This is a genomic window from Pseudomonas sp. ok272, from assembly GCF_900109995.1.
Taxonomy (GTDB): domain Bacteria; phylum Pseudomonadota; class Gammaproteobacteria; order Pseudomonadales; family Pseudomonadaceae; genus Aquipseudomonas.
The window spans coordinates 513,613-571,283 of the sequence record NZ_FOCB01000002.1 but is presented as its reverse complement, the minus strand read 5'-3'; the positions used below and the strand labels follow the sequence as shown (position 1 = coordinate 571,283).

General features: G+C 62.9%; 45 protein-coding genes and 3 tRNA genes (2 of these 48 only partly in view). 39 read left to right on the top strand and 9 right to left on the bottom strand.

What is annotated here, in order from left to right; translation table 11 throughout:
- A protein-coding gene (locus tag BMW74_RS05580; protein ID WP_093414770.1) for an arginine N-succinyltransferase crosses the window boundary here: on the bottom strand, positions 1–636 show its 5' portion. The gene continues 384 nt to the left of window position 1, outside the view; the window shows 636 of its 1,020 coding nt (coding positions 1–636); it begins with the start codon at positions 634–636; the stop codon falls past the left edge of the window.
- Positions 637–930: 294 nt separating this feature from the next.
- On the opposite strand from BMW74_RS05580, the gene BMW74_RS05575 reads away from it, so the two are divergent.
- Positions 931–1,518 (top strand): histidine phosphatase family protein, encoded by a 588-nt coding sequence (locus tag BMW74_RS05575; RefSeq protein ID WP_093414765.1) that lies wholly within the window; start codon positions 931–933, stop codon positions 1,516–1,518.
- Positions 1,515–2,282: a precorrin-6A synthase (deacetylating) gene (gene cobF, locus BMW74_RS05570; protein ID WP_093414761.1), complete on the top strand. Its 768-nt coding sequence runs from the start codon at positions 1,515–1,517 to the stop codon at positions 2,280–2,282. Before BMW74_RS05575 ends, cobF begins: the two co-directional genes overlap by 4 nt.
- A gap of 8 nt (positions 2,283–2,290) precedes the next feature.
- On the opposite strand, the gene BMW74_RS05565 is transcribed toward cobF, so the two are convergent.
- The gene (locus tag BMW74_RS05565) at positions 2,291–3,625 is read right to left on the bottom strand and encodes a phosphate ABC transporter substrate-binding/OmpA family protein (RefSeq protein ID WP_093414758.1); all 1,335 of its coding nucleotides are present in this window, start codon (positions 3,623–3,625) and stop codon (positions 2,291–2,293) included.
- A gap of 182 nt (positions 3,626–3,807) precedes the next feature.
- Between BMW74_RS05565 and BMW74_RS05560 the strand changes: the two genes are divergently transcribed.
- Positions 3,808–4,143, top strand: coding sequence for a hypothetical protein (locus tag BMW74_RS05560; RefSeq protein ID WP_093414755.1), 336 nt, complete (start codon positions 3,808–3,810; stop codon positions 4,141–4,143).
- Between the two features lie 54 nt (positions 4,144–4,197).
- Here BMW74_RS05560 and xthA read toward each other — a convergent pair whose 3' ends face one another.
- The gene (xthA, locus tag BMW74_RS05555; RefSeq protein ID WP_093414752.1) at positions 4,198–5,010 is read right to left on the bottom strand and encodes an exodeoxyribonuclease III; all 813 of its coding nucleotides are present in this window, start codon (positions 5,008–5,010) and stop codon (positions 4,198–4,200) included.
- Between the two features lie 211 nt (positions 5,011–5,221).
- On the opposite strand from xthA, the gene BMW74_RS05550 reads away from it, so the two are divergent.
- The 7 genes from BMW74_RS05550 to BMW74_RS05520 all read left to right on the top strand — a co-directional run bounded on the left by BMW74_RS05550 (position 5,222) and on the right by BMW74_RS05520 (position 16,301).
- Entirely contained in the window at positions 5,222–5,872 is a 651-nt protein-coding gene (locus BMW74_RS05550; RefSeq protein WP_093414749.1) for a GNAT family N-acetyltransferase, read from the top strand.
- A 64-nt stretch (positions 5,873–5,936) separates the two neighbouring features.
- Positions 5,937–7,664, top strand: coding sequence for an autotransporter assembly complex protein TamA (locus tag BMW74_RS05545; RefSeq protein WP_093414746.1), 1,728 nt, complete (start codon positions 5,937–5,939; stop codon positions 7,662–7,664).
- Positions 7,661–11,335: a translocation/assembly module TamB domain-containing protein gene (locus tag BMW74_RS05540; protein WP_093414744.1), complete on the top strand. Its 3,675-nt coding sequence runs from the start codon at positions 7,661–7,663 to the stop codon at positions 11,333–11,335. Before BMW74_RS05545 ends, BMW74_RS05540 begins: the two co-directional genes overlap by 4 nt.
- A 204-nt stretch (positions 11,336–11,539) precedes the next feature.
- Positions 11,540–12,013, top strand: a complete 474-nt coding sequence (locus BMW74_RS05535; RefSeq protein ID WP_093414741.1) for a MarR family winged helix-turn-helix transcriptional regulator — start codon at positions 11,540–11,542, stop codon at positions 12,011–12,013.
- Entirely contained in the window at positions 12,010–13,485 is a 1,476-nt protein-coding gene (locus BMW74_RS05530; RefSeq protein WP_093414738.1) for an efflux transporter outer membrane subunit, read from the top strand. Before BMW74_RS05535 ends, BMW74_RS05530 begins: the two co-directional genes overlap by 4 nt.
- A gap of 15 nt (positions 13,486–13,500) precedes the next feature.
- The gene (locus BMW74_RS05525) at positions 13,501–14,703 is read left to right on the top strand and encodes an HlyD/EmrA/EmrK family protein (RefSeq protein WP_093414735.1); all 1,203 of its coding nucleotides are present in this window, start codon (positions 13,501–13,503) and stop codon (positions 14,701–14,703) included.
- 65 nt (positions 14,704–14,768) lie between these two features.
- Positions 14,769–16,301: a DHA2 family efflux MFS transporter permease subunit gene (locus BMW74_RS05520; RefSeq protein WP_093414734.1), complete on the top strand. Its 1,533-nt coding sequence runs from the start codon at positions 14,769–14,771 to the stop codon at positions 16,299–16,301.
- A 308-nt stretch (positions 16,302–16,609) separates the two neighbouring features.
- Here BMW74_RS05520 and lpxH read toward each other — a convergent pair whose 3' ends face one another.
- Together lpxH and BMW74_RS05510 are read right to left on the bottom strand one after the other, a co-directional pair.
- The gene (lpxH, locus tag BMW74_RS05515; protein WP_093414728.1) at positions 16,610–17,362 is read right to left on the bottom strand and encodes a UDP-2,3-diacylglucosamine diphosphatase; all 753 of its coding nucleotides are present in this window, start codon (positions 17,360–17,362) and stop codon (positions 16,610–16,612) included.
- Positions 17,359–17,862 (bottom strand): peptidylprolyl isomerase, encoded by a 504-nt coding sequence (locus tag BMW74_RS05510; protein WP_093414725.1) that lies wholly within the window; start codon positions 17,860–17,862, stop codon positions 17,359–17,361. Before BMW74_RS05510 ends, lpxH begins: the two co-directional genes overlap by 4 nt.
- Before the next feature lie 251 nt (positions 17,863–18,113).
- Here BMW74_RS05510 and BMW74_RS05500 point away from each other — a divergent pair, with 251 nt between their 5' ends.
- Both BMW74_RS05500 and cysS read left to right on the top strand, forming a co-directional pair.
- Positions 18,114–19,811 (top strand): glutamine--tRNA ligase/YqeY domain fusion protein, encoded by a 1,698-nt coding sequence (locus BMW74_RS05500; RefSeq protein WP_093414719.1) that lies wholly within the window; start codon positions 18,114–18,116, stop codon positions 19,809–19,811.
- 15 nt (positions 19,812–19,826) lie between these two features.
- Complete coding sequence (gene cysS / locus BMW74_RS05495; RefSeq protein WP_093414716.1) at positions 19,827–21,209, top strand: cysteine--tRNA ligase; 1,383 nt, start codon at positions 19,827–19,829, stop codon at positions 21,207–21,209.
- A 603-nt stretch (positions 21,210–21,812) separates the two neighbouring features.
- Here cysS and BMW74_RS05490 read toward each other — a convergent pair.
- Positions 21,813–23,645: a sigma-54-dependent Fis family transcriptional regulator gene (locus tag BMW74_RS05490; RefSeq protein ID WP_093414713.1), complete on the bottom strand. Its 1,833-nt coding sequence runs from the start codon at positions 23,643–23,645 to the stop codon at positions 21,813–21,815.
- 271 nt (positions 23,646–23,916) lie between these two features.
- On the opposite strand from BMW74_RS05490, the gene BMW74_RS05485 reads away from it, so the two are divergent.
- The 8 genes from BMW74_RS05485 to BMW74_RS05450 all read left to right on the top strand — a co-directional run bounded on the left by BMW74_RS05485 (position 23,917) and on the right by BMW74_RS05450 (position 31,803).
- Positions 23,917–25,011, top strand: a complete 1,095-nt coding sequence (locus BMW74_RS05485; protein WP_093414710.1) for an ABC transporter ATP-binding protein — start codon at positions 23,917–23,919, stop codon at positions 25,009–25,011.
- Positions 25,011–26,108: an ABC transporter ATP-binding protein gene (locus BMW74_RS05480; RefSeq protein WP_093414708.1), complete on the top strand. Its 1,098-nt coding sequence runs from the start codon at positions 25,011–25,013 to the stop codon at positions 26,106–26,108. Before BMW74_RS05485 ends, BMW74_RS05480 begins: the two co-directional genes overlap by 1 nt.
- Entirely contained in the window at positions 26,105–26,971 is an 867-nt protein-coding gene (locus BMW74_RS05475) for a carbohydrate ABC transporter permease (RefSeq protein ID WP_093414706.1), read from the top strand. Before BMW74_RS05480 ends, BMW74_RS05475 begins: the two co-directional genes overlap by 4 nt.
- An 8-nt stretch (positions 26,972–26,979) precedes the next feature.
- Positions 26,980–27,780 (top strand): carbohydrate ABC transporter permease, encoded by an 801-nt coding sequence (locus BMW74_RS05470; RefSeq protein ID WP_093414704.1) that lies wholly within the window; start codon positions 26,980–26,982, stop codon positions 27,778–27,780.
- Positions 27,781–27,790: 10 nt separating this feature from the next.
- Complete coding sequence (locus BMW74_RS05465) at positions 27,791–28,063, top strand: DUF2160 domain-containing protein (RefSeq protein ID WP_093414701.1); 273 nt, start codon at positions 27,791–27,793, stop codon at positions 28,061–28,063.
- 47 nt (positions 28,064–28,110) lie between these two features.
- Positions 28,111–29,853, top strand: a complete 1,743-nt coding sequence (locus BMW74_RS05460; RefSeq protein ID WP_093414698.1) for an ABC transporter substrate-binding protein — start codon at positions 28,111–28,113, stop codon at positions 29,851–29,853.
- Positions 29,854–30,278: 425 nt separating this feature from the next.
- Entirely contained in the window at positions 30,279–31,238 is a 960-nt protein-coding gene (locus BMW74_RS05455) for a tRNA dihydrouridine synthase (RefSeq protein WP_093414695.1), read from the top strand.
- Between the two features lie 118 nt (positions 31,239–31,356).
- On the top strand, positions 31,357–31,803 hold the full coding sequence (locus BMW74_RS05450; RefSeq protein ID WP_093414692.1) for an Hsp20 family protein: 447 nt from the start codon (positions 31,357–31,359) through the stop codon (positions 31,801–31,803).
- A 51-nt stretch (positions 31,804–31,854) separates the two neighbouring features.
- Here BMW74_RS05450 and BMW74_RS05445 read toward each other — a convergent pair whose 3' ends face one another.
- Both BMW74_RS05445 and BMW74_RS05440 read right to left on the bottom strand, forming a co-directional pair.
- Positions 31,855–35,139 carry a bifunctional diguanylate cyclase/phosphodiesterase gene (locus BMW74_RS05445; protein ID WP_093414689.1) on the bottom strand — a complete coding sequence of 1,095 codons (3,285 nt, stop codon included), beginning with the start codon at positions 35,137–35,139 and terminating at the stop codon, positions 31,855–31,857.
- A gap of 68 nt (positions 35,140–35,207) precedes the next feature.
- Complete coding sequence (locus BMW74_RS05440) at positions 35,208–36,098, bottom strand: LysR family transcriptional regulator (protein ID WP_093414686.1); 891 nt, start codon at positions 36,096–36,098, stop codon at positions 35,208–35,210.
- A 156-nt stretch (positions 36,099–36,254) separates the two neighbouring features.
- On the opposite strand from BMW74_RS05440, the gene leuC reads away from it, so the two are divergent.
- From leuC to BMW74_RS05345, 19 genes are all read left to right on the top strand, one after another.
- On the top strand, positions 36,255–37,673 hold the full coding sequence (gene leuC, locus BMW74_RS05435; protein WP_093414682.1) for a 3-isopropylmalate dehydratase large subunit: 1,419 nt from the start codon (positions 36,255–36,257) through the stop codon (positions 37,671–37,673).
- Positions 37,674–37,684: 11 nt separating this feature from the next.
- Positions 37,685–38,329: a 3-isopropylmalate dehydratase small subunit gene (gene leuD, locus BMW74_RS05430; protein WP_093414679.1), complete on the top strand. Its 645-nt coding sequence runs from the start codon at positions 37,685–37,687 to the stop codon at positions 38,327–38,329.
- 147 nt (positions 38,330–38,476) lie between these two features.
- A complete protein-coding gene (locus BMW74_RS05425) occupies positions 38,477–39,244 on the top strand; it encodes a class I SAM-dependent methyltransferase (protein WP_093414675.1) in 768 nt (255 codons plus the stop codon).
- 67 nt (positions 39,245–39,311) lie between these two features.
- A complete protein-coding gene (gene leuB / locus BMW74_RS05420; protein WP_093414672.1) occupies positions 39,312–40,394 on the top strand; it encodes a 3-isopropylmalate dehydrogenase in 1,083 nt (360 codons plus the stop codon).
- Positions 40,395–40,463: 69 nt separating this feature from the next.
- Positions 40,464–41,576: an aspartate-semialdehyde dehydrogenase gene (gene asd / locus BMW74_RS05415; protein ID WP_093414669.1), complete on the top strand. Its 1,113-nt coding sequence runs from the start codon at positions 40,464–40,466 to the stop codon at positions 41,574–41,576.
- Between the two features lie 240 nt (positions 41,577–41,816).
- Positions 41,817–42,827, top strand: a complete 1,011-nt coding sequence (locus BMW74_RS05410; RefSeq protein WP_093414667.1) for an aspartate-semialdehyde dehydrogenase — start codon at positions 41,817–41,819, stop codon at positions 42,825–42,827.
- Positions 42,828–43,034: 207 nt separating this feature from the next.
- On the top strand, positions 43,035–45,614 hold the full coding sequence (locus BMW74_RS05405) for a motility hub landmark protein FimV (RefSeq protein WP_093414664.1): 2,580 nt from the start codon (positions 43,035–43,037) through the stop codon (positions 45,612–45,614).
- A gap of 437 nt (positions 45,615–46,051) precedes the next feature.
- On the top strand, positions 46,052–46,876 hold the full coding sequence (gene truA, locus BMW74_RS05400; RefSeq protein WP_175479159.1) for a tRNA pseudouridine(38-40) synthase TruA: 825 nt from the start codon (positions 46,052–46,054) through the stop codon (positions 46,874–46,876).
- A 63-nt stretch (positions 46,877–46,939) separates the two neighbouring features.
- Positions 46,940–47,563: a phosphoribosylanthranilate isomerase gene (locus BMW74_RS05395; RefSeq protein WP_093414655.1), complete on the top strand. Its 624-nt coding sequence runs from the start codon at positions 46,940–46,942 to the stop codon at positions 47,561–47,563.
- Between the two features lie 268 nt (positions 47,564–47,831).
- Positions 47,832–48,752, top strand: a complete 921-nt coding sequence (gene accD / locus BMW74_RS05390) for an acetyl-CoA carboxylase, carboxyltransferase subunit beta (protein WP_093414651.1) — start codon at positions 47,832–47,834, stop codon at positions 48,750–48,752.
- Positions 48,749–50,056, top strand: a complete 1,308-nt coding sequence (gene folC / locus BMW74_RS05385) for a bifunctional tetrahydrofolate synthase/dihydrofolate synthase (RefSeq protein ID WP_093414648.1) — start codon at positions 48,749–48,751, stop codon at positions 50,054–50,056. Before accD ends, folC begins: the two co-directional genes overlap by 4 nt.
- Positions 50,040–50,681 carry an SPOR domain-containing protein gene (locus tag BMW74_RS05380; RefSeq protein WP_093414645.1) on the top strand — a complete coding sequence of 214 codons (642 nt, stop codon included), beginning with the start codon at positions 50,040–50,042 and terminating at the stop codon, positions 50,679–50,681. Before folC ends, BMW74_RS05380 begins: the two co-directional genes overlap by 17 nt.
- Positions 50,682–50,778: 97 nt before the next feature.
- Positions 50,779–51,339: a CvpA family protein gene (locus tag BMW74_RS05375; RefSeq protein ID WP_093414642.1), complete on the top strand. Its 561-nt coding sequence runs from the start codon at positions 50,779–50,781 to the stop codon at positions 51,337–51,339.
- Positions 51,340–51,380: 41 nt separating this feature from the next.
- The gene (purF, locus tag BMW74_RS05370) at positions 51,381–52,886 is read left to right on the top strand and encodes an amidophosphoribosyltransferase (protein ID WP_093414639.1); all 1,506 of its coding nucleotides are present in this window, start codon (positions 51,381–51,383) and stop codon (positions 52,884–52,886) included.
- A 75-nt stretch (positions 52,887–52,961) separates the two neighbouring features.
- Positions 52,962–54,173, top strand: a complete 1,212-nt coding sequence (locus BMW74_RS05365) for an O-succinylhomoserine sulfhydrylase (RefSeq protein ID WP_093414636.1) — start codon at positions 52,962–52,964, stop codon at positions 54,171–54,173.
- Entirely contained in the window at positions 54,170–54,946 is a 777-nt protein-coding gene (locus tag BMW74_RS05360) for an SDR family oxidoreductase (RefSeq protein ID WP_093414633.1), read from the top strand. Before BMW74_RS05365 ends, BMW74_RS05360 begins: the two co-directional genes overlap by 4 nt.
- Positions 54,947–55,095: 149 nt before the next feature.
- A tRNA-Val gene (locus BMW74_RS05355) sits at positions 55,096–55,171 on the top strand.
- Positions 55,172–55,226: 55 nt separating this feature from the next.
- Positions 55,227–55,303, top strand: a tRNA-Asp gene (locus BMW74_RS05350).
- A 96-nt stretch (positions 55,304–55,399) separates the two neighbouring features.
- Positions 55,400–55,476: transfer RNA gene (locus BMW74_RS05345), tRNA-Asp, on the top strand.
- Between the two features lie 193 nt (positions 55,477–55,669).
- Here the strand turns inward: BMW74_RS05345 and BMW74_RS05340 are convergent.
- Positions 55,670–57,671: the 3' portion of a TonB-dependent receptor gene (locus BMW74_RS05340; RefSeq protein WP_093414630.1), read on the bottom strand. The gene runs 170 nt beyond the window's last position; only the last 2,002 of its 2,172 coding nucleotides appear in the window; the start codon falls outside the window, past its right edge; it ends in the stop codon at positions 55,670–55,672.

Below are 57,671 nucleotides of genomic sequence, written 5' to 3'. Positions count from 1 at the left end.
GTAGTGGGGCATCAACTCGGCGAGGAACGTGCGGTCCTTGAGGCCACACAGGCGTTCGGCCTCGGCGTAGGACAAGTCGAGGAAGTGCTTGCCCAGGGCATTCCAGAACGGTGACTCGCCGGCTTCATCGCTGTAGCCGACAATCTCGGTGATCACCGCGTCGCTGAAGCGTTGCGGGTGCGCGGCGATGAACATCAGGCGTGCGCGTGACAGCAGTTGCGAGGTCGGCGTGCGCTCCAGCGCGGCGTCGATGTGGAAGCCGCGCAGCAGAGTGTGGGCGCTGAGGTCCTGGCACAGGGACAGGGCGGGTACGCCGTGGTGGATGTGCAGTTCGCGCGACTCGCTGGTGAATGGCAGGTTGCGCAGGCTGTAGAAGGGTTCGTTGAAACCCGCGGTGGCGAGGATTTCCGAACAGCCCACCAGGCGCTGGCTGGCCAGGTCCTCAAGGACGAAGAAGTAGTTCTCGGGGCCCTCATTGTTCTGCACCTCGCGGGCAAATGAAGCGAGGGAGCCGAGGAGCTTTTGCCGCAGGCGTTCGCTGTCGTCAGGCAGCGAGGTGACACCCACCAGGCTCTCGCGGGCGAGCTGCTGCAATTGGGGCAGGTCGGATAACGCAACTGGGCGTAAAGCCAGCATGGATGTACTCCTGTATCGGTAGGCCCGGGGATTGAATCCCGGGTTTGACTATCACTGTCGATTTCCACGCATTGCAAGGGCGGTCGCCAACCTCTCGTGGCGACCGCAGAATGTATCAGGCACGGGTCCCGGTAGGGTGTTTGAGGGGGTAGCCCAGTGACGGGCCCCATAGTAGTTGATCAACATCAGGTGGCGCAGCATCATGCTAGCCGTTCGGCGAGTTTTTTCGAGTGCCGATAATGCGCCAAAAAATGTCGGAAGCCCCGTCCGACAAGGCTTTCAGAGAATTCCCCCGTGCCGGTAACCCGTTTGACCCTGATCTGCCACGCCAGGACCGTCGCGCAAAAGCTCGCGCGCTTTCCCCGGGATGAGCCGCTGGAAATGGATTGGCAGGCGGCCAGGGGTCGTCACGCAACCGCCTTCAGCCGTGCGCCGCTGTTGCTCGGCGGTCCGGAAGCGCGCATCCGACAGACTGCCGAGTTGTTCGGCAACGACTTACAGTGTGTGCAGGCTTTGGCCGACTGTGATTTCGGACGTTGGCGCGGGCAGAGCCTCGATGACGTGCACCAGCGCGAACCCGAAGCGTTGCAGGCCTGGCTCAACGATCCGCACTGCGCGCCCCACGGCGGTGAATCAGTGGCCCAGGTGTACCAGCGTGTCGCGGGCTGGCTCGATGAACTGAGCCGCACGCCTGGCCATGTCCTAGCCATTACCCACCCGTTTGTGATTCGCGCCGCGTTGCTGCATGTGATGCAATGCCCGCTCCAGGCAGTGCATCACATCGATGTCGAGCCGTTGTCCACCACCGAACTGCGTTTTAATGGGCGCTGGCGTCTGCGCTTGATGCACACGCCCGCGTCAGTCGAGGAAGCAAGACCATGAAGCAACTACTGATTATCGGCATCGGTGCCGGTAACCCGGACTACGTCACGATGCAGGCGGTCAAGGCCTTGAACCGGGCCGATGTGTTCTTCCTGATGGACAAGGGCCAGAGCAAGGACTCGTTGATCGACCTGCGGCGCGAGATCTGTGAGCGCTACATCACCGATCCGGCCTACCGCTTCGTCGAAGCTCATTGCCCGGAGCGTGTGCGTGGCGATGTGGACTACAACGCCAGCGTGGTCGATTTGAACCGCGACAAGCAGCAGACCTTCGAACGCATGATCAACGAGGAAATGGCCGACGACGAATGCGCAGCATTCCTGGTGTGGGGCGATCCGGCGTTGTACGACAGCACGATCCGCATCCTGCAGGCGATTCTGGCGTCGGGCCGCTGCACTTTCGAGTTCGATGTGATCCCCGGCATCACCAGTGTCCAGGCCTTGGCCGCGCAGCATAAAGTGCCGCTGAACCAGATTGGCCGCTCCATCGAAATCACCACCGGCCGGCGGCTGGCGGCAGGGCAGGTGAGCGATGCCGACAGCCTGGTGGTGATGTTGGATGCGCAAGATGCCTACCAGCACGTGGCCGATCAAGAGCAACAGATCTACTGGGGCGCCTACCTGGGCACCGCCGATGAAATCCTCATCGCCGGCAAACTCAAGGACGTGGCCGATGAGATCGAGCGGGTCAGGAAAGCCGCGCGCCTGGCCAACGGCTGGATCATGGACACCTATCTGATTCGCAAGCCCGACGCCACGCCGTAACGTCGGCCTCAGTAGACCCAGACCTCGACCCGGCGATTCTTGATTCGTCCTTCGTCGTCACGGTTGGCGGCCACCGGCATGTGTGCGCCGAACCCACGGATGTCACGCAGCACCACGCCGCTTTTCACCAGCTCACGGCGCACCGCCATGGCGCGCAGCTTGGACAGCAGGGCGGCGCGCTGAGGGTCGGTCTTGGCGTCGCCGAAACCCACCAGCATCACCTGCGCGTTGAGTTTGTCGTGTTGCCGCAAATAGTCGAGTACCCGTGGCAGGTCCTGTAGGGCTTTGTTGTCCAGGCTGGCGCTGCCTTCGGCGAAGCGAAAGTTGACGCTCAGCCGTTGCGCACCCTGGGTGATCGCCAGGTAGTCCGATGGCATGTCGGCACTGGCGGTGACGTGCATGGCCTGCACGGTCTGGGCGATAAAACCGTTGGCGGCGACGATGGCCTGGCCCTTGCGGCCTTGGGCGAACGTCACCAGGGCCTGGGCCCAGGGATTGTGGCCGGTGGGTGGCACATAGAAGTACAGGCGCCGCGACAGCGGATAGTCCTCGGTGGCGATCAGGCTGTTGAGTGGCAACATCGGTTGCGAGCCGCCGTCGACAATCGCCACGGCCTTGGCCTGGCGCACGTAGGGCAGGCCGATGAAACCGATGCCCTGCGGGTCTTGGCTGACCGCGTCGGAGAGTTGCTCGCTGGACTCGAAGCGCGTGGCCGAATGGGCCAGGGTCTTGCCGCGATCGCGCAGCACCAGTTCCAGGAAGGTGTCGTAGGTCCCCGACTGGTCATCCCGCGCATAGAGGTGGATCGCCCCGCCAATCCCGCCTAGTGCCTCCCAGGTCTGGACCTCGCCACTGAAGATCCGTGCCAGTTGCTCGGTGGTCAATTGGGGCAGCGGGTTTGTCGGGTGGAGGATGATGGCCAGGCCGTCGATGGCGATCACTTGCTCGGCACCGGGGCTCTTCAGGTCGCCCTGGGCCTCCAGCGCCACCCGTTCGTTGTCCTTGATTGGCCGTGAAGACGCGGCGAGGTCGGCGCTGGCGCTGTTCAAGGCGATGAAGCCGGTGCTGGAGCCGTGGGCGGCAATCTCAATGACCACGCGCCGACCCTCGGCGGTGTGCCCGACGATGCGCTGCTCGTTGTCCTTGCCGGTGCTTTCGCTGTGCACCTTGAGCACACCTTGCTCTGCCAGCAAGCCCTTGGCCAGTGCCGGCCCGAGGTCGGCGCCGATGGTGTTGGAGCCTTGAATGCGCAATACCGCGCCGTGTTCGGGAATGGGTAGCTCAGTGGCCGATGCGGCAACGGCGCCGCACAGCAGCAGCGATAACAGGACACGCGTGAGCATCGGGCCGGCACCTTCGAAGGCCTGGGGAGGTGGCGGGAGCATAAGTCAGGGAGGTTGCGTAAATATGACGGGGGGCAGGGGCGAAAGGTCGAACCCTGCGGAGCCGCAGTGGTCGGACAATTGAGGCCCTTGAAAAGAGGCGAGGGCGACAGCGCCCGACAATCCACCGCAGAGGTTTGGCTATGAGTACCTTGACGATCGAAGGCTGGTGCAAAGTCAAAGACCATCAGAAGTCCACCCCGGTAGGGGAGATTCATTTTTACGTCGATGGCGCCCTGCATCAACGGCTGGAGCAAGCGGAAGAACAGCTACAGCAGACCCTTGCGCCCGAGGCCATGGTCGATGTCGACCTGCAGACCCTGAGTCTTCAGTTGCCAGAGGGCTATGGCCCTTTATCCGACTGCCAAATGCGCGTCTATTTGAGTGAGGAGCGTGGTCAGTTCCATTTGGTCGGGCACCGGGCGAGCGATGGCAGCTTGATCTACACCAACGCGGTGTTGATCGACCAATTGCTGTAGGTGTGGCGACCCGTGGCGAGCAAGCTCGCTCGCCACGGGTCACTTGCCGGATGATCAGCTCAGTTCAAGCCAGATCGGCGCATGGTCCGACGGTTTTTCCATGCCGCGCAGTTCGTAGTCCACGCCGGCCGCCTTGACCCGTGGCAGCAAGCCTTGGGAGGCCATGATCAGGTCGATGCGCAGGCCGCGCTTGGGCTCGTCCTCGAAGCCGCGGCTGCGGTAGTCGAACCAACTGAAGCGATCCGTCACGTCCGGATTGAGGTGACGGAAGCTGTCCACCAGGCCCCAGTTTTTCAGGCGGGCCATCCATTCGCGCTCTTCGGGCAGGAAGCTGCATTTGCCGGTTTTCAGCCAGCGCTTCATGTTGTCCGGGCCAATGCCGATGTCGCAGTCTTCGGGGGAGATGTTCACATCGCCCATCACCACCAGCGGCTGGTCGTTGCTGAACTGGGTGTCGAGCAAGGTGTGCAGGTCGTTGTAGAAGCGCTGCTTGGCCGGGAACTTGGTCGGGTGATCGCGGCTTTCGCCCTGTGGGAAATAGCCGTTCATGATGGTCACAGGCTGGCCGTGTTCATCGGCGAAGGTGCCCCAGATAAAGCGACGCTGGGCGTCTTCTTCATCGCTGGCAAAGCCTTTGTGGATCTGCAAGGGCGCCTGGCGCGACAGCAGGGCGACACCGTAGTGGCCTTTTTGCCCGTGGTAGTGCACGTGGTAGCCCAGGGCCTCAACGTCGGCGAGGGGGAACTGGTCGTCGTGGACCTTGGTTTCCTGCAGGCCGATGACGTCGGGCTGGTGCTTCTCGATCAGTGCCGCCAGTTGATGGGGGCGGGCGCGCAGGCCGTTGATGTTGAACGAGACGATCTTCATGGTCGGCAGTCCTGGCAAAACTGCGATGCTAGCTGACATGTAGGGCGGCGGCCAGAGGCCTGTAGGCTTGTGTCCGCCGGCCGGTCGTCGCGTGGCACGAGTTGCCGAGCGCTGCTAATGTCTTTGGGCACGGGAACGATCGCTACGGTGGCGGGCTCGTACTGACAAGAGCGGGGCCTTTTGAGCCTTGCCCAGGGGGAGGTCAACCGTCATGCCTGAAACGTCCAGCGCCATTGCCGAGATCCATCGGCTCGACAGCGGCTACTCGCGTGAAGCGCGCTCGCTGCTGTACCAGGCCTACCGCCATGAGCCGACGTTCAAGTTCTTGTTCGAGGCCGAGCGCCCCGGGTATGAGCAGCGCGTGCGGGCCACGGTGCGTGAGCTGGTCAAGCAGCACTTTCTCCAGGACCTGCCGGCCATTGGCTTGCTGGTCAACGACCGGCTGATCGGGATCGCGCTGATTGCCCCGCCCCAGCGCCGCCTGGGGATTACCGACAGTTGGGCCTGGCGTCTGCGCATGGTGCTCAGCACCGGGTTTCGCTGCACCCGGCGCTACCTGGATTACCATGCGGCCGTCGCCGCCTGCATCCCTTCGGATTCGGTGCACGTGCTGCCATTGCTGGGGATTCATCCGCAGTTCCAGGGCCAGCACTTTGGCGAGCAGTTGCTGACGGCCGTGCATAACTGGTGCGCGGTGGATGAGCATTCGCAAGGGGTGGTACTGGATACCGGGAACCCTCGCTATCTGGCGTTTTATAAGCGACAAGGCTATGAGGAAATTGGCGAGGTTGCTGTAGGACCTGTCCGGGAACACGTGTTTTTTCACGCCAATCCCCAGGTGGTGCAGAACGCCACGGCGTAGACGCGAACTTTTGTTCAGAATGTGGGCCCTGTCACGCTCCCACGCTCGTGTTAGCATCCGCGCCATGAATTTTCCTGGAAGAATCACCAGTGGTTTGCTCGTGCTGTTGAGCAGCATGGCGGCCCTGGCGCAAAGTGAACTGGACGTCCGGATCAAGCCGTCCAACGATGAACTGAAGGCCAATATTGAAGGCTATATCGGTGGTCTCGGTGATCGTGATGAAGAAGCGCTGTTGCGCTATCGACGCAGTGCCGTCGAGCAGGCAACCAAGGCTGCCCAGGCCTTGGGTTATTACCAGCCCCGTATAGAAAGCGCAGTCAAAGACGGCAAGCCGCCGCACCTGGTGTTGAACATCGACCCCGGCGAACCGGTGCGCCTGCGCAACGTGACGATCCGGGTCGATGGCCCGGCCGCTGCGCTTAAATCCTTTCGTGTGCCCAAGAGCGACCTGCTTAAGTCCGGGGCGGTGCTCAATCATGGTCGTTATGAAGACGCCAAGCGCCTGATCCAGAACCAGGCCTTGCGCTTCGGCTTTTTCAACGGCCGCTTTATCAGCCAGAAGCTGCTCGTCGACCCGCGCGCCGGTGTCGCCGACATCGAGCTGATCTATGACAGTGGCCCACGATTTGCGCTGGGCAAGGTCAACTTCAGCGGCGATTCGCCCTTCGACGAGGACCTGCTGCAACGCATGGTGCCGTTCAAGAGCGGTGCGCCCTACGATTCCGAACTGATCGCCGAGCTCAACCAGGCGCTGCAATCCAGCGGCTACTTTGACTCGGTGCGCGTGGACGCGGCGCCGACCACGGCGGCCAATGACGTGACCCCGGTGGCCGTCACCCTCGACACCCGCAAGCCGCGCACCATGGGCCTGGGCCTTGGGTATTCGACTGACGTCGGGCCCCGGGTCAAGGCCAACTGGACCCGGCACTGGGTCAATGCCGAGGGCCACAGTTATGGCTGGGAGGCTGAAGTCTCGCAGCCCCGGCAGAACGTCGGGCTGTTCTACGACATCCCGCTGGACCCGCCGCTCACCGACAAATTGCGCTTTGCCGGCGGCTATCAATATGAAGAACTGGCCAACACCGACAGCTTGAGCAAGTTGCTGACCCTGGGCCCGGAATGGCACAGCAAGTTGCCCAGCGGCTGGCAACGGGTGATCTCCTTGAAGTGGCAGCGCGAGGAGTACCGCCTGGGCGATGACTCGGGGCTGAGCAACCTGTTGATGCCGGGCGTCAACTATTCGTACCTTCGCAGCGACAACCGCATCGACCCACACAACGGCTATCGCCTGCAGTTCGACGCCAAGGTGGCCAAAGAAGGGCTGGGGTCGGACAACAACCTGTTTTATGGCACGGCGCTGGTTAAGGGCTTGACCACCGTGTTCGACAACCATCGCTTCCTGGCCCGGGCGCAGGTCGGCGGTTCGGCCACCAACGGCTACAAGTCGATTCCGCCCTCGTTGCGCTTCTTCGCCGGTGGTGACCAGAGCGTGCGCGGCTACGACTACCAGAGCCTGTCCCCGAAAAACTCCGACGGCGACCGCATCGGCGGGCGCTACATGGTCTCCGGCACCCTGGAGTATCAATACTCCATCGCCGAGAAATGGCGCCTGGCAACCTTTGTCGATCAGGGCAATTCATTCAATACCCTGGACTTCCCGAGCCTCAAGACCGGCGTCGGCGTCGGCGTGCGCTGGGTCTCGCCGGTCGGGCCGATCCGTATCGACCTGGCCCATGCCCTGGATGATCCCGGCGGTCTTCGTTTGCACTTTTCCATGGGGCCTGAACTGTGAAGCGTGGTGTGAAGATAACGCTGCTGGTACTGGTGTCGCTGCTGGCGGTGCTGGTGCTGGGCATTGGCGGCTTGCTGGGGACGCAGGCGGGCAGCCGCTGGGCCTTGAATCAGGTGCCGGGGTTGACCGTGGACAATTTCCAGGGCCGCCTCGGTGGCCAATGGAGCGCCGATCGGTTGCGCTGGCAGCAGGGTGCTGATCGAGTCGAGATCAATCAGCCGGTGTTCGCCTGGTCGCCGTTGTGCCTGGCGCGCATGACGGTGTGCATCGAGCAGCTCAAGGCCGAGCAGGTGATCTTGCAGTTCGCCCCGAGTCCCGATTCCGCCAGCACTGGCCCCATCACCTTGCCCGAGCTGAAGCTGCCGGTGGCCATCGAACTGGGCGAGGTACAGATCGGCCGCCTGTTGCTCGACGGCAGCGAACAGTTCAAGGACCTGCAACTGGTCGCGCATTGGACCGTCAACGGCCTGCAGATCGACCGTCTGCACCTGCAGCGCGATGACCTGGGCCTGGACCTGTCCGGGTTGCTGCAACCTTCCGGCAACTGGCCGCTGGACGCCACCGGCAACCTGACGCTGCCGGCGCCGGGCAAGGCCCCGTGGGCATTGGCATTGAAGGTCGACGGAGAGTTGCTCAAGACCCTGAACCTGAGCGCTGACAGCAGCGGCTACCTGCAAGGCCAACTCAAGGGGGCGCTGCAACCGCTGGCGCAGGACCTGCCGGCGACCGTGCGCATCACCGCCGATGGCTTCAAGGCCAGCGCCGATCTACCCGACACCCTGCAGCTCAATCAACTTGAGCTCACGGGCAAGGGTGACCTGAAGAACGGCTATCAATTGCAGGGCAAGGCCACGCTGCCGGCCGAAGGAGGCCCGGTCGCCTTGCTGCTGCAAGGCAAGGTCGACGCCAAGGGCGCGCAGATCGCCGGGCTCGACCTCACGGCCAGCGACCAGCAAAGCCTGAAGGTGAGCGGGCAGGTGGATTGGTCCGAGGGCCTGAGTGCCGAAGCGAAGATCGATTGGCTGGATTTCCCCTGGCACCGCCTGTACCCGCTGATCGCCGAACCCGAGGTGGCCTTGCGCAGCCTCAATGGCGAAGTGTCTTACCGCGACGGCAACTACCTGGGCAACGTCAAGGCCGCGCTCGACGGTCCGGCCGGGGCGTTCAGCCTGAGCAGCCCGTTCAGTGGTGACCTGACGAAAATCTTCCTGCCCGAGTTCAAGCTGGCGGCCGGGCAGGGCAAGGCCGAAGGCCATGTGAATCTGCAGTTCGCCGACGGCATCGCCTGGGACGCCGCGCTGGATGTGTCGGCGCTGAACCCGGCGTACTGGCTCGCGCAGTTGCCGGGCACGCTCGCCGGACCGTTGCGCAGCCAGGGTGAAATGAAGAATGAACGCCTGAGCCTCAGCGCCGACCTGGACCTCAAGGGCAAGCTGCGCGGTCAGCCGGCGGTCCTGCAGGCCAAGGCCGACGGGGCCGGCGAACGCTGGACCTTGAACGCGCTGCACATCCGCCTGGGCGACAACCGCATCGACGGCAGTGGCAGCCTGCACGAAAAGCTGCTGGGGCAGATCGAGATCAAGGCCCCGCGGCTCGGCCAACTGTGGCCGCAATTGCGTGGGCAGCTCACGGGTCGAGTCGACGTGGCCGGCACGCTCCAGGCGCCTCAAGGCAAGCTCGACCTGCAAGGGGTGAAACTGGCGTTCGACACCCATCAACTGCAAAGCCTGAACCTCGACGCCAGCCTCGACAGCGCGCAACGCGCCAAGATCGACCTCAAGGGCAGCGGCATCGAAGTGGGCGACACCTCATTGGGCACGCTGACCGCCAGCGGCCAGGGCGACATCAAGCGCCAGAAGCTGGCCCTGGACCTGCAAGGGCCAAAATTGAAACTGGCCCTGGACCTGGACGGCAATCTGGACCAGAGCAACTGGCGCGGTCGCCTGGCCAGCGGCGATATCCAGGCCGGCGGCCAGGACTGGAAGCTGCAAGGCCCGGCGAAGATCGAGCGCCTGGCCGATGGCACGCTGACGTTCGGCGCCCATTGCTGGCGGTCCGGGTCGGCCAGCTTGTGCGGCGAAGACCAGCGCCTGGTCCCCGAGCCGAAGCTGCGCTATCACCTCAAGCAGTTCCCCCTCGACAGCCTGGCGCAGTGGTTGCCCAAGGATTTCGCCTGGCAGGGCATGCTCAACGCCGATGTGCAACTGGACCTGCCCGCCAGCGGCCCCAAAGGCCAGGTCATGGTGGACGCCAGCGGCGGCACGTTGCGCGTCAAGGACAACGGCCAGTGGCTAGACTTCCCTTATCAGGCGCTGAAACTCACCAGCACCCTGGGGCCGCGGCGCATCGATACCCAACTGGACTTCGCCGGTGGCAAGCTCGGTGAGCTGATGGTCCAGGCGCAGATCAACCCGTTGCCCAAGAGCAAACCCCTGAGCGGCACTTTCCGCCTCAGCGGGTTGGACCTGTCGGTGGCGCGGCCGTTTGTGCCGATGGTCGAGAAGATCACCGGTCGCTTGAATGGCAGCGGCACCTTGTCGGGTGGGCTGCTGGCACCGCAGGTCAACGGCAATCTGCTGCTCAGCGACGGTGAAGTGTCTGGGCCGCAGCTGCCGATCAGCCTGCAAGCGTTGCAGTTGCAAGCGCAGATCGCCGGTGAAAGCGTGCAGCTCAATGGCACATGGAACAGTGGCAAGAGCGGGCAGGGCAGCTTGATCGGGCAGGCCGCCTGGGGACAGGCGCTGATGCTGGACTTGAGCCTTAAAGGCACGCAGCTACCGGTCACCGTCGAGCCGTATGCCAAGTTGGAAGTGGCGCCGGACCTGAAGATCTCCATCAACCACGACAAGCTGGCGATTGCCGGCAAGGTGCTGGTGCCCAAGGGCGAGATCGTGGTGCGTGAACTGCCGCCGTCCACGGTCAAGGTGTCCGGTGACACGGTGATCGTCGGCAGCCAGACCGAAGCAGGCAAGCCGCCCATGGCCGTGGCGATGGACATCGACGTGGTGGTGGGCGACGACACACTCAGCTTCGCCGGCTTTGGCCTGACCGCAAACCTCAAGGGCCACGTACACATCGGCGACAACCTGGACACCCGTGGCGAACTCTGGCTCAACGACGGCCGTTATCGCGCCTACGGCCAGCGCCTGACGGTGCGCCGGGCGCGCCTGCTGTTCGCCGGCCCCCTCGATCAGCCGTACCTGGACATCGAAGCAGTGCGCCAGACCGACGATATCGTCGCCGGCATTCGCTTGAGCGGCAGCGCCGAGCAGCCCACCACGCAAATCTTCTCGGAACCGGCCATGGGCCAGGAACAGGCGCTGTCCTACCTGGTGCTCGGCCGTCCGCTGGGGGGCAACGGCGAAGACAACAACGTGTTGGCCGAAGCCGCGCTGGGCCTGGGCTTGATGGGTAGCTCCGACCTGACCGGCAGCCTGGCCAGGGAGCTGGGTATCAAGGACTTCCAACTTGACACCGAAGGCACCGGCACCACCACCAGCGTGGTGGCCAGCGGCAACATCTCCGAGAAACTCAGCCTGCGCTACGGCGTCGGCGTGTTCGAGCCGGCCAACACCATCGCCCTGCGCTACAAGCTGAGCAAGAAGGTGTATGTGGAGGCGGCCAGTGGCGTGGCCAGTTCGCTGGATATTTTCTATAAGCGGGACTTTTAGGGCGTGTAGCTCTTTGATGCCGCGTCAGCCCTAATCGCGAGCAGGCTCGCTCCCACAGGTTCAACGAGAGCCCTGTGGGAGCGAGCCTGCTCGCGAAGGCATCCCGATAAATTACAAAGCTTGCTAACTATTCATTTGACATTAGCTGCCTAGGCAGTAACATCTTGTCACATAGTCTCTGCCTAGGCAGTCAATGGTGACCCGATGAAGCATTTCTCCCCGGACAACTTTCGAAACTGTCATCTCGGCCTGTTGCTGGGTCGCGCGGCCTTGCTCAAGGACCGGATCATCGACACGCACATGGAGCCCCACGGCATTACCGCCGCGCAGTTCAAGGTGCTGATCATCCTGGCCCAGTACGGCGTCGATACCCCGGCGGAGTTGTGCCGCCACCTGTCCCTGGACAGCGGCTCGATGACGCGCATGCTGGACCGCCTCGAACACAAAGACCTGCTGGCGCGCAAACGTTGTGATGAGGATCGGCGCCTGGTGCGGCTGGTGCTGACCCCTGAGGGCCAGGTGCTCGCCGACCAACTGCCGGAGATTGGTGTCAACGCGATGAACCAACTGGCCGGCGCGCTCGACGCCCAAGAGCTGCAAACCCTGGAACACATCCTGAAGAAGATTTTGCTGGCCGCCGGTGATCCGATCACCGTGTTGCGGGTAGGTGACCAATGAGCAGTAAAACCTTGCGTGTCCGCCTGGGTCTGGTGCTGCTGGCCATGAGCCTGGCCGGTTGCGCCAATTACAGCGGCCTGGATACCCAGGGCGTGAGGCTGGACGCCACGTCCCTCCAGGCGGGGCAATCGCTGGGCGGCGTTACCTTGTCGCCCGCGGCCTGGCCGAGCAGTGACTGGTGGCAAAGCCTTGGCGACCCGCAACTCGACGGCCTGATCCGCGAGGCCCTGCGCGACAGCCCAGACATGCAGATCGCCAGTGCCCGTGCCCACCAAGCCGCAGCGGCGGCGGGTGCTGCCGATGCCGCGCGGATGCCGACCCTCGATGCCAGTGCCGGTATCCGTCGTGAACGACTGGCCCAGTATCAGGACCCGACCTTGCAGGGCGACCGCTACGACACCATGCGCCACCTGGGCGCCACCTTCAATTACACCTTCGACCTGTGGGGCGGCCAGCGTGATACCTGGGAGGCCGCGCTGGGCCAGGCCCGGGCCGCCGAAGTCGACCGCCAGGCCGCGCAATTGACCCTCGCGGCCGATGTCGCCCGCGCCTACAGCAACCTGGGGCAGGCCCACATCATTCGCGACCTGGCCAACGAGGACCTCAAGCGGACCCAGCAATTGCGCGCCCTGAGCCAGCGTCGCCTGAGCGCCGGCATCGACAGCCAGTATCAATACCAGCAGAACGAAAGCCTGGAGGCCAGCGCCCAAGCCAGCCTGATCGATGCCGATAAAAAGCTGCAGAGCGCGAAAATCGCCCTGGCGGTGTTGCTCGGTAAAGGTCCGGACCGGGCCAATGACATCGCTCGTCCCACCGTGCTCCAGGCCAGCGCCGTGGCGTTGCCATCGGTACTGCCGGCCGAGTTGCTGGGGCGGCGCCCTGACCTGGTGGCCGCGCGCTGGCGGGTCGAGGCGGCGAGCAAAAGCATCGACGCCGGCAAGACCACCTTCTACCCCAACCTGAACCTGAGTGCCGCCGCCGGTGCCGAGTCGTTGCTGGGCAATGCGGTGTTCGGCAAGACCAGCCTCTTCATGAACATCGCGCCGACCCTCTCCCTGCCGATCTTCGACGGTGGCCGCTTGCGCGCCAGCCTCGATGCCAAGGACGCCGACTACGACCTGGCAGTGGCGCAATACAACAAAAGCCTGGTCAAGGCGCTGGGGGATGTCAGTGACAGCATCTCCCAGTTGCGTGACATCGAGCGGCAGATTGGCGCCCAGCAACGCGCGACCGATATCGCCCAGGACTCCTACAACACGGTGGTCCAGCGCTACGGCTCCGGCATCGGCAACTACCTGGACGTGCTCAGCATCGAGCAACAGTTGCTGGCCGCCCAACGGCAGTTGGCCAACTTGAATGGCGAGCAGATCGACCTGTCGATTCAACTGATGCAGGCATTGGGCGGCGGGTTCCACGCCGACGCCATCGCCACGGCCCAATCATCCCCAGCGCCTGCCACGCTGAATCATTAATTCAAGGTATTCGTCATGGCTACTGTCCACACTACACCGACCCCCGAAACCCCCCGGGAAACGGCCAAACCCGGCAAGCGTAAATTCATGCTGCTGGTGCTGGCGCTGCTGGTGATCCTGGGTGGCGTTGCCGTCTGGGGCTGGCACACGCTGTATGGCCGTTGGAGCGAAAGCACCGACGACGCCTACGTCAACGGCAACGTGGTGGCGATCACACCGTTGGTGACCGGCACTGTGATTAGCATCGGTGCCGATGATGGCGACCTGGTCCATGAAGGCCAGGTGCTGATCAACTTCGATCCCAGCGACGCCGAGGTCGGCCTGCAAAGTGCCCAGGCCAACCTGGCGCGCACCGTGCGCCAGGTCCGCGGCTTGTACAGCAATGTCGATGGCATGAAAGCCCAGGTCAACGCGCAGAAAGTCGCGGTGCAAAAGGCCCAGGACAACGTCAATCGCCGCAAGAACCTGGCGGCGGGCGGGGCGATTTCCCAGGAAGAGTTGTCCCATGCCCGGGATGACCTGACCTCGGCGCAAAACGCCCTGGCCAACGCCGAACAGCAATTCAAGACCAGCAGCGCGCTGGTGGACGACACCGTGGTGTCGTCCCACCCGGACGTGCAGGCCGCCGCCGCCCAGTTGCGCCAGGCGTACCTGAACAAGGCCCGCAGCACCCTGATCGCGCCGGTCACGGGCTATGTCGCCAAGCGCACCGTGCAACTGGGGCAGCGGGTCCAGCCGGGCACCGCCTTGATGGCGGTCATCCCCCTGGATCAGTTGTGGATCGACGCCAACTTCAAGGAAACCCAACTGCGTGAGATGCGCATCGGCCAGCCGGTGGACATCGAGGCCGATCTCTACGGCAGCGGCGTGAAGTACAGCGGCACCATCGACAGCCTGGGTGCCGGTACCGGCAGCGCATTTGCCTTGCTGCCCGCGCAGAACGCCACGGGCAACTGGATCAAGATCGTGCAGCGGGTGCCGGTGCGCATTCACATCAACCCCGCGGAGCTGGCCGAACACCCTTTGCGCGTAGGCCTGTCGACCGTGGTCAACGTCGACCTGCGCGACCAGAGTGGCCCGGTGCTGGCGCAGCAGCCGCCGCAAAAGGCCTCGTTCAGCACCAACATTTACGATCAACAGTTGGTCGATGCCGACGCGATGATTGTCCGCCTGATCCACGACAACAGTTCGGCCCTGAGCAAAACCGCACAGCGCTGATTCGCCAATCCGTTCGCCGCGCCGCCTGATCGGCGCGGCATCCGCCAAGCTCCAAAGGATTCGCGATGAGCCAAAACGCGTCTTTTACGCCGCCCAGCCTGCTGCTCAGCACCATTGGCCTGTCGCTGGCGACCTTCATGCAGGTGCTCGACACCACCATCGCCAACGTGGCCTTGCCGACCATTTCCGGCAACCTGGGGGTCAGTTCCGAGCAGGGCACTTGGGTCATTACCTCATTTGCGGTGAGCAACGCGATTGCTTTGCCGCTGACCGGCTGGCTGAGCCGACGCTTCGGCGAGGTGAAGCTGTTTGTCTGGGCCACGTTGTTGTTCGTGGTGGCCTCGTTCCTGTGCGGAATTGCCAGGTCGATGCCCGAGCTGGTGGGCTTCCGCGTCCTGCAGGGACTGGTGGCGGGGCCGTTGTACCCGATGACCCAGACCTTGCTGATTGCGGTCTATCCCCCGGCCAGGCGAGGCATGGCCCTGGCGTTGCTGGCGATGGTCACGGTGGTCGCGCCGATTGCCGGGCCGATTCTCGGCGGCTGGATCACCGACAGTTACAGCTGGCCGTGGATTTTTTTCATCAACGTGCCGATTGGCTTGTTCGCGGCGTGGGTCGTGACCCAGCAGCTGAAAAAGCGCCCGGTGGTCACCCTTCGCCAGCCGATGGACTACATCGGCCTGATTGCCTTGATCATCGGCGTCGGCGCCTTGCAGATTGTCCTCGACAAGGGTAACGATGCCGACTGGTTCGAATCCAACTTCATCATTATCGGCTCCGTTATCTCGGTGGTTGCCTTGGCGTTCTTCATCATCTGGGAAATGACCGATGAGCACCCGGTGGTCAACTTGCGCCTGTTCGCCCACCGTAACTTTCGCTACGGCACCATCGTGTTGGTGCTGGGCTACGCCGGCTTCTTTGGGATCAACCTGATCCTGCCGCAATGGCTGCAGACGCGCCTGGGCTACACCGCGACCTGGGCCGGCTTTGCCGTGGCGCCGCTGGGGATCCTGCCGGTGTTGCTGTCGCCGTTTGTCGGCAAATACGCGCCGCGGTTCGACATGCGGGTGCTGGCGGGGCTGGCGTTCCTGGCCATCGGCATGAGTTGCTTCATGCGCGCCGGGTTCACCAATGAGGTGGACTTCCAGCGCATCGCCCTGGTGCAACTGTTCATGGGTATCGGTGTGGCGCTGTTCTTCATGCCGACCCTGACGATCCTGCTGTCGGACCTGCCGCCGCACCAGATCGCCGACGGTTCGGGCCTGGCCACGTTCCTGCGCACATTGGGTGGCAGCTTCGCCGCGTCGCTGACCACCTGGATCTGGATCCGCCGCGCCGACCAGCATCACGCGTACTTGAATGAAAGCCTGACCCCGTTCGACCCGGCGACCCGCGAGGCGCTGAACCAGTTGGGCGGGGCCGGGGTGAAGGCCTATACGCAACTGGACCAGACAGTGATCAGTCAGGCGTACATCATGTCCACGGTGGACTACTTCACCCTGATGGGCTGGATGTTCATGGGCTTGATCTTGATCGTCTGGCTGGCCAAGCCACCGTTCACCGCGAAGGCAGGGCCGGCGGCGTCTGCCGGGCATTGATCGAGAAAGCCGGTGATGCCCACTGTGGGAGCGAGCCTGCTCGCGAAAAAGGGTCTGTCGGTTGACTGAAATGTCGACTGATATGACGCCTTCGCGGGCAAGCCCGCTCCCACCCTGGTCCACGGCGAACACACATCCGGGGGCAGCTCAATTCCTTGTAGGAGCGAGGCTTGCCCGCGAAGGCGGTAAGTCTGGCGACATCGATGTTGAATGGGCTGGCCGGTTCGCGGGCAAGCCTCGCTCCTACGGGCTCAACCCAGATTCATGGCTAAGACAGTTGCTACCACAAGGGGGTGGGTGTTTGGCTGTTAAGGGGCAGACAACGCCAATTGCGGTGGCGGCACGAAGGCGAACGGCGCCAGCGCAAATCCTTGCTCGTCCACCTGCAGCGCCCAGCCTTGCTTGTCCCAATCCCCCAGCACGATGCGCCGGGCGGCCTGGTCGCCGATCTGCAGCTTGTGGATGGCGGGGCGGTGGGTGTGGCCATGGACCAGGGTCTTGACCCCGTAGTGCTGCATGATCCGCGGGACATCCACGGGGGTCACGTCGACAATGTCGTTGGCCTTCATGCGGGTCTGCGTACGACTTTCATTACGCAGCTTGCGCGCCAGCGTGCGCCGCGTGCCCAAGGGCAGGTGACGCAGGATGAACAGGGTGACGGGGTTGCGCAGGTAGCGACGCAGCTTCATGTAGCCAACGTCACGGGTGCACAGGCTGTCGCCGTGCATCAATAACACCGGTTCGCCGTAGAACTCGACGACACTCGGGTCCTTGAGCAGGGTGCAGCCCGCCGCCTTGCAGAACGCCTTGCCCAACAGGAAGTCGCGATTGCCGTGCATCAGGAAAATGGCCGTGCCGCTGTCGCTGAGTTCGCGCAGGGCTTGGCAGATGGAGCGCTGGAAGGGAGTCATGGCGTCATCGCCAATCCACACCTCGAAAAAGTCGCCCAGGATGTACAACGCACTCGCCGAGCGGGCGCGCGTGGCGAGCAGATCCAGAAACGCCCGGGTGATGTCCGGGCGCTCCTCTTCCAGATGTAAGTCTGAAATCAGCAGTATCACTCAATGATCTCGGCTTTCTCGATGATCACGTCGTCTGCTGGCACGTCCTGGTGGCCGGCCTTGGACGTGGTGCTCACGCCTTTGATCTTGTCGACCACGTCGGTGCCGGCGATGACTTTGGCGAATACCGCGTAGCCCCAGCCCTGGACGTTCTTGCCGCTGTGGTTCAGGAAGCTGTTGTCAGCCACGTTGATGAAGAACTGCGCGGAGGCCGAATGCGGCTCCATGGTGCGGGCCATGGCCACGGTGTACTTGTCGTTGGAAAGACCGTTGTCCGCTTCGTTCTGGATGCTTGGGCGCTTGTCTTTCTTTTCTTTCATGCCCGGCTCGAAACCGCCGCCCTGGATCATGAAGTTGCCGATGACGCGGTGGAATACGGTGTTTTCGTAATGGCCGGCCTTAACGTACTCGATGAAGTTGGCCACGGTGATCGGGGCTTTCTCGGCGTTCAGTTCCAGGACGATGTCGCCATGGTTGGTGGTCAATTTGACTTGAGTCATGTTCGCTACTCTTCTAAGGAATTCGTGGGTTTCGGGGCCGTTGGGCCCAAAATCCGGGTTGGCCGCGTCGGCCAAGCTGCGCAGTTTAGCGTGCCGGCGGCGAATTTCGAGGCTGTTTTTACAATCAGGTCGATTAAAGGCAGCTGTTTTAAGGGGCTGCTCTGTCAGGTGCTTGACGGCATCGGCTATGATAGCGGCTTTGTTTTGTCCGGCCTTCATGAAGGCCACGCACTTGTACGTCCAAGGATCCTATGAGCAAGCCCACTGTCGACCCTACCTCGAATTCCAAGACTGGCCCTGCCGTGCCGGTCAATTTCCTGCGCCCGATCATCCAGGCGGACCTGGACTCGGGTAAGCACACGCAGATCGTCACTCGGTTCCCGCCTGAGCCCAACGGCTACCTGCACATCGGCCACGCCAAGTCGATCTGTGTGAACTTCGGCCTGGCCCAGGAGTTCGGTGGCGTCACGCACCTGCGTTTCGACGACACCAACCCGGCCAAGGAAGACCAGGAATACATCGACGCCATCGAAAGCGACGTCAAGTGGCTGGGTTTCCAGTGGTCCGGCGAAGTGCGTTACGCCTCGCAATACTTCGACCAGTTGCACGACTGGGCCGTTGAGCTGATCAAGGCCGGCAAGGCCTACGTCGACGACCTGACCCCCGAGCAGGCCAAGGAATACCGTGGCAGCCTGACCGAGCCGGGCAAGAACAGCCCGTTCCGCGATCGCAGCATCGAGGAGAACCTGGACTGGTTCGCCCGCATGAAGGCCGGTGAGTTCCAGGACGGCGCACGCGTGCTGCGGGCCAAGATCGACATGGCCTCGCCGAACATGAACCTGCGCGACCCGATCATGTACCGCATCCGCCACGCCCATCACCACCAGACCGGCGACACCTGGTGCATCTACCCGAACTACGACTTCACCCACGGTCAGTCGGACGCCATCGAAGGCATCACCCACTCGATCTGCACCCTGGAGTTCGAAAGCCATCGTCCGCTGTACGAGTGGTTCCTCGACAGCCTGCCGGTGCCGGCGCACCCGCGCCAGTACGAGTTCAGCCGCCTGAACCTCAACTACACCATCACCAGCAAGCGCAAGCTCAAGCAACTGGTGGACGAGCAGCACGTCCACGGTTGGGATGACCCGCGCATGTCGACGCTGTCGGGCTTCCGCCGTCGTGGCTACACGCCGAAATCGATCCGCAACTTCTGCGACATGATCGGCACCAACCGTTCCGACGGCGTGGTCGACTTCGGCATGCTCGAATTCAGCATCCGCGACGACCTCGACCACAGCGCCCCGCGCGCCATGTGCGTGCTGCGTCCGCTGAAAGTCGTGATCACCAACTATCCGGAAGGCCAGGTCGAGAACCTCGAACTGCCGTGCCACCCCAAGGAAGACATGGGCGTGCGCGTCCTGCCATTCGCTCGCGAGATCTACATCGATCGCGAAGACTTCATGGAAGAGCCGCCAAAGGGCTACAAGCGCCTGGAACCGGCCGGCGAAGTGCGCCTGCGTGGCAGCTATGTGATCCGCGCCGACGAAGCGATCAAGGACGCCGACGGCAACATCGTCGAGCTGCATTGCTCCTACGACCCGGACACCCTGGGCAAGAACCCGGAAGGGCGCAAGGTCAAGGGCGTGGTGCACTGGGTGCCGGCCGCCGCCAGCGTCGAGTGCGAAGTGCGCCTGTACGATCGCCTGTTCCGTTCGGCCAACCCGGAGAAGGCCGAAGACAGCGCCAGCTTCCTGGATAACATCAACCCTGACTCCCTGCAGGTGCTCACCGGTTGTCGTGCCGAGCCATCGCTTGGCAACGCCATGCCGGAAGACCGTTTCCAGTTCGAGCGCGAAGGTTACTTCTGTGCGGATATCAAGGACTCGAAACCTGGTCAGCCGGTGTTCAACCGTACCGTGACCCTGCGTGACTCCTGGGGCCAGTGATTCAAGGATTCTGACGTGCTAACGATCTACAACACGCTCACCAAGAGCAAAGAAGTGTTCAAGCCGCTCGATGGCAACAATGTGCGCATGTACGTGTGCGGCATGACCGTGTACGACTATTGCCACATTGGCCATGGTCGCAGCATGGTGGCCTTCGACCTGGTGACCCGATGGTTGCGCTTCAGCGGTTATAACCTGACCTACGTGCGCAACATCACCGACATCGAAGACAAGATCATCAATCGGGCGCGGGAGAACGGCGAGCCGTTCGACGTGCTGACCGAGCGCATGATCACTGCGATGCATGAGGATGAGGCGCGCCTCAACATCCTCAAGCCGGACATGGAACCGCGTGCCACCGACCATATCCCGGGCATGCTGAGCATGATCCAGACCCTGATCGACAAGGGCTACGCCTATGCCCCGGGCAATGGCGACGTGTACTACCGCGTCGCCAAGTTCATGGGTTACGGCAAGCTGTCGCGCAAGAAGATCGAAGACCTGCGCATCGGTGCGCGGATCGAAGTCGACGAAGCCAAGCAGGACCCGCTGGACTTCGTGCTGTGGAAGGCCACCAAGCCAGGCGAGCCGAGCTGGGAGTCGCCGTGGGGCGCCGGGCGTCCGGGCTGGCATATTGAGTGCTCGGTGATGTCGACCTGCTGCCTGGGCGAGACCTTCGACATTCATGGCGGCGGCAGCGACCTTGAGTTCCCGCACCACGAGAACGAAATCGCCCAGAGCGAAGCGGCTACCGGCAAGACTTACGCCAACGCGTGGATGCATTGCGGCATGATTCGCATCAATGGCGAGAAGATGTCCAAGTCCTTGAACAACTTCTTCACCATCCGCGACGTGCTGGAAAAGTACCACCCGGAAGTCGTGCGTTACCTGCTGGTGTCGAGCCACTACCGCAGCGCCATCAACTACTCGGAAGACAACCTCAAGGACGCCAAGGGCGCCCTGGAGCGTTTCTACCACGCGTTGAAAGGCCTGCCGAGCGTGGCCCCGGCGGGCGGCGAAGCCTTTGTCGAACGCTTCACCCAGGTGATGAACGACGACTTCGGCACCCCTGAAGCCTGCGCCGTGCTGTTCGAAATGGTGCGCGAGATCAACCGCCTGCGCGACAGCGATCTCGACGCGGCGGCCGGTCTGGCGGCACGTCTCAAAGAGCTGGCCAGCGTGCTGGGCGTGTTGCAGCTTGAAGCCGAGGACTTCCTGCAAGCCGGCGCCGAAGGGCGTGTCGATGCCGCTGAAGTCGATGCCTTGATTGCGGCGCGCCTGGCAGCGCGTGCCGGCAAGGACTGGGCCGAGTCCGACCGCATCCGCGACCAGCTCACCGCCATGGGCGTGGTGCTGGAAGACGGCAAGGGCGGCACGACCTGGCGCTTGGCTGACTGATAGCGTCGCTCGCTACAAACAAAACCCGCCGTGTGCGGGTTTTTGTTTTCAGCGGTTGCGGGTGGTTCTGAGTGGACAGGGCTGACGTCTTCGCGGGCAAGCCTCGCTCCTACGGGCTCAACCCAGATTCCTACTCGCGATGGCGGTGACGAGCGGCATGGCTAAGACAGTTGCTCCCACCCGGATCGTCGGTGCGACACACATCCGCTGCCCAACCCCAATCCCCTGTGGGAGCGAGCCCGCTCGCGACAGCGGGGTGTCAGCCGGCATTGATGTTGACTGTGCCGGCCTCTTCGCGGGCAGGCCCGCTCCCACCCTGGTCCACGGCGAACACACATCCGGGGAGCAGCTCAATTCCTTGTAGGAGCGAGGCCGCGAAGGCGGTACGTCTGACGACATCGATGTTGAATGGGCTGGCCGGTTCGCGGGCAAGCCTCGCTCCTACGGGCTCAACCCAGATTCCTACTCGCGATGGCGGTGACGAGCGGCATGGCTAAGAGAGTTGCTCCCACCCGGATCGTCGGTGTGACACACATCCGGTGCCCAACCCCAATCCCCTGTGGGAGCGGGCTTGCCCGCGAAGGGGTCAGTTCGGTCATTGTGTCATTCAGCCTGCCGCAGTCGCTTGTACAGGGTATTGCGGCTCACCCCCAGCCGCCGCGCCAGGTGGGAGATATTGCCGCCGGCGGCCTGCAACTGTTGGTGCAAATCCTCGGCATCATTCAAGTCCATGGCCACGGGTTCGGCGGTTGCCAGCGGGTCCATCTCCAGGTCGACAAAAAAATCATCGGGTAAATGCTTGGCCTGGATCGGCTGGTCCTCGGCCATGGCCAGCGCCACCTGGATCACGCTGCTGACCTGGCGCAGGTTGCCCGGCCACGGATGGCGGGCGAACAGGGCCAGCACCTCCGGGCTCAAGCCGGCCCATTGGGTGGGCTCGCGGTGTTGTTGCCACAGGCGCTTGAACAGCGCCGGCTTGTCCGTGCGTTCGCGCAGGGGCGGCAGTTCCAGCGGCAAGCCGCCGATGCGGTAGTAGAGGTCTTCGCGAAAGCGCCCCAGTTGTACCTGTTCCCGCAGCGAACGATTGGTGGCCGAGATGATGCGGATGTCGACGGCGAACAGTTCGCCGCTGCCCACCGGCTGCACGCATCGCTCCTGCAGCACCCGCAGCAGCCGGGCTTGGGTCGGCAGGGGCATGTCGCCGATTTCGTCGAGGAACAGCGTGCCTTTGTCCGCCTTGCGGATCAGGCCGATGCTGCCTTTCTGGTTGGCGCCGGTGAACGCGCCTTTCTCGTAGCCAAACAGCTCGGACTCCACCAGTTCGGCGGGGATCGCCGCGCAGTTGACGGCAATCAGTGCTTGTTTGCTGCGTGAGCTGGCTTGATGCAGGGCCTTGACGAAGACTTCCTTGCCGACGCCGGTTTCGCCGTGGATCAGCAGCGGAATGTCCTTCTCCAGCAGGCGCTCGGCCTGGCGCACGGCCTTTTCCACGCGGGCATCGCCAAAGTGCAGGGTGGCGAGGCTGATGGCTTCCGGCGCCGGGCTTGGCGGCTCGCTGAAGACCCTGGCCTGCACCGGTTGTTGCCGCGGGCGCTTGAGCAGGCAATGAAAACGATTGCTGCCGGCGGCTTGCAGGGCGAAGGGCAGGCCATCGGGTTGGTTGAGCAGTTCGCGCAAGGACACCTTGAACAGGCTCTCGATACTGACCCGTGACAGGCGCGTGCCCAGCAAGTTGTCGGCGCGGCGGTTGGCCGACAGCACCTGGCCACTCTCATCGATGATCAGCAGGCCGGCCCACTGGCTGTCCAGGTTGGCCAGGCCGGTGTTGAACACCAACTGGAAGTGATCGTCCTTGAACAGGTTGAGAATCAGCCGGTTCTCCACGGTCTGGCTCATCATCTTGACCATGCCCAGGGTGTGGTCGGGCGGCAGGTAGCTGTCGCTGGACACATCGAGCACGGCGATCACCTTGCGCTCGGCGTCGAAGATCGGCGCGGCGGAGCCGGTCATGAAGCGGTTGGCCTTGAGGAAGTGTTCATCGTGGGCAATGTGCACCGCCTGCTCGCAGATCAGCGCGGTGCCAATCGCGTTGGTGCCGCTGCATTGCTCGCGCCAACTGGCCCCGGCGCTGAAGCCACGGCTCAGGCCCGGCTCGATGAAGCGCTGGGTGCCCCAGGAGGTCAGCACCTGGCCCTGGTTGTCGGCCAGCATGATCAGGCAGTTGGAGTTGCTCAGAATGTTCTCGTAGTAGGGCAGCACTTCCTGGTGAGTGGTCTGCACCAGCGAGTGCTGGCTCTCCAGCAGGTGGGCGATGCCCTCGGCGGGCAGTTGGTCGAAGGCCGGCGGGCTCTGGTGATGCAGGCCAAAGGCGCGGCAGCGGGTCCAGGAGTCTTGAATGATGGCGTCGTGGGACTGTTTTGAGGCGGGCGCGGACATGCTGGGTCCTCTCGTTTTTATTGTTGTTCTGGCCCCACGGACGATGTCGCCACGGTCGAGGTGTGCCGGTTCAGTGTTGTTCACGTGTGTTCAAAGTCAAACCCGGGACTGTTCAATTGTTCACCCGCCGTTGTTCATTTGTGTTCAGTGCTGAACGCTAAATTTTCATACTTTTTATGAAACCCGAGCGAGATCAAGTGCTTGGGATTTTTGGCACGAATGTCGCTTTAGTGTTCCGGTCGCTTGACTCCAATAATAAAAAGGCCGAGCCATGTCATTAACCCTGGAGCACATCAGCCGCACCGTTGAGGGGCAGGCCTGGATCGTGGACGCCAACCTGCGCTTCGATCCCGGATCGTTCAATGTCCTGCTGGGGCGCACCCTGTCCGGCAAGACCAGCCTGATGCGCCTGATGGCGGGGCTGGACAAGCCTGACACGGGACGCATTCTGATGAACGGCGTCGATGTCACCCAGCGCCCGGTGCGCCAGCGCAACGTGTCGATGGTCTACCAGCAGTTCATCAACTACCCGACCATGACCGTGTTCGAAAACATCGCCTCGCCGCTGCGCCAGGCCGGGGTGGCCAATGAGCTTATCCAGAGCAAGGTGCTGGACACCGCGAAGATGCTGCGCATCGAGAAGTTCCTCCAGCGCTATCCACTGGAGTTGTCCGGCGGCCAGCAACAGCGCACGGCGATGGCCCGGGCATTGGTCAAGGACGCCGAGCTGATCCTGTTCGATGAACCGCTGGTCAACCTCGACTACAAGCTGCGCGAGGAGTTGCGCCAGGAGATGCGCGAGCTGTTCCAGGCGCGGCATACCATCGCCATCTACGCCACCACCGAACCCAATGAGGCCCTGGCCCTGGGCGGTACGACCACGATCCTGCACGAAGGTCGAGTAATCCAGAGCGGCAAGACCCCCGAGGTCTATCACCAGCCCCAAACGGAGCTGGCCGCCGAGCTGTTCTCCGAGCCGCCGATCAACCTGATGCCGGGGCGCATCAGCGGTAATGAAGTGAGCTTCGCCAATTTTGTGCACTTCCCGCTGAACGTCGACCTGCGCCCGGTGGGCGAGGGCGAGTTCCGCTTTGGGGTGCGCCCCAGCCATATTTCCCTGGTGCCCAGCAATGACGACGACCTGGAGCTGGCGGTGACCGTCGAGGTCGCGGAAATCAGCGGCTCGGAAACCTTCCTGCACGTGCGCAACGAGCATTTCCTGCTGGTGCTGCATTTGTCCGGGGTCCACGAGTACGACGTCGATGCGCCGATCCGCATCTACATCCCGACCCACAAACTGTTTGTGTTCGATGGCCAGGGGCGGCTGCTCCAGGCCCCGGGCCGGCGTATCGCGAGGGTTGCCTGATGGCCGAGATTCATTTGCACAACCTGGCCCACAGCTACAGCCGCACCCCGGCAGGGCCCGAGGATTATGCGATCCGCGCGATGAACCATGTCTGGGAGCAGGGCGGTGCCTACGCCTTGCTCGGGCCTTCGGGCTGCGGCAAGTCGACCTTGCTCAATATCATTTCCGGCCTGCTCAGCCCCTCCGAAGGCGAGGTGCTGTTCGACAACAAGGTGGTTAACCAACTGACCCCCGAGAAGCGCAACATCGCCCAGGTGTTCCAGTTCCCAGTGGTCTACGACACCATGACGGTGTTCGACAACCTGGCGTTCCCCTTGCGCAACCAGGGCATGGCCGAGGCGCAGATCCAGCGCAAGGTGCAGGAGATTGCCGAGGTCCTGGACTTGCAGGCGCTGCTGGGCAAGAAGGCGCGCAACCTCAGTGCCGACGAGAAGCAGAAAGTCTCGATGGGCCGTGGGCTGGTGCGCGATGACGTGTCGGCAATCTTGTTCGACGAGCCGCTGACGGTGATCGACCCGCACCTGAAGTGGAAGCTGCGGCGCAAGCTCAAGCAGATCCATGAGCAATTCAACATCACCATGGTCTACGTGACCCACGACCAACTCGAAGCCTCGACCTTCGCCGACAAGATCGCGGTGATGTACGGCGGGCAGATCGTCCAGTTCGGCACTCCCCGTGAGCTGTTCGAGCGGCCGAGCCATACCTTTGTCGGCTACTTCATCGGCAGCCCGGGGATGAACCTGATCGACGTCACGCCCCGGGCCGGCGGCGTCGGCTTTGGCGCCATCGACTTGCCGCTGTCCGAAGGCTTGCAGCGCAGCATCGAGGCCACGCCCTACAGGACCCTGAAAGTGGGGATCCGCCCGGAGTTCGTCCACGTCTGGGACGAACCCAATGAGGACGCGCTACAGGCGATGGTGGTCCATGTCGAAGACCTGGGCACCTACAAGATCCTGACCCTCGAACTGGATGGCACGCCGCTTAAGGTGCGCCTGGCCGAAGACAAGCCGGTGCCCCAGGGCACCGCGTCCATCAGCTTTCCGGCGCAGTGGCTGATGGTTTATGCCGATGACTACTGGCTAGAGGCGCAAGCATGAACAAGGTGCAGAACAACAAGGCCTGGTGGCTGGTGTTGCCGGTGTTCCTGCTGGTGGCGTTCAGTGCGGTGATCCCGATGATGACCGTGGTCAACTACTCGGTGCAGGACATCTTCGACCAGTCGAGCCGCTACTTCGTGGGCGCCGATTGGTACAAGCAGGTGCTGCTCGACCCACGCCTGCATGACTCGCTGCTGCGCCAGTTCATCTATTCGGCCTGCGTGCTGTTGATCGAAATCCCCCTGGGGATCGGCATCGCCCTGACCATGCCCACCAAGGGGCGCTGGTCGTCGCTGGTGCTGATCATCCTGGCCATTCCGCTGCTGATCCCGTGGAACGTGGTGGGCACGATCTGGCAGATCTTCGGCCGCGCCGACATTGGCTTGCTCGGGTCCACGCTCAACGCGATGGGCATCAGCTACAACTATGCCGCCAATACCATGGACGCCTGGGTCACGGTGCTGGTGATGGACGTGTGGCACTGGACCTCGCTGGTGGCGCTGCTGTGTTTCTCCGGGCTGCGCTCGATACCGGACGTGTACTACCAGGCGGCGCGGATCGACCGGGCGTCGAGTTGGGCGGTGTTTCGCCATATCCAGTTGCCCAAGCTCAAGAGCGTGCTGTTGATCGCGGTGATGCTGCGCTTCATGGACAGCTTCATGATCTACACCGAGCCGTTCGTGCTCACCGGCGGCGGGCCGGGCAACGCCACCACCTTCCTCAGCCAGACCCTGACGCAAATGGCCGTGGGCCAGTTCGACCTGGGGCCGGCCGCGGCGTTTTCCCTGGTGTACTTCCTGATCATCCTGTTGGTGTCGTGGCTGTTCTACACCGCCATGACCCACTCCGACGCCAACCGGTGAGGCCTGCCATGCCCAAGAGAAAGCTGATCCCGTTGCTGATCTACATCCTGTTCCTGCTGGTGCCGATCTACTGGCTGCTGAACATGTCGTTCAAGAGCAACACCGAGATCCTCGGCGGCCTGACCCTGTTCCCCCAGGACTTCACCCTGGCCAACTACAAGGTGATCTTCACCGACCCCAGTTGGTACAGCGGCTACCTCAACTCGCTGTATTACGTGAGCCTGAACACGGTGATCTCCCTGACGGTGGCACTGCCGGCGGCCTATGCGTTCTCGCGCTATCGGTTCCTGGGCGACAAGCACCTGTTCTTCTGGCTGTTGACCAACCGCATGGCGCCGCCGGCGGTGTTCCTGCTGCCGTTCTTCCAGCTGTATTCGTCCATCGGCCTGTTCGATACCCACATCGCCGTGGCCCTGGCCCATTGCCTGTTCAACGTGCCGCTGGCGGTGTGGATCCTGGAGGGCTTCATGTCCGGGGTGCCGAAGGAAATCGACGAAACGGCCTACATCGACGGCTACAGCTTTCCCAAGTTCTTCGTGAAGATTTTCATCCCGTTGATTGGCTCCGGGATCGGCGTCACGGCGTTCTTCTGCTTCATGTTCTCCTGGGTCGAGCTGCTGCTGGCGCGCACCCTGACGTCGGTCAATGCCAAGCCGATCGCGGCGGTGATGACGCGCACCGTATCGGCCTCGGGGATCGACTGGGGCGTGCTGGCCGCCGCCGGGGTGCTGACCATTCTGCCGGGCATGCTGGTGATCTGGTTTGTCCGTAACCATGTGGCCAAGGGCTTTGCCCTGGGCCGGGTGTGAGGAGCTGATGATGGAATGGATGGCCTGGACCACCCCCACCGCGTTGTTCTTCGTGGCGATTGCCCTGTTGCTGGCGGGCATGACCACCTGGGAACTGCGCTCGCCGAGTATCCCTCGGCGTGGCTTGTTGCCGATCAGCACCACCCGTGGTGATCGGCTGTTTATCGGTCTTCTCGGCAGCGCCTACCTGCATTTACTGGTGATCGGCGTAACCGGCTGGAGCATCTGGGTGGCGTCTGCGCTGTCCCTGGTGTGGTTGTTGGCGGTGATGCGTTGGGGCTAGTCGAATCGCTCGACACTGTGGCTCTGAAACCCAAACAGGAGGTCTCTATGTTCGACAAAAACAATAAGCTGCGACATAGCATTTCATTGGCCGCGGTGTTCGCGCTCAGTGGTCTGAGTGCGGCAGCGTGGGCCGATGCCTACGAAGACGCGGCGAAGAAGTGGATCGGCAGCGAGTTCAAGCCATCCACCCTGACGGCCGAGCAGCAGCTTGACGAGCTGAAGTGGTTCATCAAGGCGGCCGAGCCGTTTCGGGGGATGAAGATCAACGTGGTCTCGGAGACCCTGACCACCCACGAATACGAGTCCAAGGTGCTGGCCAAGGCCTTCAGCGAGATCACCGGGATCAAGTTGACCCACGACCTGCTGCAAGAAGGCGACGTGGTGGAGAAGCTGCAGACCCAGATGCAGTCGGACAAGAACATCTATGACGGTTGGGTCAACGACTCGGACTTGATCGGTACGCACTTTCGCTATGGCAAGACCGAGTCGATCACCGACATGATGGCCAATGAAGGCAAGCACTTCACCTCGCCGACCCTGGACCTCAAGGACTTCATCGGCATTTCCTTCACCACCGCGCCGGACGGCAAGATCTACCAGTTGCCCGACCAGCAGTTCGCCAACCTCTACTGGTTCCGCGCCGACTGGTTCGAGCGCCCGGACCTCAAGGCCCAGTTCAAGGCCAAGTATGGCTACGAGTTGGGCGTGCCGGTGAACTGGTCGGCCTACGAGGACATTGCCAAGTTCTTCAGCGAAGACGTCAAGGAAATCGACGGCAAGCGGGTCTATGGGCACATGGACTACGGTAAGAAAGACCCGTCCCTGGGCTGGCGCTTCACCGATGCCTGGTTCTCCATGGCCGGGGGCGGCGACAAGGGCCTGCCCAACGGCTTGCCGGTGGACGAGTGGGGGATTCGCGTCGAGGACTGCCACCCGGTGGGCTCCAGCGTGACCCGTGGCGGCGACACCAATGGCCCGGCGTCGGTGTTTGCCACGCAGAAGTATGTCGATTGGATGCGCGCCTACGCGCCACCTGAAGCGGCGGGCATGACCTTCTCCGAATCCGGCCCGGTGCCGTCCCAGGGCAACATTGCCCAGCAGATCTTCTGGTACACCGCGTTCACGGCCGACATGACCAAGCCGGGCCTGCCGGTGATGAATGCCGATGGCACGCCGAAATGGCGCATGGCACCGTCGCCGCGCGGGCCGTACTGGGAAGAGGGTATGAAGCTGGGCTATCAGGACGTGGGTTCCTGGACTTTCCTCAAATCGACCCCCGAGAAGCAAAAGCTCGCGGCCTGGCTGTACGCGCAGTTCGTGACCTCGAAAACCGTGTCCCTGAAGAAAACCATCATTGGCCTGACGCCGATTCGTGAGTCGGACATCAACTCCCAGGCCATGACTGACCTGGCGCCCAAGCTGGGTGGCCTGGTGGAGTTCTATCGCAGCCCGGCTCGGGTGCAGTGGACCCCGACCGGGACCAACGTGCCGGATTATCCGCGCCTGGCCCAGTTGTGGTGGAGCCATATCTCGGAAGCCGCCAGCGGCGAGAAAACCCCGCAACAGGCGCTCGACGGCCTGGCCAAGGATCAGGACGCAATCATGGCGCGGCTCGAGCGCTCCAAGGTGCAGCCGGTGTGCGGACCGAAACTCAACGAGGAGCGTGACGCCCAGTATTGGTTCGACCAGCCGGGTGCCCCGAAGCCGAAATTGGCCAACGAGAAGCCCCAGGGTGAGACCGTGAGCTACAACGAGTTGCTCAAATCGTGGGAGGCGGCCCGCCAGTAGGGCAACCATCCCCGTGGGAGCGAGACCGGCTTGCCGGCGAAGGCGGCGTTAGATTCAACAGCATCGTTGACTGACCCGACGCTTTCGCGAGCAAGCCCGCTCCCACAGTTTTTTGGGTGGAGACAGAGCCGTGTCCGACACCAACCCCCTTGTGGGAGCGGGCTTGCTCGCGAAGGCGGCGTTAGATTCAACAGCATCGTTGACTGACCCGACGCTTTCGCGAGCAAGCCCGCTCCCACAGTTTTTTGGGTGGAGACAGCGCCGTGTCCGACACCAACCCCCTTGTGGGAGCGGGCTTGCTCGCGAAGAGGCCAGCACAGTCAACACCCTCATCGATCAGCTCACTCGCTACCGCCCAACCAGCCGGCATGCCCCCGCTCGCGAAACCCGGTAAACTGCCGCACGTTTTTCGTTGAGTGTTTTCCATGCAAATTGCTTTGGCGCCCATGGAGGGGTTGGTCGACAACATCCTGCGGGACGTGCTGACCCGTGTTGGCGGTATCGATTGGTGCGTGACCGAGTTCATCCGCATCAACGATCAGTTGCTCACCCCAGCCTATTTCCACAAGTTCGGCCCTGAGTTGCTCCATGGCGCGCGCACCGCGTCGGGTGTGCCGCTGCGCGTGCAGTTGTTGGGTTCGGACCCGGTGTGCCTGGCGGAAAACGCGGCGTTGGCGTGTGAGTTGGGCAGCGAGGTGATCGACCTGAACTTCGGCTGCCCGGCCAAGACCGTCAACAAGTCCCGTGGCGGTGCGGTGTTGCTCAAGGAACCAGAGTTGCTCAATCAGATCGTCGAGCACGTGCGTCGTGCCGTCCCGGCGCATATCCCGGTCACGGCCAAGATGCGCCTGGGTTTCGACAGTCCGGACGGTTCGCTGGTGTGTGCCACCGCCCTGGCCGAAGGCGGCGCCGAGCACATCGTGGTGCATGCACGGACCAAGATGGACGGCTACAAGCCGCCGGCCCATTGGGAGTGGATCCCCCGGGTGCAGGAAGTGGTCAAGGTGCCGGTGTTCGCCAATGGCGACATCTGGAGTGTTGAAGACTGGCGCCGTTGCCGGGAGATCAGCGGTGTGGAAGACATCATGCTCGGTCGCGGCCTGGTGTCGCGCCCTGACCTGGCCCGGCAGATCGCTGCCGCACGGGCCGGTGAAGAGGTGATTGAGATGAGCTGGGCCGAGTTGTTGCCGCTGATCCAGGACTTCTGGCTGCAAGCCAAGGACCAGATGACCGCCCGCCAGTCGCCGGGGCGCTTGAAGCAGTGGCTGGCCATGTTGACCCGTAATTACCCTGAGGCGGTGGTGCTGTTCACTGCGCTGCGGCGCGAGACCGAACTGGATCAGGTGTCCCGTTTGCTCGGTCTGCCGGTCGCAGAAGCGGCCTAAAAAATCTCTGGGAAATCTCTTGAAATGCCGTTGGCGGTCCCTATCTAAGGGGTACGCGATGCCGAATTCGGGTCGCGGAGACAAAAACCTTGCTGATTGTTTTCAGGAGATTTGAACCATGAATACTGCACTTTCCCTGGCTCCATTGTTCCGTTCTTCGGTGGGTTTCGATCGTTTCAACGATCTGTTCGAGTCTGCGCTGCGCAATGAGCCCGGCAGCAGCTATCCACCTTATAACGTCGAAAAACACGGCGACGACCAATACCGTATCGTGGTCGCGGCAGCCGGTTTCCGGGAAGAAGACCTTGAACTGCAAGTCGAGAAAGGCGTGTTGACCGTCAGTGGTGGCAAGCGTGATACCGGCGACAACGTCACTTACCTGCACCAAGGTATTGCCCAGCGGGCGTTCAAGCTGTCGTTCCGCCTGGCCGATCACATTGAGATCAAGGCGGCGGCGTTGAACAACGGCCTGCTCAGCATTGACCTGCTGCGTGTCGTGCCGGAAGACGCGAAAGCCAAGCGCATCCCGATCAACGGGACGCAACACGCGACGCTGCAAAACTAACCGTCGTGTCAGTGAGAAAGGGCGCCACCTTGGCGCCCTTTCTTGTGTCCGTCATTTAAGCAGCAACTCAAACCCTTCCAACGGCAACGGCCGGCTGTGCAAGTAGCCTTGATACAGATGGCAGCCCAGCCCCTGCAGGAACTCAAGCTGCTCCGGGGTTTCCACGCCCTCGGCAATCACTTCCAGCGCCAGGCTGCGGGCCATGGCGACGATGGCGCGGATGATTTCGGCGTCGTTGGGGTCGGTGGTGGCGTCGCGGATGAACGACTGGTCGATCTTCAGCGTGTCCACCGGCAGGCGCTTGAGGTAGGTCAGGGACGAGTAGCCGGTGCCGAAGTCGTCCATGGCGAAACTGATGCCGAGTTTTTTCAGGCGGCGCATTTTGCTGATGGTGTCATCCAGGTTCTGGATCACGATGCCTTCGGTGATCTCCAGTTTCAGCAGTGAGTAGGGCAGGCCGTGATGGCTGAGGCTGTGTTCGATGCGTTCGACGAAGTCGTTCTGGCGGAACTGCCGTGGGCTGATGTTCACGCACAGGGTGAAGTGGTGCGGGTCGATCTTGTGCCTGGCGATCAGTTGCCTGAAGGCCTGGCAGGCTTCGTCGAGGATCCAGGTGCCGACCTCCAGGATCAGCCCGCTGTCTTCCAGCACCTTGATGAACTCGGTCGGGGACTGGGCGCCCAGTTGCGGATGGTGCCAGCGCACCAGGGCCTCGGCGCCGACGATGCGCTGATCACGCGCATCGACCTGGGGTTGGTAATACACACTGAATTCGCCTCGGGACAAGGCCAGGCGCAGGTCGGTTTCCATGCGCAGGCGTTCGCTGGCGGCCTTTTGCATGGTGTTGTGGTACATCTGCGTGGCATTGCGTCCCGAGTCCTTGGCGCGGTACAGGGCAATGTCGGCACGCTTGAGCAGGTCGGCTGGGGTCGAGCCGTGGTCGGGGATCAGTGCCACGCCAATGCTCGGGGTGACTTGCAGGCGCTGGCCGTCGAGGAACATCGGCTCCGCCAGCAACTCGCGCAGGGTGTCGGCCAGTTGCCGGACCTGATCGCTGACTTCGCTGCGGCTGCCCTCCAGGCCGCTGAGCAGCACCACGAATTCATCGCCACCCAGGCGTGCCACGGTGTCTTCCATGCGCACGCTGGCCTCAAGGCGGGCAGTGATGATCTTCAGCACGGTATCGCCCACCGGATGGCCGAGCGAGTCGTTGATGTGCTTGAAGTGATCCAGGTCCAGGAACAGCAGGGCGCCGCGCAGGTTGTGGCGCTTGAGCAGGGCGATCTGCTGGCTCAGGCGGTCCATCAGCAGGGCACGGTTGGGCAGGTTGGTCAGGGGGTCGTGGTAGGCCAGGTGGCGGATCTGTGCCTCGGCGTTTTTCAGCAGGCTGACATCCCGCGCGGTCAGCAGCAGGCACGCGGTTTCGTTGAGGGTGATCGGTTCCACCGAGACTTCGACGGTCAGCAACTCCCCGCGCTTGTTGCGCCCGAGCATTTCCTGGTGATGCACCCGGCCCTTGATGTGCAGTTCGGCCAGCAGTGTCGAACGCTGCTTCTCGTCGGCCCAGATGCCGATCTGGTAGACGGTGCGCCCGATCACCTCGTCGGCGCGGTAGCCGGTCAGGCGGCAGAAGCCGTCGTTGACCTCCAGGTAGCGGCCGCTGTCGCGCTCGGTGATGGTGATCGCGTCGGGGCTGGAGTGGAACGCCTTGGCGAATTTTTCCTCGCTGGCCTTGAGGGCCGCCTCCGAGCGTTGCTGCTGGGTGATGTCGCGCAAGGTGGTGACGATGCACTGCTTATTGCCGACGCTGATCTGGCGGCTGGAAATTACGCAGGTCAGGGCTTGCCCGTCCTTGTGCCGGACCCCGATGGCCACGTTGTTCAGGCCCTGGTCGCGGATCACCTGCTCGATCCGTTGCAGGCTTTTGGCCGAGGCATCCCACAGGCCGATGACGTCGGCGCTGCGACCGATCACATCGCCGGCAGTCCAGCCAAACGTCTGGGTGAAGCTGGAGTTGATCTCGATGAACTGGCCGTTGTCCTGCTGGGTGACGCAGATCGGGTCCGGGCTGACCTGGAACAGGGTGGCGAATTTCGCTTCGGAGGCGACCAGGCGTTGTTCGCGTTCGACCTGTTCGGTGATGTCCAGCAGGGTGCCGGCCATGCGCAGCGGATTGCCCTGTTCGTCGCGGTACAGCCGGGCACGGCTTTCCAGGTAGCGCGAGGTGCCGTCCGCCAGTTGCACCCGGTAGGTCAATTGATAGTTGCCCGCCGGGCCTTCGCGCAGGCTGCGGTAGGCATCGCGCATGGTGTCGCGTTCTTCGCCGGGCACGCCTTCGAAGAACTCGTCGAAGGCTTCATGGAAGGGCATCGGCGCCAGCCCATGCAACTGGGCGGCGCGGGCCGAGCCGTAAAGCATGCCGCTGGGGATGTGCCAGTCCCAGGTGCCCAGTTGGGCCGAGTCCAGGGCCAGGTCCAGGCGCTCCTGGCTGTCCTTGAGGGCGCTTTCGGCGGCTTTGCGTTCGGTGGTGTCGAGAAAGGTGCTCAGCAGGTACGGCTGGCCTTCGAGTTCGACCTTCTGCGCACTGAGGATGCCGTCATGCACCTGGCCGCTGGCGGCACGAAACTGCACTTCCATGCTGATCAATTCGCCCTTGGCCTTGGTTGCCTTGACCAACTGCCCGCGCTGTTCGGGGTGTACCCACAGGCCCAGTTCCAGGGTGGTGCGACCGATGGCGTCCTGGACGGGCCAGCCGAACAGGCTCTCGAAATACTGGTTGGCCTCGGTGATCAGGCCGTCTTCCTGGCGGGTCAGCAAGACCATGTTCGGGCACAGGTGAAACAGGGTGGCGAAACGTTTCTCCGAGCTGCTCAGGGCTTGTTCGCGCTGGCGCTGGTGGGTGATCTCGCGGATGACCCCGATCATCCGTGGTCGGCCATGCTTGTCGGGCAGCAGGCTGCCGTTGATCTCCAGCCAGTGCAGGCTGCCGTCGGGCCAGCGGATGCGATGGTGCATGGCCTGTTCCAGCGGGGCGCCGGCAATCACTGCATTGAAGGCCCGGATGGTTTTGGCCCGGTCTTCGGGGGGCAGCAGGTCAAGGTATTCCAGGTCGCTGGGCAAGGCTTTTCGGGGATCGAAGCCAAACAGCGCCTGGGTGCCCCGGGACCAACTGATCTGCCCCAGCTCGATGTCCCAATACCAGGCCCCCAGGCGCGCACCGTTCAGGGCGGCGAGCAACTGCGGGGCACTTTCCCAGCTCTGCTCCGAGGCCTGCGGATCAAGCGACTGCACACGTGGCATCAAGGGCGTGCGAGGGCGGTCAACGGATTTGGGCATTGGCGACGGGCCTTGGGCAGGGTTGGGCGTCCGGCATCGGGTTTGCAGCCTTACAGGAGTAGCACAAGTTAGCCCTCAGACCCTGGCAAGTCGATTTGTGCGTCCAGCAAGGCCATGAAAGCTCGTGCCGCATTCGATAGCGTCCGTTCGGTGTGCACGATATAGCCTAGCTGGCGAGTGAGCTGTATGCCCGGCAAAGGAATGCGCGCGACCTGTTCGTCGAGCATGGTGCGTGGCAGCACGCTCCAGGCCAGGCCAATGGACACCATCATCTTGATGGTTTCCAGGTAGTTGGTGCTCATGGCGATGTTGGGCGCCAGGCCCTGGGCCTCGAACAGGCGCTGGACGATGTGATGGGTAAAGGTGTTGCCGCCCGGGAACACCGCCGGGTGGCGGGCGATATCCGCCAGGCTGACCGGGCCATGGCTGATCAGTGAGTGTTCCGGAGCCACCACGAAGTCCAGCGGGTCGTCCCACACCGGGGTGGCCAGCACCTGCGCGTGGGGGTCGGGGGCCAGGGTGATGACGGCCAGTTCGGCGCGACCATGGAGGATTTCCTCGTAGGCCACTTCCGAATCGAGGAACTGAATGTCCAGCGCCACCTCGGGATAGCGGCGGGTGAACGCCCTTAATAAAGGTGGCAACCGGTGCAGGCCGATGTGGTGACTGGTGGCCAGGGTCAGGCGACCGGTCACTTGGCCGGTCAGGTTGGTCAGCGCGCGACGGGTGTCGTCCAGTACGTTGAGGATCTGATAGGCGCGTGGCAGCAGGGCGCGCCCCGCCTCGGTCAGGCTGACTTCGCGGCCCAGGCGATCGAACAGGCGCACATTCAGTTGCTGCTCAAGACCGGCGATGCGCTTGCTGATGGCGGGCTGGGTCAGGTGCAGGCGTTCGCCGGCGCCGGAGAAGCTGCCGATCTCGGCGATGGCGATAAAGGCGTTCAAGTTGGCCAGGTCCATGGGCGTATTCCAGTTGGTTATCCAAAGCATGAAAAATATGAATTTGAGTTATTTAATGTAACGCCATAGGATCGACCTCACAAGCCAAGGGGTTATTGAAAGGTTCAGTTCAAAGCCCGGGGCATAGAAACATACCTGCTGATGAGGAACCGTCTGATGGCCGGCAAAACGCTTTACGACAAGCTCTGGGACTCCCATGAAGTGAAACGGCGCGACGATGGGTCGTCGCTGATCTATATCGACCGCCACATCATCCATGAAGTGACTTCGCCCCAAGCTTTCGAAGGCCTGCGCCTGGCCGGGCGCAAGCCGTGGCGTGTGGACTCGATCATCGCCACCCCAGACCACAACGTGCCGACGACTCCGGACCGCAAGGGCGGCATCGAGGCGATTACCGATCAGGTTTCGCGCTTGCAAGTGCAGACCCTCGACGACTACTGCGACGAGTACGGCATCACCGAATTCAAGATGAATGACGTGCGCCAGGGCATCGTCCACGTGATCGGCCCGGAGCAGGGCGCGACCTTGCCGGGCATGACCGTGGTCTGCGGCGACTCGCACACCTCGACCCACGGCGCGTTTGGCGCCTTGGCCCATGGCATCGGCACTTCCGAGGTCGAACACGTGTTCGCCACCCAGTGCCTGGTCGCCAAGAAAATGAAGAACATGCTGGTCAGCGTCGAAGGCACCTTGCCGTTCGGCGTGACCGCCAAAGACATCGTCCTCGCCGTGATCGGCAAGATCGGCACCGCTGGCGGCAACGGCCATGCCATCGAGTTTGCCGGCAGCGCGATCCGCGACCTGTCCATCGAAGGCCGCATGACCATTTGCAACATGTCCATCGAAGCCGGCGCCCGCGTGGGCCTGGTGGCGGCCGATGAAAAGACCGTGGCCTACGTCAAGGGCCGTCCATTCGCCCCGAAAGGCGTGGAGTGGGACATGGCAGTAGAAGCCTGGAAAGACCTGGTGTCCGATGCCGACGCGCAGTTCGACACCGTGGTCAAGCTCGACGCGGCACAGATCAAGCCGCAAGTCAGCTGGGGCACCTCGCCCGAGATGGTCCTGGCCGTCGATCAGAACGTGCCGGACCCGGCCAAGGAAACCGACCTGGTCAAGCGCGGCTCCATCGAGCGTGCCTTGAAGTACATGGGCTTGAGCGCCAACCAGGCGATCACCGACATTCAGCTGGATCGGGTGTTCATCGGCTCCTGCACCAACTCGCGGATCGAAGACTTGCGCGCTGCCGCCGTGATCGCCAAGGGCCGCAAGGTCGCGTCGACCATCAAACAAGCCATCGTGGTCCCGGGTTCGGGCCTGGTGAAGGCGCAGGCTGAGTCGGAAGGCCTGGACAAGATTTTCCTCGAAGCCGGTTTTGAATGGCGTGAGCCGGGCTGCTCGATGTGCCTGGCGATGAACCCGGACCGCCTGGAGTCGGGCGAGCATTGCGCCTCGACCTCCAACCGCAACTTCGAAGGCCGCCAGGGCGCCGGTGGTCGTACCCACCTGGTGAGCCCGGCCATGGCCGCCGCCGCCGCGGTGACCGGTCGTTTCATCGACGTCCGTGAATTGATCTAAAGGAGCGCAGCATGAGAGCTTTTACCCAGCACACCGGTCTTGTCGCACCTTTGGATCGCGCCAACGTCGACACCGACCAGATCATTCCCAAGCAATTCTTGAAGTCGATCAAGCGCACCGGTTTCGGGCCCAACCTGTTCGACGAGTGGCGCTACCTGGACGTGGGCTACGCCTACCAGGACAACTCCAAGCGCCCGCTGAACAAAGACTTCGTGCTCAACGCCGAGCGCTACCAGGGCGCCAGTGTGTTGCTGGCCCGTGAGAACTTCGGTTGCGGCTCCAGCCGCGAACACGCGCCGTGGGCCCTGGAAGAATATGGCTTTCGCAGCATCATCGCGCCGAGCTACGCCGACATCTTCTTCAACAACAGCTTCAAGAACGGCTTGCTGCCGATCATCTTGACCGACGCTGAAGTCGATGAGTTGTTCGCACAGGTCGAAGCCAACCCTGGCTATGAGCTGAAGGTCGACCTGGTGACGCAAACCGTGACCCGTCCCGATGGCAAGGTCTATCACTTTGAAGTGGACGAGTTCCGCAAGCATTGCCTGGTCAACGGCCTGGACGACATCGGCCTGACCTTGCAGGACCATGAGGCGATTGCGACGTTTGAAGCCAAGCACCGGGCGAGCCAGCCGTGGTTGTTTCGCGACGCTTGATGTGATGTAAGCCAGGGCGGGCGCTTTCGCGAGCAGGCTCGCTCCCACATTGGATTTGTGGCGCTCATAAAACCCCTGTGGGAGCGAGCCTGCTCGCGAAGGCAGCCACCCTGACACCCCAAGACTCACCCCAAAAAGGAAGTCCCCATGACCAGCACCGCCCAACACACCCAAGTGGTACAAAAACAATTCGGCGAACAGGCCGCGGCCTACCTGAGCAGTGCCGTGCACGCCCAGGGCACCGAGTTTGCGCTGCTACAGGCCGAGTTGGCGGGGCAGGGCGCGGCGCGGGTGCTGGACCTGGGGTGTGGCGCCGGCCACGTGGCGTTTCACGTCGCGCCGCTGGTCAAGGAAGTGGTGGCCTACGACCTGTCGCAGCAGATGCTCGACGTGGTGAGCGCGGCGGCCGTTGATCGCGGTTTGAGCAACGTGTCCACGGTCAACGGCGCCGCGGAACGCTTGCCGTTTGCCGACGGCGAGTTCGACTTCGTCTTCAGCCGCTACTCCGCGCACCACTGGAGCGACCTGGGCCTGGCCTTGCGCGAAGTGCGTCGGGTGCTGAAGCCGGGCGGGGTGGCGGCGTTCATTGATGTCTTGTCGCCGGGTAGCCCGTTGTTCGACACTTACCTGCAAAGCGTCGAGGTGCTGCGCGACACCAGTCACGTGCGCGATTACTCCGCTGGCGAATGGTTGCGCCAGGTCAGCGAAGCCGGGCTGCATACCCGCAGCACCACGCGCCAGCGGTTGCGCCTGGAGTACACCTCCTGGGTCGAGCGCATGCGCACGCCACAGGTGATGCGCGCCGCGATCCGCGAGCTGCAGCAGTCGATGGGCAATGAAGTGCGCGACTATTTCGAGATTGAGGCCGACGGCTCGTTCAGCACCGATGTGCTGGTGCTGATGGCCGAACGATAAGCGCCGAGCGACAGACTTTTTCCGGGCGCGTCCGAGGGGCGCGCCGACTGATGATATTGAGGAAACCATGAGCAAGCAGATTCTGATTCTCCCCGGTGACGGTATTGGCCCGGAAATCATGGCCGAAGCGGTCAAGGTGCTGGAATTGGCCAGCGACAAGTTCGGCCTGGGCTTTGAACTGAGCCATGACGTGATCGGTGGCGCGGCCATCGACAAGCACGGCGTGCCCCTGGCTGACGAAACCCTGGAGCGTGCCCGCGCCAGCGATGCTGTGCTGCTGGGCGCCGTGGGCGGCCCGAAGTGGGACGCCATCGAGCGCGACATCCGCCCTGAGCGCGGCCTGTTGAAGATTCGTGCGCAACTGGGCCTGTTCGGCAACCTGCGTCCGGCGATCCTCTACCCGCAACTGGCCGACGCCTCCAGCCTCAAGCCAGAAATCGTGGCCGGCCTGGACATCCTGATCGTGCGCGAACTGACCGGCGGCATCTACTTCGGCGCGCCACGTGGCACCCGCACCCTGGAAAACGGCGAGCGCCAGTCCTACGACACCCTGCCGTACAGCGAAAGCGAGATCCGTCGCATCGCGCGCGTCGGCTTCGACATGGCCATGGTGCGCGGCAAGAAACTGTGCTCGGTGGACAAGGCCAACGTCCTGGCGTCCAGCCAACTGTGGCGTGAAGTGGTCGAGCAAGTGGCCAAGGATTACCCCGAGGTCGAGCTGAGCCACATGTACGTCGACAACGCGGCGATGCAGTTGGTGCGTGCACCCAAGCAGTTCGACGTGATCGTCACCGACAACATGTTCGGCGACATCCTGTCCGACCAGGCCTCGATGCTCACCGGCTCCATCGGCATGCTGCCGTCGGCGTCCCTGGATACCCACAACAAGGGCATGTACGAGCCGTGCCACGGTTCGGCGCCGGACATCGCGGGCCAGGGCATTGCCAACCCGTTGGCGACCATCTTGTCGGTGTCGATGATGTTGCGTTACAGCTTCAACCAACAGGCTGCAGCCGATGCCATCGAGCAAGCCGTGAGCCTGGTCCTGGATCAGGGCCTGCGCACCGGTGACATCTGGTCGGCCGGTTGCACCAAGGTTGGTACGCAGGAAATGGGCGACGCAGTAGTCGCCGTGCTGCGGAATCTGTAATCTCTCGGGCCCGCTGCCGCATTCCACTTCGAAGGCAGCGGCCCACTTTTTAAAGAAGGTGTAGTTGCGATGAAACGTGTAGGTCTGATCGGTTGGCGCGGTATGGTCGGTTCCGTGCTCATGCAGCGGATGCTGGAAGAGCAGGACTTCGATCTTATCGAGCCGGTGTTTTTCACCACGTCCAATGTGGGTGGCCAAGGCCCGTCCGTGGGTAAGGATATTGCTCCGCTCAAGGACGCTTACAGCATTGAAGAGCTGAAAACCCTCGACGTGATCCTGACCTGCCAGGGTGGCGACTACACCAGCGAAGTCTTCCCCAAGCTGCGCGAAGCCGGCTGGCAGGGTTACTGGATCGACGCCGCTTCCAGCCTGCGCATGCAGGATGATGCGGTGATCGTCCTGGACCCGGTCAACCGCAAGGTGATCGACCAGCAACTGGACGCGGGCACCAAGAACTACATCGGCGGCAACTGCACCGTCAGCCTGATGCTGATGGGTCTGGGTGGCCTGTTCGAGGCTGGCCTGGTGGAGTGGATGAGCGCCATGACCTATCAGGCGGCCTCGGGTGCCGGCGCGCAGAACATGCGTGAACTGATCAAGCAAATGGGCGCGACCCACGCCGCGGTCGCCGATCAACTGGCCGACCCGGCCAGCGCCATCCTCGACATCGACCGTCGTGTGGCCGAAGCCATGCGCAGCGACGCGTACCCGACCGAGAACTTCGGCGTACCGCTGGCCGGCAGCTTGATCCCGTGGATCGACAAGGAACTGCCGAACGGCCAGAGCCGCGAAGAGTGGAAGGCCCAGGCCGAAACCAACAAGATCCTCGGGCGCTTCAAGAACCCGATCCCGGTGGACGGTATCTGTGTGCGGATCGGCGCGATGCGCTGCCACAGCCAGGCGCTGACCATCAAGCTGAACAAAGACGTACCGATCGCCGACATCGAAGGGCTGATCAGCCAGCACAACCCTTGGGTCAAGCTGGTGCCGAACAGCCGCGAGATCAGCATGCAGGAGCTGAGCCCGACCAAGGTCACCGGCACCCTGAATGTACCGGTTGGCCGTCTGCGCAAGCTCAACATGGGCACCCAGTACCTGGGCGCCTTCACCGTCGGCGACCAACTGCTGTGGGGCGCGGCCGAACCGCTGCGGCGCATGCTGCGGATCCTGCTGGAGCGTTGATCGCTTGAGGCAATGAAAGAGCCCGCGCCTTGTGAGAGGTGCGGGTTTTTTTATGGAAGAAATGTTGTCAGGCCCGACGCCTTCGCGAGCAGGCTCGCTCCCACAGGGAAATGCGATCAACTGTGGGAGCGAGCCTGCTCGCGAAGGGGCCGCCACAGCCACCACAAGGCCCGGCAGAATTGCCTGCATCCCCACCACCCGGTAAAGTGCCGCTCCCCCCGTTTCGCCTGAGGTAGAACCATGAGCCAGTCCTTTGATATCGCCGTTGTCGGCGCCACCGGTACTGTCGGCGAAACCCTCGTCCAGATCCTTGAAGAGCGCGACTTCCCGATTGCCAACCTGCACCTGCTGGCCAGCAGCGAGTCGGCAGGGCATTCGGTGCCGTTTCGCGGCAAGAACGTGCGGGTGCGGGAAGTGGATGAATTCGACTTCGGCAAAGTCCAATTGGTGTTCTTTGCCGCCGGTCCGGCGGTGACCCTGAGCTTCGCCCCGCGTGCCACGGCGGCGGGCTGCTCGTTGATCGACCTGTCTGGCGCCTTGCCTGCCGCCCAGGCGCCGCAGGTCGTGCCGGAAGCCAACGGGGCGGTGCTGGCGAGCCTGGGCCGGCCGTTCCAGGTCAGCAGCCCAAGTGCCTCGGCGACAACCCTGGCCGTGGTGCTGGCACCCCTGCGTGAGCTGCTGGACCTGCAGCGCGTCACCGTCACCGCCAGCCTGGCCGTTTCGGCCCAGGGTCGCGAAGCGGTCACGGAGTTGGCCCGGCAAACCGCCGAGCTGCTCAACGTGCGCCCGCTGGAGCCGCGGTTCTTCGACCGGCAGATGGCGTTCAACCTGTTGGCGCAAGTCGGCACGCCGGATGCCCAGGGCCATACCGTGCTGGAAAAGCGCCTGGTTCACGAGCTGCGTGAAGTCATGGACCAGCCGCAGTTGAAGATTTCTGCCTCGTGCATTCAAGCCCCGGTATTTTTTGGCGATAGCTTTAGCGTGACCCTGGAATCGGCCCGTGCGGTTGACCTGGCGGCCGTCAATGCGGCGCTGGAGGCGGCGCCCGGTGTCGAGCTGGTGGAGGCGGGCGATTACCCAACGCCGGTGGGCGATGCGGTGGGGCAGGATGTGGTCTACGTGGGCCGGGTGCGGGGCGGTGTCGACGACCCGATGGAACTTAATCTGTGGCTGACGTCCGATAACGTACGCAAGGGCGCGGCACTCAATGCCGTGCAACTGGCTGAGTTGTTGATAAAAGGCCTTGTGTAAAAGATACTTGGCAACAATTTTCAGAATGAACCGGGCTGGGCGCTATGCTTGGCCGGATGCTGTAGGCAAGCCCCTACCCGGGGCTTGTGCATGCATGAGTCAAACGATCGTGCGCGGGCTCCCACGAGGTCGACGCGCAATGCCTTACGGCAGCGGCTATAAATACCTTCTCGCTGGCCGAGGAATGTTCACACAAAGGATGAGGCTATGGTTCAAGTTCGCAAACTGGTGCTAGCAATTGCGGCCGCCTCGGCGCTGTCCTCCGGTATGGCACATGCCCTCGGGCTCGGGGAACTGACCCTCAAGTCGGCCCTGAACCAGCCGTTCGTGGCCGAAATCGAGTTGCTCGATGTCAAGGACCTGACCGCCGCCGAGGTGGTGCCGAGCCTGGCCTCGCCAGACGACTTCGCCAAGGCCGGGGTCGATCGCCAGGCGTTCCTCAATGACCTGACGTTCACGCCGGTGCTCAATGCCAGTGGCAAGAGCATTTTGCGGGTGACCTCCAGCCAGCCGTTGTCCGAGCCCATGGTCAAGTTCCTGGTGCAGGTGATGTGGCCCAATGGCCGCCTGCTGCGTGACTACAGCGTGCTGCTCGATCCGTCCAAGTTCTCGCCGCAAACCGCCGATGCAGCGGCACAGGCGCCTGCCGTCAATGCCCCGGTGACGGGCGCCAGCCAACAACACGTCACCAGCAAGCGTGACACCTTGTGGGAAATCGCCGCCAAGGCGCGTAACGGTGGCTCGATCCAGCAAACCATGCTGGCGATCCAGGCACTGAACCCCGATGCCTTTATCGATGGCAACATCAACCGCTTGAAAACCGGCCAGGTGTTGCGCCTGCCGGACGCCAGCCAGATCACCCGCCTGCCGCAGGGCAAGGCGATTGCCGAAGTGGCGGCGCAGAATGACGCCTGGCGCCAGGGCCGGCGCTCGGTGGCGCGCACCCAGACTCGGCAGCTCGATGCAACCAAGCGTGCGGGTGATGTCGCCGGTGCCCAAGGTCCGGCAAAAGACAGCCTGAGCCTGGTGTCGGCCCAGTCCGGCAAGAACGGCAAAGGCGCGGCGGGTGATGGCAAGGCCCTCAGCAACCAGTTGGCGGTGACCCAGGAAAGCCTCGACAGCACGCGCCGTGAAAACGCCGAGCTGAAGAGCCGCATGACCGACCTGCAAAGCCAGTTGGACAAGCTGCAACGCTTGATCGAACTGAAGAACGATCAACTGGCCAAGATGCAGGTCGAAGGCGCGGCAGGTGGTGCGGTTGCACCTGGCGCTCAAACCGTGGCAAGCCTGCCGGCCGAATTGGTCGCCCCGCCTGCGACGCCAGGCGCGACACCGGCTGGCGAGACCCCGGTTACACCGACGCCGGCGACCAGTGAGCAGCAGAAATACAACGAACTGCTGACCAATCCGGTGCTGCTGGGCTTGATCGGTGGTGGCGCGGTGGTACTGGCCTTGCTGCTGTTGCTGTTGGCCCGTCGCCGCAAGGCCCAGCAGGAAGCCGAGAAGCACGTGCGCATGGCCAAGGCCTTGTCCGAGGACAGCGACGATTACGTCGAAGACCTTGAGCTGCCGCCAAGCAGCTTCGAAGGCCTCGAAGTGCCAGCGCCGGCCGTGAAGCTGGCCGCCGCTCCAGCTCCCGCTCCGGCCCCAGTTGTAGCGCCGGTGGCGATCATGACCGCCCCCATCGCCGCACCGTTGGTCGCACCAGCGGCCGAGCGTTCGGACGACGTGCTGGAACAGGCGCAGTCGCATATCAACGGCGGGCGCCTGAATCAGGCGGCCAGCCTGCTCGAAGACGGTATCAAGCGAGAGCCGCAACGCAGCGACCTGCGCTTGAAATTGATGGAAGTCTACGGGCAGCAGGGCGATCGTGATGCGTTCGTGGCCCAAGAGCGCCAGTTGGTGGCCAACGGCAAGAACTACGCCGAAGTCGAGCAGCTCAAGAGCCGCTTCCCGGCCATGGTGGTCGTGGCGGCCGTCGGTGGGATCGCCGCGGCAGCCGCCGTAGCCGAGCTGGATGCGCAATACGTCAAGGACCTGTTGCTGGACGAGCCACAGGCACCGGCCGCCGACGTGCAGCCCGCCGCGCAAGCCGTGCCAGTCGACGATGATTTCGACAGCGCCTTCGACCTGAGCCTGGATGACCTGGAAGCGGCGTCACCTGCCGTCGTGGCGGCCGGGCCGGATGTTGAGCTGGACGCGTTCCCGTTGGACGATGACCTGAGCTTCGAGTCGGTATTGCAGCAGCAGACCGAGGCCAAGGACGACCTGGCAGACTTCGACCTTGACCTGGGGGGCGACGTACCGGACGCGACCCTGGCCGATGACGAGTTCCTGCTCGACCTGGACAGCGACCTCAAGGACCTGCCCGCACCTGAAGCCGCAGTGGAACCGGAGATGGCGCTGGACGACCTGGAATTGCCCGCCGATTTCGACCTGTCCCTGGCCGACGAAATGGATGCGCCGACTGCCCAGTCGCCAGCCTTTGCCGCTGACCTGGACGATGTCAGTGCCGAGCTTGATCGTTTCGCCGAAGACCTGGAGCACCCAGCCATCGCCGAACCGACCTTCACCGCGCAAGACGCGGCGATCGCGGCAGCGGATGACGAACCTGAGTTCGACTTCCTGTCGGGCACCGATGAGGTCGCCACCAAGCTGGATCTGGCGCAGGCCTACATCGACATGGGCGACAGCGACGGTGCGCGGGACATCCTCGGCGAAGTGATTAGCGAGGGCAATGACAACCAGAAGAGCGAAGCCAAGGAGATGCTCGCTCGTTTGGTGTAACCAACAGCGGTAATCCCTGTGGGAGCGGGCTTGCTCGCGAAATCAGTTTGTCATTCAACCTTGATGTTGAGGCTGGCATCCCTTTCGCGAGCAAGCCCGCTCCCACCCTGGTCCACGGTGAACACCCATCCCGTGTCAGACTCGGATTCCTTGTAGGAGCGAGGCTTGCCCGCGAAGGCGGTAAACCTGACGACATTGATGTTGGATGGACTGGCCGGTTCGCGGGCAAGCCTCGCTCCTACGGGCTCAACCCAGATTCCTGCTCGCGATGGCGGTGACGAGCGGCATGGCTAAGACAGTTGCTCCCACAGCTGTTTGAGGGTGAACAAAAAACACCGCGAACATGGCGTCTCTCGCGCACGGCCTTATAATGCCCGCCTTTGCGTACATCAGCAGGCTGTTACCCCTTGGCAAACATAGACAACCCGGCTGCCGAAATGGCCGCCGACGGCTTTTACCGGATCGCACTGGGCGTTGAATACAAAGGCTCGCGTTATCGCGGCTGGCAGCGCCAAGCGTCCGGGGTGCTCACTGTGCAGCAAACCCTGGAAGAGGCCTTGTCCAAGGTCGCCGACTCGCCCGTGTCCCTGCATTGTGCCGGGCGCACGGATGCCGGCGTGCATGCCTGTGGCCAGGTGGTGCATTTCGACACCCAGGCCGAGCGCTCACTCAAGGCGTGGGTCATGGGGGCCAACATCAACTTGCCCCACGATGTCAGCGTCAGTTGGGCCAGGGTCATGCCGGCGCACTTTCACGCGCGCTACAAGGCAATTGCCCGGCGCTATCGCTATGTGATCTACAACGATCAGATTCGCCCGGCGCACCTCAACCAGGAAATCACCTGGAACCACCGTCCGCTGGATGCCGAGCGCATGGCCGAGGCGGCCCGGCACCTGCTTGGTGTGCATGACTTCAGCGCCTTCCGTGCAGGGCAGTGCCAGGCCAAGTCGCCGATCAAGGAAATCCACCACCTGCGCGTCACCCGCCACGGCAAGATGATCGTGCTGGACATCCGTGCCAGTGCGTTCCTGCACCACATGGTGCGTAACATTGCCGGGGTATTGATGACCATCGGTACCGGCGAACGTCCGGTGGAATGGGCCAAGGAAGTGCTGGAGAGCCGCATTCGTCGGACCGGCGGGGTCACGGCGCACCCATACGGGCTGTACCTGGTACAGGTCGAGTACCGCGAGGAGTTCCCGTTGCCCGAGCGTTACATTGGGCCGCACTTCTTGACCGGTTTCACGGAACTTGACGGCTGACGCCCTCGAATGCTTTTGCTACCATCCGGGACTTTCCCGGATTTGCCCTGAGGTTCCAACGATATGCCAGCCGTTCGCAGCAAAATCTGTGGGATTACCCGCATTGAAGATGCGCTGGCGGCGGTCGAGGCCGGGGCGGACGCCATCGGGTTTGTGTTCTACGCCAAGAGCCCACGGGCGGTCACGGTGCAGCAGGCACGGGCGATTATCGCCGCGCTGCCACCGTTCGTGACCACCGTGGGCTTGTTCGTCAATGCCAGCCGTTGCGAGCTGGGCGAAATACTCGATGCAGTGCCGTTGGATCTGTTGCAGTTTCATGGCGATGAAGTCGCGGCGGACTGCGAAGGCTGGCACCGACCGTACATCAAAGCGTTGCGGGTCAAGGCCGGTGACGATATCGACGCTGCTTGCCGGGCCTATCCGACTGCCAGTGGCATTCTGCTCGACACCTACGTCGAAGGGGTTCCCGGTGGAACTGGCGAGGCGTTTGACTGGTCACTGATACCGGTGGGCTTGAGCAAGCCGATTATCCTCGCGGGCGGGTTGACCCCGGACAACGTGGCGCAGGCCGTCACCCAGGTGCAACCTTATGCGGTCGACGTCAGTGGCGGGGTGGAGCAAGGCAAGGGCATCAAGGATCACGCCAAGATTCACCGGTTCATGCAGGCTGTGCGTAGCAGCCGGTAGCCGATGTGACGGCTGGCAGACTGCCGCCGTCCACACATGCACTGTATAAAGCAGGCAGGCACCGCTTACGGGCGGGCCGAAACCGAAGTGGCAGCCGCATCGCGCAGGTTGTCTGGATGGCTGAGGATACGAGCGTTGCAGGCAGGTCCTGGCGAACAGGCCGACCGTCTCAGCGACGTGATCATCGCCGCACACATGAATTTAGCTCAAGGGCATACGCGGGGCTGCGAACCAGAGCGTTCGGGCGTCGGTACTGGAGAAAGAAAGCATGAGCAACTGGTTGGTAGACAAACTGATCCCTTCGATCATGCGTTCCGAGGTGAAGAAAAGCTCGGTCCCTGAAGGTCTGTGGCACAAGTGTCCGTCCTGCGAGGCGGTGTTGTATCGTCCGGAGCTGGAAAAGACCCTGGACGTTTGCCCCAAGTGCAACCATCACATGCGCATCGGCGCACGTGCACGCATCGATATCTTCCTGGATGCCGAAGGTCGCGAGGAATTGGGCGCCGAGCTGGAGCCGGTCGACCGCCTGAAGTTCCGCGACAGCAAGAAGTACAAGGATCGCCTGGTGGCTGCCCAGAAGCAGACCGGCGAGAAAGACGCGCTGATTTCCATGAGCGGCACCTTGCTGGGCATGCCGGTCGTGGTGTCGGCCTTCGAATTCTCTTTCATGGGCGGGTCGATGGGGGCCATCGTCGGTGAGCGCTTCGTGCGTGCCGCCAACTACGCGCTGGAAAATCGCTGCCCGATGATCTGCTTCGCGGCCTCCGGTGGTGCGCGGATGCAGGAAGCCCTGATCTCGCTGATGCAAATGGCCAAGACCTCCGCGGTACTGGCGCGTCTGCGCGAAGAAGGCATCCCCTTTATCTCGGTGCTGACGGATCCGGTCTACGGCGGCGTTTCCGCCAGTCTGGCGATGCTCGGCGACGTGATCATCGGCGAGCCAAAGGCGCTGATCGGCTTTGCCGGTCCGCGTGTGATCGAGCAGACCGTGCGCGAAAAACTGCCGGAAGGCTTCCAGCGCAGCGAGTTCCTGCTGGAGCACGGTGCGATCGACATGATCATCGCCCGCCAGGAACTGCGTCCACGTATCGGTAACCTGCTGGCCCAACTGATGGGCCTGCCTACCCCCGAGTTCGTTGCCGCGCCTGTCGAAGCCATCATCGTTCCGCCGGCACCTGCCAACCTATGACCGAACGTACCCTTGGCGACTGGCTCGCCTACCTTGAGCAGTTGCATCCGTCAGCCATCGACATGGGGCTTGCGCGCTCGCAAGAGGTAGCGTCCCGGATGGGATTGGGCAAGCCGGCGCCTCGGGTGATCACGGTCACCGGTACCAACGGCAAAGGCTCTACCTGTGCCTTCGTAGCTTCGCTGCTGCGTGCGCAGGGCCTGAGCGTTGGGGTCTACAGTTCCCCGCACTTGCTCGATTACAACGAGCGGGTGCAACTCAATGGCGTGCAAGCCACCGACGAGCAGTTGTGCGAAGCCTTCGCCGCGCTTGAGGCCGGGCGTGGCGAAACGTCCCTGACCTACTTCGAGATGGGCACCCTGGCGGCGTTCTGGCTGTTCGAGCGGGCCAACCTGGATGCCGTGGTGCTGGAAGTCGGCCTGGGCGGGCGCCTGGATACGGTGAACCTGGTGGGCGCCGATGTGGCGCTGGTCACCAGTATCGGCGTGGATCACGTCGACTACCTGGGTGATACCCGCGAATTGGTGGCCTATGAAAAGGCCGGCATTTTCCGCCAGGGCAAGCCTGCGCTGTGCGGTGATCTCAATCCTCCCCAACCCCTTCTGGACAAGGTGCGCGAGCTCAATTGCCCATTTTTCCTGCGTGGGCGCGATTTCGACCTGGGCATCACCGAGCATCACTGGCAGTGGCGCGGCGTCGACTCGCAGGGGCAGGTTATCGAGCTGCGCGACTTGCCGCTGCTCGACCTGCCGATGGAAAACGCTGCACTGGCATTGCAGGCCTATGCGTTGCTGGGCTTGCCGTGGCAGGCCGAACAGCTGGTTGCGGCGCTGCAGGCCACGAAAGTCGTGGGGCGCCTGGATCGCCGCTCGTTCACCTGGCACGGCAAGCGGCTGAACCTGATGCTCGATGTCGGGCACAATCCCCATGCCGCCGAGTATCTGGCGCGGCGCTTGGCGATGCGTCCGGTGCTCGGTCGGCGCCTGGCGGTCTTCGGGTTGCTGGCGGACAAGGATCTTGATGGAGTTGTCGGTGAATTGAGTGGTAGTGTCGAGCACTGGGCGGTGGCGCCCCTCGATTCTACGCGCACGCGCCCGGCGGCGGATCTGCAGGCAGCGTTGCAGCGGGTCGGTGCTTCGGTGACGGCCTATGCCAGCGTGGCCGATGCCCTGGAAGGGCAGAGCGCACAGGCCAGCGAAGACGACGAGATTCTGTTGTTCGGATCATTTTTTTGTGTTGCCGAGGCCCTTCAATGGTTGGCTCGGCGCTCCACGGAGGACGCTGCAAATGGCTTTGCTGGATAACGCGTACAAACAACGGATGGTGGGGGCGCTGGTGTTGGTGGCCCTGGCGGTGATCTTCCTGCCCATGCTGTTCTCCCGGGAGGACGAGCAGCGTCAAGTGGTTGTCCAGGCCCCGTCTGCGCCTCCGGTCCCGGCCCTGCCTCAAGTGCAGGTCGAGCCCGTGGTGGTTCCAGAGCCGCAAGCCCTGCCGCAGGAGCCGGTGCCCACCGATGATGAGATCGCCATGGAGCAGGCGCCCGCGACCCCAGTGCCGCCGACTGCACCTGTCGCGCCGGCCCCGGTGGTCAAGCCGGTAGCGCCGCCAGCGCCCAAGCCAGTGCCTGCGCCAGCCCCCGCGGCGCCGAGCAAGCCGGACACCACGCCCAGTCGCGTCGATGCCAATGGCCTGTCGATCAGTTGGTCGGTGCAACTGGCCAGCCTGTCGAGCCGCGAGAGCGCTGAAAGCTTGCAGAAAACCCTGCGCAGCCAGGGCTACAACGCTTACATTCGCTCGGCCGATGGTAAAAACCGGGTGTTCGTCGGACCGCTGATCGAGCGCGCCGAGGCGGATCGCCTGCGTGATCTGTTGGGCCGCCAGCAGAACCTGAAGGGTTTTGTGGTGCGCTTCCAGCCTGAGCGTGGCTGAAACTCCCGGCAAACATGAAATCCACTGTAAATCGCAGCTTACCGATAGCCATGGGCTCTGCTAAAATGCGCCGCCTTATCCGTCTGTAGGCTGCACTGTGCCATTTACCTGGGTTGACTGGGCGATCGTTGCAATTATCGCCATCTCCGCTTTGATCAGTTTGAGCCGCGGCTTCGTCAAGGAAGCATTATCGCTGGTGACCTGGATCATCGCAGGAGTCGTTGCCTGGATGTTTGGTGGCTCACTGTCCCAGTACCTCGCCGGATACATCGAAACCCCGTCGGCACGCGTGATCGCGGGCTGTGCAATCTTGTTTGTCGCCACCCTCCTGGTCGGCGCAATGATCAATTATCTTATCGGCGAACTGATTCGCGTCACCGGCCTGTCCGGGACCGATCGATTCCTGGGCATGGCCTTTGGCGCCGCGCGTGGCGCGTTGCTGGTGGTCACTGCCGTCGGGCTGTTGAGCCTGGGGCCGGTACAGCAGGACTCATGGTGGCAAGAGTCGAGGCTCGTGCCACAATTTCTATTGGTTGCAGACTGGTCCAAGAACCTCATATTGGGGTGGAGCAGTCAGTGGCTGGCCAGCGGTATCAGCGTACCCGCTGAGATACCGTTCAAGGAACACCTCTTGCCGACGGCCAAAACGCCGCAGTGAGTCGTGTTCAGTTCAGTTTTATTAAGTAGGGGTTGCGTCGCATGTGTGGCATCGTCGGTATCGTCGGTAAGTCGAACGTCAATCAGGCGCTGTATGACGCGCTAACCGTCCTCCAACACCGCGGCCAGGACGCTGCCGGTATCGTGACCAGCCATGACGGCCGGTTATTCCTGCGCAAGGACAATGGCTTGGTTCGTGACGTGTTTCAACAACGTCACATGCAACGCCTGGTCGGCCACATGGGCATTGGCCATGTGCGTTATCCGACTGCCGGCAGCTCAACGTCGGCTGAAGCTCAACCGTTCTACGTCAACTCGCCGTATGGCATCACCCTGGCGCACAACGGTAACTTGACCAACGTTGAACAACTGGCCAAGGAGATTTACGAATCCGACCTGCGCCACGTCAACACCAACTCCGATTCGGAAGTGCTGCTCAACGTGTTCGCGCACGAACTGGCCCAGCGCGGCAAGTTGCAGCCAACCGAAGAAGACGTGTTCGCGGCCGTCACTGACGTGCACAACCGTTGCGTCGGTGGCTACGCGGTGGTGGCGATGATCACCGGCTACGGTATCGTCGGTTTCCGCGACCCGCATGGCATTCGTCCGATCGTGTTCGGCCAGCGTCACACCGACGAAGGCGTCGAGTACATGATCGCCTCCGAAAGCGTTTCCCTCGATGTCCTGGGCTTCACCCTGATCCGCGACCTGGCACCGGGCGAAGCGGTCTACATCACTGAAGAGGGCAAGCTGCACACCCGTCAGTGCGCGACCAACCCGTCCCTGACCCCGTGCATCTTCGAACACGTCTACCTGGCGCGCCCGGATTCGATCATCGATGGCGTCTCGGTCTACAAGGCTCGCCTGCGCATGGGCGAGAAGCTCGCCGAGAAGATCCTGCGCGAGCGTCCCGAGCACGACATCGACGTGGTCATCCCGATCCCGGACACCAGCCGCACCGCGGCACTGGAGCTGGCGAATCACCTGGGGGTGAAGTTCCGCGAAGGCTTCGTGAAGAACCGCTACATCGGCCGGACCTTCATCATGCCGGGCCAGGCGGCGCGGAAAAAATCCGTGCGCCAGAAGCTCAACGCCATCGAACTGGAGTTCCGCGGCAAGAACGTGATGCTGGTCGACGACTCCATCGTACGCGGCACCACCTGCAAGCAGATCATCCAGATGGCCCGCGAAGCCGGCGCCAAGAATGTCTACTTCTGCTCCGCGGCACCGGCGGTGCGTTACCCGAACGTGTATGGCATCGACATGCCGAGCGCGCATGAGCTGATCGCCCACAATCGTTCGACCCAGGACGTGGCCGATTTGATCGGCGCCGACTGGTTGATCTATCAGGACCTGCCTGACTTGATCGAAGCGGTTGGCGGCGGCAAGATCAAGATCGAGCACTTCGACTGCGCGGTGTTCGATGGCAAGTACGTCACCGGTGATGTCGACGAGGCTTACCTGAACAAGATCGAGCAGGCGCGCAATGATGCCTCCAAGGTCAAGACGCAGGTGGTCAGCGAGATCATCGGTCTGTACAACAACTGAGTTTCTACCGGCCCTGAGGGGCCGGTTTTGTATCTATCGGGCTTTTCTATCAAGAGCAGGGCAAGGAGTGACAGCATGAGTCAGGATTGGGATGCCGGTCGGCTGGACAGCGACCTCGATGGTGTAGCGTTCGATACCCTGGCCGTCCGCGCCGGTCAGCACCGTACCCCCGAGGGGGAGCACGGTGAGCCAATGTTCTTCACCTCAAGCTATGTGTTCCGTACCGCGGCCGATGCCGCGGCGCGCTTTGCCGGCGAAGTGCCGGGCAATGTCTACTCGCGCTATACCAACCCGACCGTTCGCGCCTTCGAAGAGCGCATTGCTGCGCTCGAAGGTGCCGAGCAGGCCGTGGCCACGGCTACCGGCATGGCAGCTATCCTGGCGGTGGTGATGAGCCTGTGCAGCGCCGGCGACCATGTGCTGGTCTCGCGCAGCGTGTTTGGCTCGACCATCAGCCTGTTCGAGAAGTACTTCAAGCGCTTTGGCATCGAAGTCGACTACGTGCCCCTGGCGGACCTGTCCGGCTGGGACGCGGCGATCAAGGCCAACACCAAGTTGCTGTTCGTCGAGTCGCCCTCCAACCCGCTGGCCGAACTGGTGGACATCGCCGCGTTGGCCGAAGTGGCACACGCCAAGGGCGCGATGCTGGTGGTCGACAACTGCTTCTGCACGCCGGCCTTGCAGCAGCCGCTGAAGCTGGGTGCCGACGTGGTGGTGCATTCGGCGACCAAGTTCATCGACGGCCAGGGCCGTTGCATGGGGGGCGTGGTGGCCGGGCGCAGCGAGCAGATGAAGGAAATCGTCGGCTTCCTGCGCACCGCCGGACCCACCTTGAGCCCGTTCAATGCCTGGATCTTCCTCAAGGGCCTCGAAACCCTGAGCCTGCGGATGAAAGCGCACTGCGCCAATGCCCAGCAACTGGCCGAGTGGCTGGAGCAGCAGGACGGTATCGAGAAAGTGCACTACGCCGGCCTCAAGAGTCATCCGCAGCACGAACTGGCCCAGCGCCAGCAGAAAGGTTTCGGCGCGGTGGTGAGTTTCGAGGTCAAGGGGGGCAAAGAGGGCGCCTGGCGCTTCATCGACGCGACCCGGCTGATTTCGATCACCGCCAACCTGGGTGACAGCAAGACCACCATTACCCATCCGAGCACCACCTCCCACGGCCGCCTGGCGCCGCAAGAGCGTGAGGCGGCCGGGATTCGTGACAGCTTGATCCGTGTCGCGGTCGGCCTGGAAGACTTGGCCGACCTGCAAGCGGACCTGGCGCGCGGTCTGGCGGCGTTGTGATCGAGTTGTCTGCGCCCGTTGGCGAGTCCAATGGCCGGGTTGCCCTGGTCACTGGGGCTGCCCGTGGCATTGGCCTGGGGATCGCTGCCTGGCTGATCACGGAAGGCTGGCAGGTGGTGTTGACCGACCTGGATCGCGAGCGTGGTTCCAGGGTGGCCAAGGCCCTGGGCGAGCATGCCTGGTTTATCAGCATGGACGTGGCCGATGAGCAGCAGGTGACCCAGGGCGTGGCCGAGGTGCTTGGGCAGTTCGGTCGCCTCGATGCGCTGGTGTGCAACGCGGCGGTGGCTGACCCGCGCAATATCACCCTGGAAAGCCTCGACCTGGCGTACTGGAACCGGGTGCTGGCGGTCAACCTCAGTGGCCCGATGCTGTTGGCCAAGCACTGTGCGCCGTACCTGCGTGCCCACAATGGCGCCATCGTCAACCTGGCATCGACCCGTGCGGGCCAATCAGAGCCGGACACCGAAGCCTACGCGGCGAGCAAGGGCGGCTTGCTGGCCTTGACCCATGCGCTGGCGATCAGCCTTGGGCCGGAGATCCGGGTCAATGCGGTCAGCCCCGGCTGGATCGATGCCCGCGACCCTTCGGCGCGGCGTGCCGAGCCATTGAGCGATACCGATCATGCCCAGCACCCGGCGGGCCGGGTCGGTACGGTCGAGGACGTGGCGGCGATGGTGGCGTGGCTGTTGTCGCGCAATGCCGGCTTTGTCACGGGCCAGGAGTTTGTGGTCGACGGTGGCATGACCAAGAAAATGATTTATAGCGCGTAACGGCGGGGCGGGGCCGCGAGGTAGGCGGTCTGGCGTGGGGGGACTTTCCTGGAAGCTGACATGATTTTGTCTTTTTCAGAAAAACTTCAACCGTGCTATTGACTTAGCTTCGGTATCTGCGTAAATTTCGCGGCCTCGGAGAAGCAAACGGGTGATTAGCTCAGCTGGGAGAGCGTCTGCCTTACAAGCAGAATGTCGGCGGTTCGATCCCGTCATCACCCACCACTTCCTTGAGAGTCTTGCGAAAGCAAGATGGAAGCTGAAAAGCCTCCACCGACGCGCAGCGGTAGTTCAGTCGGTTAGAATACCGGCCTGTCACGCCGGGGGTCGCGGGTTCGAGTCCCGTCCGCTGCGCCATATTTTCCGAGTCAGGCTTGCCTGGTTCGAGATTGGAAGCCGAAGTTTCAAGGTTTCAGTCAGACGAGTTAATTGAGCGTCAGCTCAAAGCGATACGCAGCGGTAGTTCAGTCGGTTAGAATACCGGCCTGTCACGCCGGGGGTCGCGGGTTCGAGTCCCGTCCGCTGCGCCATATCTGCCTCAAGGCCCACTGAACGCCTTGAAGCTACGAAGAAGACCATTGGTTAACTTCGAGTCGATAGCAAAGACCCTGGTCGAAAGACCGGGGTTTTTTGTATCTGGCGTTTGAGGTTCAGGCTGCCCTCAGATGCATAAAAACCTGCGAGCGCGTGTGCGCTCGCAGGTTTTTTTATGGGCGCTGCGGATCAGAACCGCACGCTGGCCGTCATCTCTGCCGAACGACCGGGTGCCACGGTGGCGAAGATGCCTACGTGGGAGGCGTCGTAGATGGTTTCGTCGGTCAGGTTGAGCACGTTGAACTGCAGGTCCAGGTTGTTGTTGACCCGGAATGCCACCATCGCGTCATAGCGCCAGTACGCGTCGATGGTGCGGATGTTGGCATCGTCCAGGTAGCGTTCATCCATGTAGTTGGCCCCGCCGCCGACCTTCCAGCGGTCGGTCAGCGCATAGGTGGTCCACACGGCGGCGCTGTTGGGGGCGATGAACTTCAACTGGTTGCCGTCGAAGTTCTCCGACTTGCTGCTGTAATTGGTGTTCTTCGCGTCAAGGTAGGTGTAGCCCGCCGACATCTCCCAACGGTCGGTGATAAAGCCATTGGCCCCGACTTCAAAGCCGGTCACTTCGTTATCGCCGGTCAGGGCGGTGAGGCCAGTGAGCGGGTCATAGGAGCGGGCGTCGGTTTTCTCGGTCTTGAAGATCGCAGCGGTCAGCGCCAGGCGCTCGTCAAACACGTTCCACTTGGTGCCCAGCTCAATGCTGCGCGCTTTCTCCGGGTCCAGATTGTTCATGCCGCCGCCCGCCGGGCCATCGGCACCGCCGGACTGGCCCGCGGTTTCGCCTGACGGGTTGGACGAGGTGCCGTAGGACAGGTAGATGCTGCCGTTGGGCAGGGGCTTGAAGACCACACCCACCTGGTAGTTCCACAGGTGGGTGTTGTTGCGCTGGGCGTCGTCTTCGACTTTGTAGCTGTCATAGCGCAGCCCCAGGTTCAGGTCCCATTGCCGGTGCAGGCTGAGGGTGTCCATGACATAGGCGGCACGGTTGTTGTGATCAACCTCGCTGTGGCTGTAGTCGCCGGCCTTGACCGGTTTGAACGGATCGTTGGGGTTGGGGTGGTAGAGGTTGCCCGGGTCCTTGCCCACCGGCGCATAGCGCGCCTTGTTGTCGATGTTTTCCTTGGAGAACTCCAGGCCGGCCACATAGCTGTGGCGGATGAACCCGGTGTCGAACTTGCCGAACACGTCGGTCTGGTTGACCAGCGAGTGAGTGACCGCATTGCGTCCACGGGCGGGGCCGCGATCGACGACGCCGGCCAGTTCCTGCTCACGGGTGACCGAGGGACGGCTCACCACATAGTCCTGCAGGGTGCGCCCGCCCCGGGTGGTGTTGCGCAGGGTCAGGTGTTCGCTGAAGTCGTGCTCCAGTTGTACGGTGGCGAGGTCGGCGGAGGTCTTGCGAAAGTCCCGGTCGGCGAAGCCGTAGAAGTTGTCGCGGTCCACATCCACCGGCTTGTTGGTGATCAACGACACCGGATGACCCTGGTCGGGGATGTCGTCACTTTGCAGGTGGTAGTAGCTGATGGTGCCGCGCGTATCGGTGTTCAGGCCGAAGGAGAAGGTCGGCGCCAGGCCCCAGCGGCTGACTTCGACGTCGTCGCGGCCCGGGGTGTCGGCTTCGTGCTTCATGGCGTTCAAGCGAAATGCCATGTTGTGTTCGGGCGAGTACTGGTTGATGTCGACGGTGGTGCGCCGCAACTGGTCGGTGCCCAGCTTGAGGCTGCCGGCGGTGAAGTCTTCGGCCTTGGCGGTCTTGCTCACCAGGTTGATGCTGCCCCCGGTCGAGCCGCGCCCCGAATAGGCCGAACCCGGGCCCTTGACGATCTCGATCTGCTCGACGTTGAAGGACTCATGGGAAATGCGCCCGACGTCGCGGATGCCGTCGATCATGATGTCGGTACTGGCTTCGTAGCCACGGATGAACGGCCGATCGCCCAGCGGCGTGCCACCTTCGCCGGCGCCAAAGGTGATGCCCGGCGTGGTGCGCAGCGCATCGGCCAGGGACGTGACCGCACGCTCTTGCATCAGGGTGTCGGTGATGATGGTGACGGATTTCGGGGTGTCGAGCAGCGGGGCGGTGAATTTTGGCGAACTGGAGACGTCGGCCTTGTAGCCGTCGTGATGCTCGCCG

Excerpts from the sequence above, each read along its gene's own strand:
- purF (WP_093414639.1), top strand. The coding sequence starts at position 51,381 with ATGTGTGGCATCGTCGGTATCGTCGGTAAGTCGAACGTCAATCAGGCG.
- BMW74_RS05520 (WP_093414734.1), top strand. The coding sequence starts at position 14,769 with ATGAGCCAAAACGCGTCTTTTACGCCGCCCAGCCTGCTGCTCAGCACC.
- BMW74_RS05530 (WP_093414738.1), top strand. The coding sequence starts at position 12,010 with ATGAGCAGTAAAACCTTGCGTGTCCGCCTGGGTCTGGTGCTGCTGGCC.
- BMW74_RS05395 (WP_093414655.1), top strand. The coding sequence starts at position 46,940 with ATGCCAGCCGTTCGCAGCAAAATCTGTGGGATTACCCGCATTGAAGAT.
- BMW74_RS05445 (WP_093414689.1), bottom strand. The coding sequence starts at position 35,139 with ATGCCCAAATCCGTTGACCGCCCTCGCACGCCCTTGATGCCACGTGTG.
- BMW74_RS05405 (WP_093414664.1), top strand. The coding sequence starts at position 43,035 with ATGGTTCAAGTTCGCAAACTGGTGCTAGCAATTGCGGCCGCCTCGGCG.
- BMW74_RS05440 (WP_093414686.1), bottom strand. The coding sequence starts at position 36,098 with ATGGACCTGGCCAACTTGAACGCCTTTATCGCCATCGCCGAGATCGGC.
- BMW74_RS05525 (WP_093414735.1), top strand. The coding sequence starts at position 13,501 with ATGGCTACTGTCCACACTACACCGACCCCCGAAACCCCCCGGGAAACG.
- xthA (WP_093414752.1), bottom strand. The coding sequence starts at position 5,010 with ATGAAGATCGTCTCGTTCAACATCAACGGCCTGCGCGCCCGCCCCCAT.
- BMW74_RS05565 (WP_093414758.1), bottom strand. The coding sequence starts at position 3,625 with ATGCTCACGCGTGTCCTGTTATCGCTGCTGCTGTGCGGCGCCGTTGCC.
- BMW74_RS05450 (WP_093414692.1), top strand. The coding sequence starts at position 31,357 with ATGAATACTGCACTTTCCCTGGCTCCATTGTTCCGTTCTTCGGTGGGT.
- BMW74_RS05465 (WP_093414701.1), top strand. The coding sequence starts at position 27,791 with ATGGAATGGATGGCCTGGACCACCCCCACCGCGTTGTTCTTCGTGGCG.
- leuD (WP_093414679.1), top strand. The coding sequence starts at position 37,685 with ATGAGAGCTTTTACCCAGCACACCGGTCTTGTCGCACCTTTGGATCGC.
- asd (WP_093414669.1), top strand. The coding sequence starts at position 40,464 with ATGAAACGTGTAGGTCTGATCGGTTGGCGCGGTATGGTCGGTTCCGTG.
- BMW74_RS05510 (WP_093414725.1), bottom strand. The coding sequence starts at position 17,862 with ATGACTCAAGTCAAATTGACCACCAACCATGGCGACATCGTCCTGGAA.
- BMW74_RS05550 (WP_093414749.1), top strand. The coding sequence starts at position 5,222 with ATGCCTGAAACGTCCAGCGCCATTGCCGAGATCCATCGGCTCGACAGC.
- BMW74_RS05425 (WP_093414675.1), top strand. The coding sequence starts at position 38,477 with ATGACCAGCACCGCCCAACACACCCAAGTGGTACAAAAACAATTCGGC.
- leuB (WP_093414672.1), top strand. The coding sequence starts at position 39,312 with ATGAGCAAGCAGATTCTGATTCTCCCCGGTGACGGTATTGGCCCGGAA.
- BMW74_RS05460 (WP_093414698.1), top strand. The coding sequence starts at position 28,111 with ATGTTCGACAAAAACAATAAGCTGCGACATAGCATTTCATTGGCCGCG.
- BMW74_RS05560 (WP_093414755.1), top strand. The coding sequence starts at position 3,808 with ATGAGTACCTTGACGATCGAAGGCTGGTGCAAAGTCAAAGACCATCAG.
- BMW74_RS05470 (WP_093414704.1), top strand. The coding sequence starts at position 26,980 with ATGCCCAAGAGAAAGCTGATCCCGTTGCTGATCTACATCCTGTTCCTG.
- cobF (WP_093414761.1), top strand. The coding sequence starts at position 1,515 with ATGAAGCAACTACTGATTATCGGCATCGGTGCCGGTAACCCGGACTAC.
- BMW74_RS05535 (WP_093414741.1), top strand. The coding sequence starts at position 11,540 with ATGAAGCATTTCTCCCCGGACAACTTTCGAAACTGTCATCTCGGCCTG.
- BMW74_RS05475 (WP_093414706.1), top strand. The coding sequence starts at position 26,105 with ATGAACAAGGTGCAGAACAACAAGGCCTGGTGGCTGGTGTTGCCGGTG.
- BMW74_RS05455 (WP_093414695.1), top strand. The coding sequence starts at position 30,279 with ATGCAAATTGCTTTGGCGCCCATGGAGGGGTTGGTCGACAACATCCTG.
- BMW74_RS05410 (WP_093414667.1), top strand. The coding sequence starts at position 41,817 with ATGAGCCAGTCCTTTGATATCGCCGTTGTCGGCGCCACCGGTACTGTC.
- BMW74_RS05545 (WP_093414746.1), top strand. The coding sequence starts at position 5,937 with ATGAATTTTCCTGGAAGAATCACCAGTGGTTTGCTCGTGCTGTTGAGC.
- BMW74_RS05365 (WP_093414636.1), top strand. The coding sequence starts at position 52,962 with ATGAGTCAGGATTGGGATGCCGGTCGGCTGGACAGCGACCTCGATGGT.
- BMW74_RS05480 (WP_093414708.1), top strand. The coding sequence starts at position 25,011 with ATGGCCGAGATTCATTTGCACAACCTGGCCCACAGCTACAGCCGCACC.
- folC (WP_093414648.1), top strand. The coding sequence starts at position 48,749 with ATGACCGAACGTACCCTTGGCGACTGGCTCGCCTACCTTGAGCAGTTG.
- BMW74_RS05500 (WP_093414719.1), top strand. The coding sequence starts at position 18,114 with ATGAGCAAGCCCACTGTCGACCCTACCTCGAATTCCAAGACTGGCCCT.
- leuC (WP_093414682.1), top strand. The coding sequence starts at position 36,255 with ATGGCCGGCAAAACGCTTTACGACAAGCTCTGGGACTCCCATGAAGTG.
- BMW74_RS05490 (WP_093414713.1), bottom strand. The coding sequence starts at position 23,645 with ATGTCCGCGCCCGCCTCAAAACAGTCCCACGACGCCATCATTCAAGAC.
- truA (WP_175479159.1), top strand. The coding sequence starts at position 46,052 with ATGGCCGCCGACGGCTTTTACCGGATCGCACTGGGCGTTGAATACAAA.
- accD (WP_093414651.1), top strand. The coding sequence starts at position 47,832 with ATGAGCAACTGGTTGGTAGACAAACTGATCCCTTCGATCATGCGTTCC.
- BMW74_RS05380 (WP_093414645.1), top strand. The coding sequence starts at position 50,040 with ATGGCTTTGCTGGATAACGCGTACAAACAACGGATGGTGGGGGCGCTG.
- BMW74_RS05485 (WP_093414710.1), top strand. The coding sequence starts at position 23,917 with ATGTCATTAACCCTGGAGCACATCAGCCGCACCGTTGAGGGGCAGGCC.